This window comes from Geminisphaera colitermitum TAV2, assembly GCF_000171235.2.
GTDB classification, from domain to species: Bacteria; Verrucomicrobiota; Verrucomicrobiia; order Opitutales; family Opitutaceae; genus Geminisphaera; species Geminisphaera colitermitum.
In genome coordinates this window covers 1-56120 of sequence record NZ_ABEA03000060.1, presented here as the reverse complement: position 1 = coordinate 56120, position 56120 = coordinate 1, and the positions used below count along the sequence as shown (strand labels likewise).

At 60.0% G+C, this 56120-nt stretch carries 52 protein-coding genes, 1 tRNA gene and 3 pseudogenes (1 of these 56 running past the window's edge); 37 read left to right on the top strand and 19 right to left on the bottom strand.

Annotated elements, in window-relative coordinates; all coding sequences use genetic code 11:
• The 3 genes from hisI to OBACDRAFT_RS06775 all read right to left on the bottom strand — a co-directional run.
• On the bottom strand, positions 1-46 hold the start of the coding sequence (gene hisI, locus OBACDRAFT_RS06785; RefSeq protein WP_043584012.1) for a phosphoribosyl-AMP cyclohydrolase. It extends 413 nt beyond the left edge of the window; 46 of the gene's 459 nt are visible here — the first part of the coding sequence; its start codon is at positions 44-46; the stop codon falls past the left edge of the window.
• 88 nt (positions 47-134) lie between these two features.
• Positions 135-443 carry a DUF971 domain-containing protein gene (locus tag OBACDRAFT_RS06780; RefSeq protein ID WP_043584011.1) on the bottom strand — a complete coding sequence of 103 codons (309 nt, stop codon included), beginning with the start codon at positions 441-443 and terminating at the stop codon, positions 135-137.
• Between the two features lie 37 nt (positions 444-480).
• Positions 481-780, bottom strand: coding sequence for an HPr family phosphocarrier protein (locus OBACDRAFT_RS06775; RefSeq protein ID WP_043584009.1), 300 nt, complete (start codon positions 778-780; stop codon positions 481-483).
• 78 nt (positions 781-858) lie between these two features.
• Between OBACDRAFT_RS06775 and kdsB the strand changes: the two genes are divergently transcribed.
• The 5 genes from kdsB to OBACDRAFT_RS06755 all read left to right on the top strand — a co-directional run bounded on the left by kdsB (position 859) and on the right by OBACDRAFT_RS06755 (position 5577).
• On the top strand, positions 859-1617 hold the full coding sequence (gene kdsB / locus OBACDRAFT_RS06770) for a 3-deoxy-manno-octulosonate cytidylyltransferase (RefSeq protein WP_043584006.1): 759 nt from the start codon (positions 859-861) through the stop codon (positions 1615-1617).
• Between the two features lie 164 nt (positions 1618-1781).
• The gene (locus OBACDRAFT_RS06765; protein WP_081721860.1) at positions 1782-3410 is read left to right on the top strand and encodes an ATP-binding protein; all 1629 of its coding nucleotides are present in this window, start codon (positions 1782-1784) and stop codon (positions 3408-3410) included.
• Positions 3407-4108 carry a response regulator gene (locus OBACDRAFT_RS06760; RefSeq protein WP_043584004.1) on the top strand — a complete coding sequence of 234 codons (702 nt, stop codon included), beginning with the start codon at positions 3407-3409 and terminating at the stop codon, positions 4106-4108. The genes OBACDRAFT_RS06765 and OBACDRAFT_RS06760 overlap by 4 nt, the downstream gene beginning before the upstream one ends.
• 139 nt (positions 4109-4247) lie before the next feature.
• Complete coding sequence (locus tag OBACDRAFT_RS28855; RefSeq protein WP_088179285.1) at positions 4248-4412, top strand: hypothetical protein; 165 nt, start codon at positions 4248-4250, stop codon at positions 4410-4412.
• Between the two features lie 34 nt (positions 4413-4446).
• Positions 4447-5577: a sodium ion-translocating decarboxylase subunit beta gene (locus OBACDRAFT_RS06755; RefSeq protein WP_043584002.1), complete on the top strand. Its 1131-nt coding sequence runs from the start codon at positions 4447-4449 to the stop codon at positions 5575-5577.
• Between the two features lie 726 nt (positions 5578-6303).
• On the opposite strand, the gene OBACDRAFT_RS27975 is transcribed toward OBACDRAFT_RS06755, so the two are convergent.
• Positions 6304-6585, bottom strand: coding sequence for a hypothetical protein (locus OBACDRAFT_RS27975; protein ID WP_157836942.1), 282 nt, complete (start codon positions 6583-6585; stop codon positions 6304-6306).
• 293 nt (positions 6586-6878) lie between these two features.
• On the opposite strand from OBACDRAFT_RS27975, the gene OBACDRAFT_RS06745 reads away from it, so the two are divergent.
• The 13 genes from OBACDRAFT_RS06745 to OBACDRAFT_RS26305 all read left to right on the top strand — a co-directional run bounded on the left by OBACDRAFT_RS06745 (position 6879) and on the right by OBACDRAFT_RS26305 (position 16538).
• Positions 6879-7199: a hypothetical protein gene (locus OBACDRAFT_RS06745; RefSeq protein ID WP_043583998.1), complete on the top strand. Its 321-nt coding sequence runs from the start codon at positions 6879-6881 to the stop codon at positions 7197-7199.
• Positions 7200-7307: 108 nt separating this feature from the next.
• Positions 7308-7736: a hypothetical protein gene (locus tag OBACDRAFT_RS27970; protein WP_157836941.1), complete on the top strand. Its 429-nt coding sequence runs from the start codon at positions 7308-7310 to the stop codon at positions 7734-7736.
• Between the two features lie 68 nt (positions 7737-7804).
• Positions 7805-8455, top strand: coding sequence for a YiiX/YebB-like N1pC/P60 family cysteine hydrolase (locus tag OBACDRAFT_RS26310; RefSeq protein WP_081721859.1), 651 nt, complete (start codon positions 7805-7807; stop codon positions 8453-8455).
• 106 nt (positions 8456-8561) lie between these two features.
• Positions 8562-9017 (top strand): hypothetical protein, encoded by a 456-nt coding sequence (locus OBACDRAFT_RS06740; RefSeq protein ID WP_043583996.1) that lies wholly within the window; start codon positions 8562-8564, stop codon positions 9015-9017.
• A 56-nt stretch (positions 9018-9073) separates the two neighbouring features.
• Positions 9074-9769: a hypothetical protein gene (locus OBACDRAFT_RS27965; RefSeq protein WP_157836940.1), complete on the top strand. Its 696-nt coding sequence runs from the start codon at positions 9074-9076 to the stop codon at positions 9767-9769.
• 20 nt (positions 9770-9789) lie between these two features.
• Positions 9790-10134 (top strand): hypothetical protein, encoded by a 345-nt coding sequence (locus OBACDRAFT_RS27960; RefSeq protein WP_157836939.1) that lies wholly within the window; start codon positions 9790-9792, stop codon positions 10132-10134.
• Between the two features lie 104 nt (positions 10135-10238).
• Positions 10239-10799, top strand: a complete 561-nt coding sequence (locus tag OBACDRAFT_RS06735) for a tetratricopeptide repeat protein (RefSeq protein ID WP_043583995.1) — start codon at positions 10239-10241, stop codon at positions 10797-10799.
• 88 nt (positions 10800-10887) lie between these two features.
• Positions 10888-11250 carry a LysM peptidoglycan-binding domain-containing protein gene (locus OBACDRAFT_RS06730; protein ID WP_157836938.1) on the top strand — a complete coding sequence of 121 codons (363 nt, stop codon included), beginning with the start codon at positions 10888-10890 and terminating at the stop codon, positions 11248-11250.
• Positions 11251-11371: 121 nt separating this feature from the next.
• Positions 11372-11809, top strand: coding sequence for a hypothetical protein (locus tag OBACDRAFT_RS06725; RefSeq protein ID WP_043583991.1), 438 nt, complete (start codon positions 11372-11374; stop codon positions 11807-11809).
• A 458-nt stretch (positions 11810-12267) separates the two neighbouring features.
• Positions 12268-12343: transfer RNA gene (locus OBACDRAFT_RS06715), tRNA-Arg, on the top strand.
• A 34-nt stretch (positions 12344-12377) separates the two neighbouring features.
• A complete protein-coding gene (gene aroC, locus OBACDRAFT_RS06710) occupies positions 12378-13538 on the top strand; it encodes a chorismate synthase (RefSeq protein WP_043584099.1) in 1161 nt (386 codons plus the stop codon).
• 381 nt (positions 13539-13919) lie between these two features.
• A complete protein-coding gene (locus OBACDRAFT_RS06705) occupies positions 13920-15368 on the top strand; it encodes an SGNH/GDSL hydrolase family protein (protein WP_043583987.1) in 1449 nt (482 codons plus the stop codon).
• Positions 15369-15449: 81 nt separating this feature from the next.
• Positions 15450-16538: an IS4 family transposase gene (locus OBACDRAFT_RS26305; RefSeq protein WP_081721820.1), complete on the top strand. Its 1089-nt coding sequence runs from the start codon at positions 15450-15452 to the stop codon at positions 16536-16538.
• Between the two features lie 299 nt (positions 16539-16837).
• Here the strand turns inward: OBACDRAFT_RS26305 and recA are convergent, their stop codons facing one another.
• The 4 genes from recA to OBACDRAFT_RS25075 form a co-directional block, all read right to left on the bottom strand.
• Positions 16838-17920, bottom strand: a complete 1083-nt coding sequence (recA, locus tag OBACDRAFT_RS06690) for a recombinase RecA (protein ID WP_043584097.1) — start codon at positions 17918-17920, stop codon at positions 16838-16840.
• 296 nt (positions 17921-18216) lie between these two features.
• Positions 18217-21453: a GH39 family glycosyl hydrolase gene (locus OBACDRAFT_RS06685; RefSeq protein ID WP_043583986.1), complete on the bottom strand. Its 3237-nt coding sequence runs from the start codon at positions 21451-21453 to the stop codon at positions 18217-18219.
• 124 nt (positions 21454-21577) lie between these two features.
• Complete coding sequence (locus tag OBACDRAFT_RS06680) at positions 21578-22522, bottom strand: hypothetical protein (protein ID WP_043583984.1); 945 nt, start codon at positions 22520-22522, stop codon at positions 21578-21580.
• 28 nt (positions 22523-22550) lie between these two features.
• Complete coding sequence (locus OBACDRAFT_RS25075) at positions 22551-23195, bottom strand: type II secretion system protein (protein WP_052361366.1); 645 nt, start codon at positions 23193-23195, stop codon at positions 22551-22553.
• A 106-nt stretch (positions 23196-23301) separates the two neighbouring features.
• On the opposite strand from OBACDRAFT_RS25075, the gene OBACDRAFT_RS06670 reads away from it, so the two are divergent.
• On the top strand, positions 23302-24366 hold the full coding sequence (locus tag OBACDRAFT_RS06670; RefSeq protein WP_043583982.1) for a LacI family DNA-binding transcriptional regulator: 1065 nt from the start codon (positions 23302-23304) through the stop codon (positions 24364-24366).
• A 477-nt stretch (positions 24367-24843) separates the two neighbouring features.
• On the opposite strand, the gene OBACDRAFT_RS28850 is transcribed toward OBACDRAFT_RS06670, so the two are convergent.
• Both OBACDRAFT_RS28850 and OBACDRAFT_RS30605 read right to left on the bottom strand, forming a co-directional pair.
• The gene (locus OBACDRAFT_RS28850) at positions 24844-25263 is read right to left on the bottom strand and encodes a CBM20 domain-containing protein (protein WP_198529854.1); all 420 of its coding nucleotides are present in this window, start codon (positions 25261-25263) and stop codon (positions 24844-24846) included.
• 172 nt (positions 25264-25435) lie between these two features.
• Positions 25436-26836 carry a class I SAM-dependent rRNA methyltransferase gene (locus OBACDRAFT_RS30605; RefSeq protein ID WP_157836937.1) on the bottom strand — a complete coding sequence of 467 codons (1401 nt, stop codon included), beginning with the start codon at positions 26834-26836 and terminating at the stop codon, positions 25436-25438.
• A 416-nt stretch (positions 26837-27252) separates the two neighbouring features.
• Here OBACDRAFT_RS30605 and OBACDRAFT_RS06655 point away from each other — a divergent pair, with 416 nt between their 5' ends.
• From OBACDRAFT_RS06655 to OBACDRAFT_RS06640, 4 genes are all read left to right on the top strand, one after another.
• Entirely contained in the window at positions 27253-28143 is an 891-nt protein-coding gene (locus OBACDRAFT_RS06655; protein WP_052361358.1) for a PEP-CTERM sorting domain-containing protein, read from the top strand.
• Positions 28144-28205: 62 nt separating this feature from the next.
• Positions 28206-28865 carry a type II secretion system protein gene (locus OBACDRAFT_RS25070; protein WP_157836945.1) on the top strand — a complete coding sequence of 220 codons (660 nt, stop codon included), beginning with the start codon at positions 28206-28208 and terminating at the stop codon, positions 28863-28865.
• 71 nt (positions 28866-28936) lie between these two features.
• Complete coding sequence (locus OBACDRAFT_RS06645; RefSeq protein WP_043583980.1) at positions 28937-30835, top strand: right-handed parallel beta-helix repeat-containing protein; 1899 nt, start codon at positions 28937-28939, stop codon at positions 30833-30835.
• A 37-nt stretch (positions 30836-30872) separates the two neighbouring features.
• Positions 30873-32039 (top strand): substrate-binding domain-containing protein, encoded by a 1167-nt coding sequence (locus tag OBACDRAFT_RS06640; protein ID WP_052361354.1) that lies wholly within the window; start codon positions 30873-30875, stop codon positions 32037-32039.
• Between the two features lie 38 nt (positions 32040-32077).
• Here the strand turns inward: OBACDRAFT_RS06640 and OBACDRAFT_RS06635 are convergent, their stop codons facing one another.
• Together OBACDRAFT_RS06635 and OBACDRAFT_RS06630 are read right to left on the bottom strand one after the other, a co-directional pair.
• Entirely contained in the window at positions 32078-33004 is a 927-nt protein-coding gene (locus tag OBACDRAFT_RS06635; protein WP_043583978.1) for a hypothetical protein, read from the bottom strand.
• On the bottom strand, positions 33001-33903 hold the full coding sequence (locus OBACDRAFT_RS06630) for an SCO family protein (protein WP_232766753.1): 903 nt from the start codon (positions 33901-33903) through the stop codon (positions 33001-33003). Before OBACDRAFT_RS06630 ends, OBACDRAFT_RS06635 begins: the two co-directional genes overlap by 4 nt.
• A gap of 155 nt (positions 33904-34058) precedes the next feature.
• On the opposite strand from OBACDRAFT_RS06630, the gene OBACDRAFT_RS30600 reads away from it, so the two are divergent.
• The 6 genes from OBACDRAFT_RS30600 (at position 34059) to OBACDRAFT_RS06600 (ending at position 38939) form a co-directional block, all read left to right on the top strand.
• Positions 34059-34679, top strand: coding sequence for a COX15/CtaA family protein (locus OBACDRAFT_RS30600; RefSeq protein WP_269799059.1), 621 nt, complete (start codon positions 34059-34061; stop codon positions 34677-34679).
• Positions 34658-35092 carry a COX15/CtaA family protein gene (locus OBACDRAFT_RS30595; protein ID WP_043583975.1) on the top strand — a complete coding sequence of 145 codons (435 nt, stop codon included), beginning with the start codon at positions 34658-34660 and terminating at the stop codon, positions 35090-35092. The genes OBACDRAFT_RS30600 and OBACDRAFT_RS30595 overlap by 22 nt, the downstream gene beginning before the upstream one ends.
• Complete coding sequence (gene cyoE / locus OBACDRAFT_RS06615; protein WP_043583973.1) at positions 35089-36018, top strand: heme o synthase; 930 nt, start codon at positions 35089-35091, stop codon at positions 36016-36018. The genes OBACDRAFT_RS30595 and cyoE overlap by 4 nt, the downstream gene beginning before the upstream one ends.
• 182 nt (positions 36019-36200) lie before the next feature.
• A complete protein-coding gene (locus OBACDRAFT_RS06610; protein WP_043583971.1) occupies positions 36201-36638 on the top strand; it encodes a DUF420 domain-containing protein in 438 nt (145 codons plus the stop codon).
• 106 nt (positions 36639-36744) lie between these two features.
• Positions 36745-37338, top strand: a complete 594-nt coding sequence (locus OBACDRAFT_RS06605; RefSeq protein ID WP_043583969.1) for an NfeD family protein — start codon at positions 36745-36747, stop codon at positions 37336-37338.
• A gap of 77 nt (positions 37339-37415) precedes the next feature.
• A complete protein-coding gene (locus tag OBACDRAFT_RS06600; RefSeq protein ID WP_043583967.1) occupies positions 37416-38939 on the top strand; it encodes a flotillin family protein in 1524 nt (507 codons plus the stop codon).
• A 172-nt stretch (positions 38940-39111) separates the two neighbouring features.
• On the opposite strand, the gene rarD is transcribed toward OBACDRAFT_RS06600, so the two are convergent.
• Positions 39112-40050, bottom strand: a complete 939-nt coding sequence (gene rarD, locus OBACDRAFT_RS06595) for an EamA family transporter RarD (protein ID WP_232766752.1) — start codon at positions 40048-40050, stop codon at positions 39112-39114.
• A 157-nt stretch (positions 40051-40207) separates the two neighbouring features.
• Here rarD and OBACDRAFT_RS06590 point away from each other — a divergent pair, with 157 nt between their 5' ends.
• Together OBACDRAFT_RS06590 and OBACDRAFT_RS31200 are read left to right on the top strand one after the other, a co-directional pair.
• The gene (locus tag OBACDRAFT_RS06590) at positions 40208-42148 is read left to right on the top strand and encodes a sialate O-acetylesterase (RefSeq protein ID WP_081721856.1); all 1941 of its coding nucleotides are present in this window, start codon (positions 40208-40210) and stop codon (positions 42146-42148) included.
• A 148-nt stretch (positions 42149-42296) separates the two neighbouring features.
• Positions 42297-42494 (top strand): annotated as a pseudogene (locus OBACDRAFT_RS31200) (PEP-CTERM sorting domain-containing protein); the annotation flags it as partial.
• Positions 42495-42499: 5 nt separating this feature from the next.
• Here the strand turns inward: OBACDRAFT_RS31200 and OBACDRAFT_RS06585 are convergent.
• Complete coding sequence (locus OBACDRAFT_RS06585; RefSeq protein ID WP_232766750.1) at positions 42500-43327, bottom strand: enolase C-terminal domain-like protein; 828 nt, start codon at positions 43325-43327, stop codon at positions 42500-42502.
• 142 nt (positions 43328-43469) lie between these two features.
• Positions 43470-43607, bottom strand: a pseudogene (locus OBACDRAFT_RS31050) (o-succinylbenzoate synthase); the annotation flags it as partial.
• Between the two features lie 303 nt (positions 43608-43910).
• Here OBACDRAFT_RS31050 and OBACDRAFT_RS06580 point away from each other — a divergent pair.
• Entirely contained in the window at positions 43911-44594 is a 684-nt protein-coding gene (locus tag OBACDRAFT_RS06580; protein WP_043583965.1) for a metal-dependent hydrolase, read from the top strand.
• Positions 44595-44710: 116 nt separating this feature from the next.
• Here the strand turns inward: OBACDRAFT_RS06580 and OBACDRAFT_RS06575 are convergent, their stop codons facing one another.
• Positions 44711-46699 carry a phospho-sugar mutase gene (locus OBACDRAFT_RS06575; RefSeq protein WP_043584077.1) on the bottom strand — a complete coding sequence of 663 codons (1989 nt, stop codon included), beginning with the start codon at positions 46697-46699 and terminating at the stop codon, positions 44711-44713.
• Between the two features lie 125 nt (positions 46700-46824).
• Between OBACDRAFT_RS06575 and ppnP the strand changes: the two genes are divergently transcribed.
• From ppnP to OBACDRAFT_RS06555, 4 genes are all read left to right on the top strand, one after another.
• A complete protein-coding gene (ppnP, locus tag OBACDRAFT_RS06570) occupies positions 46825-47154 on the top strand; it encodes a pyrimidine/purine nucleoside phosphorylase (protein ID WP_043583963.1) in 330 nt (109 codons plus the stop codon).
• Between the two features lie 20 nt (positions 47155-47174).
• Positions 47175-47735, top strand: coding sequence for an FKBP-type peptidyl-prolyl cis-trans isomerase (locus OBACDRAFT_RS06565; protein WP_043583961.1), 561 nt, complete (start codon positions 47175-47177; stop codon positions 47733-47735).
• Positions 47736-48010: 275 nt separating this feature from the next.
• Positions 48011-49111 carry a 3,4-dihydroxy-2-butanone-4-phosphate synthase gene (ribB, locus tag OBACDRAFT_RS06560; RefSeq protein WP_043583960.1) on the top strand — a complete coding sequence of 367 codons (1101 nt, stop codon included), beginning with the start codon at positions 48011-48013 and terminating at the stop codon, positions 49109-49111.
• Positions 49112-49279: 168 nt separating this feature from the next.
• Positions 49280-50920, top strand: coding sequence for a fused MFS/spermidine synthase (locus tag OBACDRAFT_RS06555; protein WP_157836936.1), 1641 nt, complete (start codon positions 49280-49282; stop codon positions 50918-50920).
• A 184-nt stretch (positions 50921-51104) separates the two neighbouring features.
• Here OBACDRAFT_RS06555 and OBACDRAFT_RS06550 read toward each other — a convergent pair whose 3' ends face one another.
• Entirely contained in the window at positions 51105-51971 is an 867-nt protein-coding gene (locus OBACDRAFT_RS06550; RefSeq protein ID WP_043583958.1) for a helix-turn-helix transcriptional regulator, read from the bottom strand.
• 83 nt (positions 51972-52054) lie between these two features.
• Here OBACDRAFT_RS06550 and OBACDRAFT_RS06545 point away from each other — a divergent pair, with 83 nt between their 5' ends.
• A complete protein-coding gene (locus OBACDRAFT_RS06545) occupies positions 52055-53539 on the top strand; it encodes a GH39 family glycosyl hydrolase (RefSeq protein ID WP_052361348.1) in 1485 nt (494 codons plus the stop codon).
• A 121-nt stretch (positions 53540-53660) separates the two neighbouring features.
• On the opposite strand, the gene OBACDRAFT_RS06540 is transcribed toward OBACDRAFT_RS06545, so the two are convergent.
• The gene (locus OBACDRAFT_RS06540; protein ID WP_043583956.1) at positions 53661-54824 is read right to left on the bottom strand and encodes an ATP-binding protein; all 1164 of its coding nucleotides are present in this window, start codon (positions 54822-54824) and stop codon (positions 53661-53663) included.
• 138 nt (positions 54825-54962) lie between these two features.
• A pseudogene (locus OBACDRAFT_RS06535) lies at positions 54963-56120 on the bottom strand (BatD family protein); the annotation flags it as partial.

Sequence of the window (56120 nt, the reverse complement as noted above, 5' to 3'; positions counted from 1 at the left end):
TGGAACCGAGTTCGACTTCGGCGGTGGTGGTGCGGACTGGGAACATAAAGGAAATTAAGAATTAAGAATTAAAAATTAGGAGTTAGGAATGGAATGGCAGGCGGGGGGGGGGGGGGGGGGGGATGGCGGCTGGTTTATTTGTCGAGGCGGGCGGCGAGTTGGCGAAGGTAGTCGTAGGAATAAATGCCGGTGCGGTGGCCGTCGCTGAAATCGAAGCGGATGGCGTAGCCGCCTACGCGCTCCCAGCCGGTGGCGGTGACGCCGGGGAAACGCGTGCGCTCGTCGCCGCCATGGCGCTGACCGAGGATGTCGCGTTCGCCCACGTTTTCGGCGCTGGACGAGGCGGCGCGCAGATCCTCGCTGTGGAAATATGTTTCGACGCCGTCGTCCCACGCGATGGCGACTTCGTTGCCGATGATCTGGATGTTGACTGGCGTTTGCATGCCCGGGAATCCGCTGCGTTACCGGTGCATGGCTGGCTCAGGCTTCGTCGAACTTGCGCGTGAAGAGCTGTTCGAGTTCGTCGAGCATTTGCGTGGCGTCGCCGCCGGTGGCGAGGAACTTTACTTTCGAGCCCTTGCCCGCAGCCAGCATCATCAAGCCCATGATGGACTTGCCGTTGACCTGCTCCTCGTCTTTTTCGACCAGCACGTCCGCCTTAAATTTGTTCGTGATGCGCACGATCATCGCAGCGGGGCGGGCATGGATGCCCATCTTGTTTTGAACAACAAGCTCTCGAGTCAGTTGCTGGCCAGCCGTGGCGGTGTCTGCTTTATCCATGGGTCAGAAGGCAGAAGGTTCCCGGCGAGAGGGTGGCTTGCAACTCAAAAACCCAGTCTCCACGCTGGCGCTTTTTCCATGCCCGACACCGCCATCATCGTCCCCTGCCGACTGGAATCCACCCGATTCCCCCGCAAACTCCTGCATATCGTCGGCGGACGCCCCCTCATCCTCCACACCGCCGAACGCATCCGCACCCAGGCTCCCGAACTCCCCCTCCACTTTGCCGTGGACGACGATTTGCTGGCCGCGCCTCTGCTGGACGCCGGGTTTTCCGTCATTCGCACCGGTCGCCAGCATCCCAACGGCACCGACCGGATCGCAGAAGCCAATCGCACCGTCCGCGCCGATCACGTCATCAACGTGCAGGCCGACGAACCCCTCGTCACCGGCGCGCAAATCCGTCGGCTCGCCCAACTCATCGCCGGTCCCGCCGCAATGGCCACTCTCGCCACGCCTTTCAAGACCGCCGCCGATTTTGCCAATCCCAACCAGGTCAAAGTCGTCTTCGCCCCGGCCGGAGACCGCGCCCTCTATTTCTCCCGTTCGCCGATTCCCTACTGCCGCGACCTTGCCGGGCAGGTGGATGACGCCTGGGTGCGCGCCAACCCCTGCTACCGTCACCTCGGGCTCTACGCCTACAAGGCCGCCCTTCTTGACCGCCTCGCGAGCCTGCCCCCCGGACGTTACGAGCAACTCGAAAAACTCGAACAACTCCGCGTCCTCGAAAACGGCTACGACATCGCCTGCGACGTCACTGAGGACGCGACCATCGGCGTGGACACACCCGAGGATGCGGTGAAATTCGAGGCGCATTTCAAAACATCAAGACATTGAGGGGATTTACAAAAAATCTTTGCCCCAATCCAACCAGCCAACCGCGAATGGACGCGAATGGACACGAATAAAACCAATGAGTTCTGGCTTTTTTATTCGCGTCTATTCGCGTTCATTCGCGGTTAAGAACTGAATCCGTAGAACCTCCCTTGGGACATCAAGACATGGACAGTCCTCGTGAGCACACGCCTCCTCCCTCCCCCCCCCCCCCCCCGTCCGGCGGTGCCGGCAGCACGGGGCCCGGTGGCGTGATTCGCTGGGAAACTCCGCGCTCCACCCTGCCGCGCGAATACATGGAAGTGTTGCTCGTGATCGCGGCGGTGACTGCGGTCGCATGGTTCGTGCCGGTGGATTATCGCGTCTTTGGCGATCTTTACCTGCTGGCCGTGATCGTGCTGTGCCTGCGCGTGAGCCGGTGGCCGATTCTCTTCGCCAGCGTCGTGAGTGTGCTGGCCTGGAACTTTTTCATCGTGGCTCCGCGCATGGCGTTTTCGAGCCTCAGCCTGCAAGACGGCATGTTTCTCGGCACCTATTTTGTCGTGGCGCTGGTGGCGGGCCAGCTCACCTCCCGGTTTCGAGCGAAGGAACAACAGGAACGGCAGCGCGAGCAACATGCCACCGCGATGTTTCACCTGACCCGCGCCTTGAGCAGCGCGCGCACGCTCGACGAGGCGGTCGAGGTGGCGTTGCGTCAGGCCGACGCATTGTTTGGCGCGCCCACGGCGTTGTCACTGCTGGGGGGCGACAACCGCCTCGCACTGCATCCGGCCAGTTCGCTTCGCCTCGATGATCGGGAAATCGCGCTCGCTCAATCCGCCTGCCGCGAGGCGGGCGACGATGGAGCCGGGGAGGACGTTCGACGCGAGTTGTCGCGTGCCTCGCGGCAGGGCGGCGGCTGCCTGCACCTGCCGGTCAGGCGGGGCCAGACGGTGCTTGGCGTGTTTTCCGTCCAGTGGGTCCGCGGCGAATCTGGCGTGCCGTTGCGTTACCGAAAATTGATGGAGGCCTTTGCCGGGCAGATTGGCCTGCTCGTGGAACGCGAACAATTTCGCGCCGCCGGCGAACGCGAGAAGCTGCTCGCCGAATCCGAGCGCATGCACCGCACCCTGCTCGACAGCGTTTCTCACGAGTTAAAAACCCCGGTCGCCGTGCTGCGTTCCGCTGCCGAGGGTCTGGCCCGCGAAAAGGGCGCGCGACGCGAGATACTGGCGCAGGAGATTCGCACCGCCGCCCGCCGGCTCGATCATCTGGTCGCCAACCTGCTCGACCAGACCCGTCTCGATGCCGGACGCATCAACCTGCGGCTCGACTGGTGCGATGTTTACGACCTGATCGGCGCCGCCCGGCGTGCCGTCGGCGAAGGTCTGGCCAGCCGGCCGTTTACGATCAACGTGCCTCCCGACATGCCGCTCTTCATGGCCGACGCCGTCCTGATGGAGCACGTGCTGTCCAATCTCCTGCTCAACGCCGTGCACCACACCCCGCCCGGCACCGCCATCACGATGTACGCCGGGGTGGAAAAACAAAACGACAACGACGATGGCGCGCGCGTCTTCATCACGGTGGCCGATCGCGGGCCGGGCATTGCGCCTGAAGCGCGGGAAAAATTATTCCAAAAATTCGAGCGGGCCGACCACGCGCGGGCGGGCGGCCTCGGACTCGGATTATCGATCGTGCGCGGTTTTATGCTCGCCCAAGGCGGCGACGTCGTGGCTGATGACCACCCGGGCGGAGGCGCCCGCTTCACGATCTATCTCCCCCACAAGGTTCACGAATCGGTTCCTCACGAATGAATGAACAACCCTCAAAACCCTCCGTTTTGGTCATTGATGACGAAAACCAAATCCGTCGCCTGCTTCGCTTCACACTCGAAGACGCGGGCTACTCCGTCCGCGAAGTCGAGGCCGGCAGGCCGGGACTCGTGGAAGCGGCCCACCATCCGCCCGACGTGATCGTGCTCGACTTGGGATTGCCCGACATGCCGGGCATCGACGTGCTCAAGCGCCTGCGCGAATGGAGCCAGACGCCCGTGCTGGTGCTCTCGGTGTTCGGAGAGGAAAACCGCAAGATCGAGGCGCTCGACGCCGGGGCCGACGATTATCTCATCAAACCCTTTGGAGGCGGGGAACTCCTTGCGCGCCTCCGTGCCCTGCTGCGGCGAACCAAGCCCAACGAGGCGCCCTCGATCATCCGCTTCGGCACGGTCGAAGTGGACCTGACCGACCGCCGCGTGACCAAGGACGGGGAAACCGTGAAGCTCAGCGCCAAGGAATATGCGCTCCTGCGGCTCCTGGTGACGCATCGGGACAAGGTGCTCACCCACCGGCAGATTCTCTCCGAAATATGGGGTCCGGAGGCGGAGGGGCAGACCCACTATCTTCGTGTATTCATGATGCGACTACGCCGCAAGATCGAGGACGAACCCGACTCCCCCCGGCACCTCCAGACGGAGTCGAGCATCGGCTATCGCCTCGTGAGCGACCCGGCGTAGGCGCGCCTTCCTCTTTGTTTGCCTCGTTTTGTTATTAAAACATAAACGAAAAATAAACGGCAAAATCTGCGCAGTGACGGAAGTTTGGTTCTGCTATCCTTGTTGATCGCCTTTCATTGATTGGCGGACGACTCATGATATGATTACCATTCCGGATACTGTTTATGGTGCTGTTATTATCAGCATCATCGATTTTTTTCTCAGTTTCGTCATCATCACCTTCATCGGGGTGGTGCTGCGCCTGCTTCCGCTGGTGAACCGGTATTGGAAGATCGACGAGGCGAAGCTGCGCGCCGGCCACTGAGCGCACCGGACGAACTTTCAAGCACACTCAAACCATGTTCGCACAACTTACATCCTTGCTGGAGTCCCTCATGTCCCAAACGGGCATCGCACATTTCTGGTGGGGGAACCTGGTCATGATCGCCATCGGCGCCACGATGGTGTTTCTGGCCATCGTCAAAAAATACGAGCCGTTCCTGCTGCTCGGCATCGGATTCGCCTGCATTGTGGTCAACGTTCCGGGCTCCGACCTGGTCCTGCCCGGCGGATTGTTCCACTACGCGTATCAGGGCGTGAGCCTGTTGATTGTGCCCCCGCTGATTTTCCTCGGCGTCGGGGCGATCACCGATTTCGGACCAATGATCGCCAACCCCAAACTGGTGATTTTGGGAGCGGGCGCGCACTTGGGCATCTTCGTTGCGTTGATCCTCGCCAAGACGATCGGCTTCTCGCTGGCGGAGGCGGGGGCGATCGGCATCATCGGCGGAGCGGATGGACCGATGGCGATTTTCGTCACGATGAAACTCGCCCCGCACCTGTTGCCGCAGGTATCCGTGGCCGCCTATTCGTACATGGCGCTGATGCCATTGATTCAGCCGCCGGTCATGCGCCTGCTGACCACCAAGGCGGAACGGGAAATCAGCATGAAGCAAATGCGCCCCGTCAGCCGTCTGGAAAAGATTCTTTTTCCCATCGTGATCGCGGTGATCGTCAACCTGTGTTTTCCGCCGGTCGCCCCCTTGGTGACGATGCTCATGCTCGGCAACCTGCTGCGTGAATCCCTCCTCGTTGGCCGCCTGGCCGAGACGGCCGGAGGCACGCTGCTCAACGTGATCACGCTCGTCCTGACCGCCGCCATCGGCTCCACCATGACGGCCGACAGTTTTCTGACCGCCAAGACGCTGCAAATCATCACCCTTGGCCTGATCGCGTTTGTCTTCGGCACGGGTTCCGGCGTGCTAACGGCCAAGATCATGAACCTTTTCCTCAAGCAGAAGATCAATCCGCTGATCGGCTCGGCTGGCATTGCCTCGGTGCCGATTGCCGCGCGCGTTTCCCATCAGGTCGGCATTCAGGCCAATCCTCGCAATTACCTGATCTATCATGCGATGGGCCCCAATCTTGCGGGTGTGTTTGGCACCGCGATTTCAGGAGGCATCCTGCTGGCGCTGCTGGGCGTTCACTGAAGGAGCAACGGCAACAGCGGGGACACCGCCGGGCTGACCCGATGCCTGGGGGGGGGGGGGGGAAGGGCGAGACCAATGGTTCTTCATGAGTGGCCGAACTCGGACTTGCCGCCCACCTGGACTCCGATCCCGCATTTGCGGCTCGTTGAACAGGTGGAACGTGCGCTGGTTTCCGCCCGTCTCTCCATCATCAACCAAGCCCATGCCCCTGTCACACGGCCGCGACCGTTATTTCGGCCTCATTCAGGTTCAAAACGGCTCGCAGCATTCCGACTACGCCTGGGTCTTGGGATTGAGAAATTCGCACAACAAACGGTTCCCCTGCCGGTCTTGGCACCGGTTCCCAAGTCTTCATCTATGACAACCTCGCGTTTCACTGCGAAGTGAAGATTGCCCGGAAACATACCCGCTTCATCTTGAGGTGCCTTTTTTTAGCTCAGAGGGGAGACTTGGAAAAAAAGGAGAACAGATGATGACACCGTGACACTGAAAAGGCCGAAACCTTCCACCATCATCCCTTCATCTATTCTCCTTTCTATTCTGAAATTCAGGTCAAAAGGGCGTCACCGTGCCATCCAGCCCTGCACTTGCAATTCCTTTACGTTCAGAGCTTTTGATGCAGCAAAGGATTGCCTTCTCTCCATGAATCCGTCAACTTGCAGGCCGGATCAGCTCTGGGTTCCCGGTAGCCAGCTTCCTGCCGACTTTCGCCCCATGGCCTTCTTTTTACCTGCAACTAAATCCCTCCCAATTGTTATCTCTCCATTCTTCGGGGATGTGACGGGGCGAAGCTCGGTCAGCTTCTCTTTTTGCAGCAAACAGTGAGGTAAACCCGAAATTTCCCTTCGCATGGTGTTTGAATGTGGAAAATTCATTTTCCCGGATTTGCCGGGTTAAGGCCGACAAACACCAACTTTTTCCAGCTAAACAACGTTCGGCAAAAATGAAATTAATCCCAGAAGATAATATCGCGGCAATAAAAGCCCTCAAAGCCTTTGCTTTTTTCACGCTATTTCTCGGTCTGCTCCTTTTGTGCAGCGGAGGTTACTATTCCATTCGATTGCACACCGTTTCTCACAAGGTAGATGATATCTACTTTACCGTTAGCGAATTCTTTTTCTGGGCAGGACTACTAATCACCATCGCCCAAGCCATATTGATTTTACTCATTACGAAAATAACCAGAAAGAAATAAAAGCCAAACCAGTCGCTACAGACAATGCCTCGGCGATTCCCTTTTTGTTTTATCGAGAATCTCTGGCTCGGCATGTCTGATCTTCGACGTTAGGCAAATCAAAACCATGAGCAGCCAGCCCAGTAGTCTCACCGAAATCGAAGAGAAGCGCATCTTGGCAGAACTTGAATTGCAGCGAATGGCTGCACGACGAGAACAGGGATGCAAGCGAATCGAGAATCGAGTGGCCTTTGGACTATACCTTTCAGCCGTAGTTTTATACGCAGGTCTATTTTATTGGGATCACGAATCAGGCAGTCCAGCGGTCTTTATCGTTCTTATCGCAGCCTGCCCGATCCTTACAATATTATTGGGTATGTTTGCGAAGTTATACAGCGACATCAGCTTCATTAAAAGACACATTGAAAAAATAAATGGAGACGCCTAGCCAAGCGCTGGAGCCAATGCGATTGTTGCTACGCAGGTAGTCGCAAAGCATCCTTGGTTTTCGTTACTCTCCATCTCGCATGGCTCATCTTTGGCGTTAGGCAAAATTATGAAAAACATATTCGGCTATTTGGCGATAATATCAGCTTCTATTACATTGGTTTTTGCGAGCGAACAGGATCTCATTAGATCAGCTAGCTCACTTCTCCCCGAAACAAAATTGATGCACAAGCATGAATCTCCACATAATCTAACGTCACTCGTATACAGGACGTCCCAATCATCCTCATTATTTGAATCAGCTATAAAGAAAAAACTTGGCGAGGGATGGGAGAAAATAGAGGACGATGAGGAGGTAAAGACTATAGAGGAAGGACTGAAATCACGGGGGCTTAATGTGATTTCATTCTTTCGATTCAAAAACAAGAAATATGATTTCCAAAGTGTTACAGTTCTTTATGTCAAAAGAATTGAAAAAGATGATTTTTCCCATACCGTAGTTGTGAGTATCATGCATGTCCCACAAGAATTTAAATAGAAAACCAAACCGCCTAATCAGTCGCTAGCCGGCCAAGGGCGACTCATCTTGGACGTTAGGCAGAAATCATGAAATTCGAACTGTTTCCTAAGAGCCGAGGCGCGAAAATACGGCTTTCGGTGATCATATTGGTCCTGCTAGGTATTTGCCTGTTTTTTCGGCTAGATAAAGTAGCTTTATATTATTGTTCTGCAAAAGAGGAAGGTGATGTTCTTTTTCAGTCTTTACCACATGGCGACCTTGTTGACGCTATCGAAGGAGTTACCAAATCGGAATGGTCACACTGTGGAATCCTTGTCAAACGTGATAAGCACTGGTTCGTTGCAGAAGCTATCGGCGAGGTCCGATACACTCCATTGTATTTATGGATTGTTAGAGGTCGTAGGTCGAGAGTGGAAGCATATCGGATCACAGGAGAAAGGCGTCCGACCCATGAGGAAATCATGCTTGGTGTCGATAAGTTAGTTGGGCGACCATATGATTTTCGTTATGCACCGGATGATTCCGAGATTTATTGCTCAGAATTAGTATATAAGGTGTTTGAGCGGGAGTCGGGGATTAATGTTGGCATATGGGAAAAACTAGGAGATCTTAATTGGAAGCCTTATGAGAAGTTCATCCGAGATATGGAAAACGGAGACCTTCCATTGGATAGAGAAATGATCACGCCTGTAGCTCTGACACGTAGCCCGAATCTGAAACGTATTTATCCACAATGAGCCTAACAAGGTGCCAGAGCCAACCCCTTTGGTTGTCTGGCATCGCGCGTAAGCACAATGCGCGCCATCCAAAGTAGCTGCTCATCTTGGACGTTAGGTAGAACACATGAAACCGATCCTAGCACTTCTTATTGGGATACTCCCCCTCATCCTGGCTGTCGAGTCTGATACGGCCTCTTTAGCCAATCCTCTTATCGGCATTTGGGTCTTGGATGTCGCAAAAACAAAAGAGAGTAGAAAAAATCTTAAGGAGCCTCCTGCCGGGATGGATTTCAAACCTACTCCCGAAGAAGTCAGGGCCAGAACGCTTGTTTTTAGCGAGCACACCCTTTCCCTCGGCACTCAAACATCCAACTCTGATTTCACCTACAGTATTCTTAAGACAGAAGGAAATAGTGTTTTGGTTAAGTATTCTCCATCCAAAGAAGGTTCGCCGGTGTATTGTTGGTGGGAGTTCCCATCACCTGATACGGCTATCAATTACATGGTCGTCTTCGATTTGAATAGCCCTTTCTTGGCATCCAAGGAAGTGGCGTCCTTTTATCAAAGAAAAAAGGACTAAACCACCTAACAAAGCGATGCAGCCCAACTCCGGTAGATGTCACGCCATCTACCTCCATGTCTCATCTTGATGTTAGGCAAAAAATTATGAATATCGAACAAGAGATACGAAAAATTTATGGAGAGTCAGTAGAAATTGATGGAATCGTTAATGCCGATTTATATGCGAAAGCACGTTATCGCATCATGTGGATACTTCGGGAGCCCTGGTTTGATGGAGCATGGAAATTAGTTAAGGATAAAGGTGTCTATCCACGAATCGGAAACTCTCCTACCTTACAGCCAATGGCCTATGTGAGCTATTCCATATTAAATGAATTCCCACGATGGGATGACATGTCGTATTTGCGAGATGATCCTTTCATAGCAGAATCCTTAAGAAGCGTAGCATATGTTAATGTTAAGAAATGCACAGGAGAGACTCAATCAAATCTGGATGATATATATGATTGGTTCAAAAAGGGAGAGTCGGTAATTCGTAATCAATTTTATGAATATAAACCAGATGTCGTAATTGGCTGCGCGCCATATATGGTGGATGTCTTTAAATGGGACACAACTCGTTCATCTCCAGTTTTTGAGCCGTGGGTAACCTACGTTTCCGACTACGGAAAACCTCTTTTGATTGATGCATATCATCCATCGCAAAGAGGAAGACGAGAGGGGTTTGTTGATTCGATAGTTGAAGTCGTTGAACAGGAATTCAAGAAGGAACCTAACAGGGCGATGCAGCAAGCTCCGGTAAGTGCCTGAGTTCCGGCGTTAAGCAAAAAATGATTCCACCGCCATTCAAATACAGGTTCGAAGGTGATTCAGGCGTCGATATTGCAACTCAAAAAATCGATGCCGTTTTCCCTGACGGAGAACGCAGACGTGTTGTTCTCCGACTTGGAGCGCCATTTATCCGAGACAATGTTTTTGGGATTCGCTCGGAGCTTGAGAATCTAGATCGGACGGATGGTCCACTCGCGGGCAGTGAATCCTTCGATGCACTCATCAATGGTATCGCGTGGATCCACGGACGCCTCAGAGTATTCGCAGAAAAGCATCGCTGCACATACTATTGGCCAGATTCCAATGATATATTTGATTATTCCGACTACTTTAACTTAACGTGACTCCTTAAGTGGTGAGAATGAAAAGAAAGGAGTCTAACTAGGCGCTAGCTAGCCAAGGGCGACTCATTTTTGACGTTCGGCAAAACAAATAAAAAAACACTACCATGAAAAAACAAGTCAGCATAATAAGTCTGATCCTCGCGTTTGCGATTCAGAGCGGAATTGTCTATGCGGATAATTCTCAACAACCACAAAGGAAGACACCTGCGATTGAAACGAAAGCGATTACACCGAAGGAAAGAGCCAGAAAAAGATTTGAAGAGGACCGAAATATTTATAGCGTCGAGGAGTTGAGGGACATTGAAAAGCTCTATCAAGTAGCTAACAAGCAATGGAACAGTCCAGAGGCGAAGGAGAGTCTCAAGATACTGATTGAGAAGTATCCCAAAGCAAATCGCACTGGTTGCGCCCTTCAATATCTCGGCCAAATGTCATCGGGAGAAGAGAAGGAGCAATACCTCAAACGTGCTATTAAAGATTTTGGTGACTGCTATTATGGCAGCGGAGTTCAGGTTGGAGCCTACGCCAGACTCTATTTGGCAGACTACTACAGAAAGCAGGGGAAGGCAAATGAGGCAAAGGCACTGTATGAGGAAATTCAGAAGAATTATCCCGATGCAGTAAATCACAAAGGTAAACCTCTAAGCGATATCATCCCAAAATAGTCGAAAAGAGTTTAATCAAGTTCTAGAGCCAACCATTTTGGCTGTAAGCCAGCTACCCGGACGGCTCACCGTGGACGTTAGGCAAAAAATGAAAATCCTCGGCCCCATATTGCTATTGCTATGTGTTGGTTGCGCACATGAAACGGGAACAAAAGACGATTCCCCCGAGCACTACATCCTGAAGCAACCAACGATAATCCTTAAAAACGGGAAAAAAGTGCGAATGACTCAATTCGTGACTTTCTATACGGTGCAAACTAATGATACTGCAAACGTGGTATCCGCTAAATGCAATATGCCCATAGAGAGGTTAAAAGCACTTAATTATCAATTAGATTTTGACCGATTGAAAGCGGGCCAGATCATTGCGTTACAATCACCGGAAGCATTGATTTTAAAAGAACGGATTGAGATAGACAGTCCGGTGGTCGAAGCCAACCATAAGCAGTGAAATCAAAGAGCCTAACCAGTCGCTAGAGCCAACACCTATGGCTGTCACGCCTCTCTACTGAAAACAAAATAGCTTCCCTACTTGCAACTGTCAGTAACTCTACATTTACTCCACAAATTCTATGCTCGTCCAAAAAATCCAAGAACTCACCGAACTCCGTCTTCGCATTGCCAAACTTGCAGCCAATATCGAACAGGAACGCACTGCCGAACTTGCTGCCATTCCTAGCCAGTATGGCTATTCCGATGTCAATGACTTCATCAAAGTCTTGAAGAAAGTTGTCGGAGTCAGGGGCAAACGAGGCAAGAAAGCGACCAAGGCTTCCGCAGCAAAGCCCGAAGGCAAGAAGGCCCGCGCCAAGATTACGCCTGAACTCAAGGAGCAGGTGAAGGCCGCTGTTCTCGAAGGCAAGACCGGCTCTGCGATTGCCGTACAATTTGGCATTTCAGTCCCCAGCGTGCAGAACATCAAAAAAGAGTTCGGCCTGGTAGCTGCCCGCGCCGTGGCGACTCCTGTTTCAACTCCCTCTGGTGAAGAGTCCGCGCCGGTTGCTTCCTGACCTGAATCCATCCTGTCTGTTACGAAGCCCTGATGCATACCGTCAGGGCTTTTTTGTGCGCTCTCACTTTGATCCGCAGCAGGAACGTCTGGCCTCCGAGGACTCAGCCCCTCCTTTTGGTCATTCCGTCCTGCTATTTTTCAGCGCAGCCAGATTTTCCCTGTCCGTGCCCATTCCCCTCAAGGATCGCCTTTGCGTGGACCAGAAGGCAACTGAAGGCTTCGGTGATGGTGGGATGGCCACGGCGGTTGAGCAGCCTTATGCCGGGAGTCCTTTTTTCCGGTTTGGCGATAGCATGGCTGACGGTCGATGGCGGGGGATTCATGGCCAAGAATGACCCAAGATTGAGCTTTGAGATTGCAGAGCGTCGGCCCCGAAACTTACTCAAACATAGAACAGTAAGGTAGAATTTTGAGTCATTTTGACGCACTTGATTCCTTAACTCTTTGATTTTCAATGTCCCCGTAGCTCAACTGGATAGAGCAGCGGTTTCCTAAACCGCGCATCCCGGTTCAAGTCCGGGCGGGGGCACCACCACCTGACTTTTTCCGACTCAACCGACGCCTCCATGCCCAACTCCTTCGGCAACCTGTTTTCCATCACCACCTGGGGCGAAAGCCACGGACCCGCCATCGGTGTCGTCATCGACGGTTGCCCGCCCCTGCTCCCCATCACCGCCGCCGAAATTCAGGCCGAACTCGATCGCCGCCGTCCCGGCCAGAGCGACATCACCACCCCGCGCAAAGAAGCCGACTCTGTCGAAATCCTCTCCGGCGTCTTCGAAGGCCGCACCACCGGCACACCCATTTCGATGCTCGTGCGCAATACCGACCAGCGCTCCTCGGCCTACTCCGAAATGAAGGCCGCTTTCCGGCCCTCGCACGCCGACTTCACTTACCAAACCAAATACGGCATCCGCGACCCCAACGGCGGCGGACGTTCCTCCGCCCGCGAAACCATTGCCCGCGTCGCCGCCGGAGCCATTGCCCGCAAACTCCTTGCTTCCCTCCTCCCCCCCCCCCCCCCCCCCGCCGCTTCGCAAAGCGGTGTGGAGATTCGCGCCTTCGTCCGCCAGATCCACGACATCGTCATGCCAGCCGGCGCATTTCCCGCTGATGGCGACGCTCCGCTTCCCACGCTCGCCGAAGTCGAGGCGAGCGCCGTTCGCTGTCCGCACCCCGACACCGCCGCCGCCATGATTGAGCGCATTAAATCCGTGCGCAACCAAGGCGACTCTGTCGGCGGCGTGATCGAATGCCGCGTGCGCGGCCTGCCTGTCGGCTTGGGCGAACCCGTCTTCGACCGTCTCGAAGCCGATCTGGCCAAGGCCATGCTCTCGCTGCCCGCCACCAAGGGTTTTGAAGTCGGAAGCGGTTTTGCCGGCGCCGCCCTTTGCGGGTCGCAGCACAATGATCTTTTCGAAAATCGCGGCGGACGCATTCGCACCCGCACCAACAACTCCGGCGGGGTGCAGGGCGGCATCAGCAACGGCGAAGACCTTGTCTTCCGCGTCGCCTTCAAACCCACCGCCACGATCCTGCAATCACAGTCCACGGTCGATCTCGCCGGTCACCCCACCGACCTCATGGGCAAGGGCCGTCACGACCCCTGCGTGGTGCCTCGCGCCGTGGTCATCGTCGAGGCTATGACGGCGCTCGTGCTCGTGGATCACTGGATGCGCCACGTGGCGCAGACGCGCAGCTTTCCCCCCGCTTCGCGGGGAAATTAGGAATTAGACGTTAGAAATTAGAAAAACGAACCCATGCACACGCCTCCCCTCAAAACCTCCACACTCCGAAGTGACGGCGAAGCCGCCCATTCTTAATTATTAAGGGAGGTTCTAAAAATTGATTTTTGTCACAGAGGACAGATTGGCTGCGCCGCAAGCGGGATCAAGATTTCACGCCACGGCGCAACGAACGCCACGCCCTCAGCCTGCTCTTGCCTCTCAGCGTGGCGTCCGTCGCGCCGTGGCGCGAAACTCTTCTTTCCAGATGGAAGATGGAAATCATGCTCTTGTCCGGTTCTTGGGAATTTTCAGAAGTTCCCTTAATTATTAATTTCTCCTCTCTCCTCCCCCCCCCCCTTCCTCAATCGTATTTAATTTCCCATGACAACCTCGTCACGTTTCATCGCCCTTCGTGCCGCGTTCCTCGCCGCGCTCCTCATCACGACGCCCGCAGTCGTCCCTGCGCAAACCGCCGCGCCCGCGTCCGCCAAGGCCACCGACGCCTTTGTCCTTCGCGAACTCGTTGAGTGCACGCCGCGCGACGGCCTCCCGCATTTCTTTAATAAACTTGCCGGCGGCAATGCCGGCAAACCCGTCAAGATCGGTTACCTCGGCGGCAGCATCACCGCGCAAAAAGGCTGGCGCGTGCAGAGCCTCGCCTGGCTCCAAAAACAATTCCCCAACGCCAAGCTTTCCGAAATCAACGCCGCCATCGGCGGCACCGGTTCCAACCTTGGCGTGTTTCGCGTCGAGGCTGACGTCCTCGACCAAAAGCCCGACCTCCTCTTCGTGGAGTTTGCTGTCAACGATGCCGGGGCCAAACCCGCCGACATCCGCAAGGCCATGGAAGGCATCGTGCGCAAGACCTGGCGCATCCTCCCCGACTGCGACATCGCCTTCGTTTACACCCTTACCGCCAGCGACATCGGCGGAGCCAAGGCGGGCAAAATGAAACGCTCCGAAAGCGTCATGGAAGAAATCGCCGACCACTACGGCATCCCCTCGATCCATTTTGGCGTCGAAATCGCCCAACTCGAAAAAGACGGCAAACTCGTCATGAAGTCGCCCGACGCCTACGTGGCCCGTCCGTCTGGCGACGAACTCAATGAAAGCGCCGACCTCCCGACCGACGCCCAAGGTCGCATCCTTTTTTCCAAGGACGGCGTCCATCCCTATCTCGACACCGGTCATGCGCTCTACACGCAGGCCATCATCCGCTCCGTCCCCGCGATTCGCGCCGCGGGTGATGTCACTGTTGCTCGTAATGGAGCCGCCACTACGCCGCGCACACTGCCCGCCCCGCTCGTGGCCGACAACTGGGAGGCCGCCCGCATGATTCCCTTTGGCAGCACGCCCGCCCTTCGCACCGCCGGTCCCGCTGTCGCGCTCGACGCCAAGACTGACGGCGTGGCCCGTTCCTTTGCCAATCGTCTGCCCCACCTCTGGAAACTCGAACCCGGTGCCACGCTCAGCTTCAAATTCCGCGGGACCAAGGCGGCGGTTTACGATTTGGTTGGCCCCGATTCCGACGCCGTTGAAATCATCCTCGACGGAGTCAAACGCGAGGCCCGCCGTTTCGATGGCTATTGCACCTATCGCCGCCTCTCCACGCTTTCCATCGGCGACAATCTTGTTGCCGATCCCGGTGCCGGTGCCGCCGACCCCGGCCGCGTGCATGAAGTCACCGTGCGCGTCCTCGCTGACCGCGTGGACAAGAAAAACGTGCTCTTTGAACGCAACCGCGCCGACTTCGACAGCACACCCGAAAAATACGCCGGTTCCAACTGGTATGCCGGCGCGGTCTTCCTGGTCGGCGAACTCGTCGAATAAAACAAGGAGGGCGGGTCTCCTGACCTATACGCGCTAACATGTTGTCTTTACATGGGAGGAGGAAACGGGTAGATAGGTGGGATGAAAAAGACATGGATGACGGAAGAGTGGGGGCTGGTGAAGGGGCTGCTGCCGGAAGGGTGGGAGGTGGCGGCCAGGGAGCAAGGAGCGTTCAAGCAGGCCAAGGGGATAAGAACGGCGGAGGAGTTGCTCAGGCTGATATTGATGCACGCTGGGAGCGGGCTGTCGTTGAGGCATGCGGTGGCGAGGGGGGCGGCGGCAGGGTTGCCGGAGGTCTCGGATGTGGCGTTGCTCAAGAGGCTGAGGAACGCGGAGGGTTGGCTGAGGTGGATGAGCGTAAGGTTGCTTGAGCAGCAGGCCGGACAGCCGAGGTGGTCGAGATTGCCGGAAGGGTGGACGGCGGTGGCGGTGGACAGCACGACCATAGAGGAATCCGGAGCAAGCGGAACGGACTGGAGACTGCATTATGCGATCGGACTGCCCAGCCTGTTTTGCGAACAGGCCGAACTGACCGACAACAAGGGGGGCGAAAGTCTGTGCCGTTACAAGGTGCGCAAGGGGGATTTGTTTTTGGGCGACCGGAATTTTTGCCGAGCCCCGCAGATCAGGCATGTGATGGATCATCAGGGGGCGGTCCTGTTACGCTGGCACAGCACCAGTCTGCCCTTGTTTGACCAGCAGGGGCATGCGCTGGACGTTCCCGCATGGCTGGCCCAGTTGCGTTCCCGTCAGTGCTCCGGACTGCCCGTCTTCCTCAAGGACGGCACCGCCTTGCGCCTGTGCGCCCTTCGCGTCAGCCCACAGGCCGCCCAACGCGAACGAGCCAAAATCAGGCTCAGCGCCAAAAAAAACGGCCGCAAACCCTCCTGCCAGTGCCTGTGCATGGCTGATTACATTGTCGTTGTCACTTCCCTGCCCTCCTCTTGCCTGGACTCCCGCGGCATCCTCCAACTCTACCGCCTGCGCTGGCAGATCGAACTGGCTTTCAAACGCCTCAAATCACTCCTGAACACTGGCCACGTCCCAAAAAAAGACCCCCTCAGCTCCCGCTCATGGCTCCAAGCCAAATTACTCACCTGCTTGCTCATCGAAAAATCCCTCCTCCAATCAGAGGTTTTTTCCCCCTGGGGATTCATCCTCCCTGACTAACTCCAGATGGACTGAGTTTGTCTTCGCTCGCGATTGTCTCCTCTCTTGTCTGGCCATCCCTCTCTCCCTAAGCCTCTTCCTTCTCTGCGGCCATCGCCTACGCGGTTCCCTCGGCTACCCTCCTCGCAAGCGCATCCCCCACCGTATCCTCATCAAATCTTAACATGTTAGCGCTTATAGGTCTCCTGACCCGCCGACGAGCTTCGCGTAGCGAGGCTCGCAGTTCCGGGATCGGATGGGCGCGGCTGCGCCGCGTCTGGCGGGTCAGGAGACCCGCCCTCCGGAGTTTTACGCACCGCTTACTCGGCGGCGTCGGGCTCGCTGCCGGTGACGCTGGTGCCGCCGGTGACGTTGACCTTTTCGTAGATCGCCTTGCTGAGCTTTTCGGCGAGCTCGGGGTTGTCGCGGATGGCCTGCTTGGCGGCGTCGCGACCCTGGCCGATGAGCTGGCCTTCGTAGGAGATCCACGCGCCTTTCTTTTCGAGAATCTTGTGCTCGATGCCGAGGTCGAGAAGGGAACCAGTGCGTGAAATGCCCTCGTCATACATGATGTCGAATTCGCATTCGGTGAACGGAGGAGCGACCTTGTTTTTAACGACTTTGATCTTGGTGCGGTTGCCGATGATCTTGCCGTCGGGTTGTTTGATTTGCTCTTTGCGGCGGATGTCGATGCGGATCGACGAGAAAAACTTGAGGGCGCGACCGCCGGGCGTGGTCTCTGGGCTGCCGAACATGACGCCGATCTTTTCACGAATCTGATTGGTGAAAATCAGGATGCACTTGGTCTTGCTGACCACGGCGGTGAGGCGGCGCATGGCCTGGCTCATGAGGCGGGCTTGCGAGCCGACGGTGGCGTCGCCCATCTGTCCGTCGAGTTCCTGTTTGGAAATGAGGGCGGCGACGGAGTCGATGACGATGACGTCAATGGCGTTGGAGCGGATGAGGGCTTCGGCGATGTTGAGCGCGTCTTCGCCGCTGTCGGGTTGGGAGACGAGGAGGTCGTCGAGGTTGACGCCGACGATGCGCGAATACTTGGGGTCGAGCGCGTGTTCGACGTCGATGAAGGCGGCGAGTCCGCCCTTTTTCTGGGCTTCGGCGATGACGCTGAGACAGAAGGTGGTTTTGCCGGAGGATTCCGGGCCGTAGATTTCAACGATGCGGCCGCGGGGCAGTCCGCCGACGCCGAGGGCGAGGTCCACGGCGAGCGAGCCGGTGGAGAGGGTTTCGACCTGCATTTTGTGCGCGTCGCCAAGGCGCATGATGGAGCCTTCGCCGAATTGTTTGGTGATGGCGGAGACGGCAAGATCGAGGTTTTTGCGGTCGGCGGGGGTGCCGCCGGCGAGTTCAGTAGAGGTGGTTTTGGTGAGGACAGCTTTGGCCATGATGCTTGAGACGTTGCGGAGGGGGGGGAGGAGGGGGCGAGGAGAAAATGGCGAAAAATCCACACTTCTCCGCATGGGCGAGGGTAGATACTATTTCCCGATCAGAAATATCTCACGCAGAGACACGGAGCGCCCGTAGCGCAGGCATCTTGCCTGCAATCAAGTCAATGGCGCGAAGCGCCGCTTCCCAAAAATAAACGCAGCAAAAGTCACCGCGCTTCGCGCAATCAATTTAGTTTGCAGGCAAGATGCCTGCGCTACGGGCGCTGCCGCACCACCGAAAATATCGGAGAACCTCAATTTTGGGATACTGGCAGGCTCCAGGCTTGGTAGAGGCGGCTGTTGCTTTGCAGGGCGGTGACGACAAGTTTGTCGCCCTTCCGTAGTGGGAGCGGTTCGCTCATGAGGATGGCGGACAATTCCACCCAACCGCGTCCACGTCCGAGTTCGCGGGGCGGCCATGCGGGCCAGAAATTCGTCGGGACTGGCTGGCCGTTGACCGTGATCGCGTAACGGAATCCGCCGCCACGCACCGCCAGCACGATGCGAGAGGTGCCAGTGCCTGAGTCTTCCCACAACGTCCAGCCAACGGATTCGCCGCCATTGAGTTTGTTCCGTGATCCGGTCTGTGGATAAAGGTCGGCTTGTTTGAGCGGGAGCGGACGCAAGGCGGGAAGCATCTGCTCGATTTTGGTCGGAATGGAAAGCGGCACGGGAACAGCCGGTAGTGTAACGAGTTTTCCGATACCCGTGGTAAGCGCAGGCGGAGCAGGATCGGGAGATGCAATGGCTTCGGTGATTTGAGCGGTGAGGGGGGGGGGGGGCGTTTCGTAAAGGACATAAACCGGGGCTTCGGTTAATGGCCAGATGGCACCGGCAGCGTCCGTCTCGGGAACCAGTTCGTTGCCCCACAGATCGAATGTTTTGGCGGGTTGCCTGCTGAGACGGATTTTTACAGGGACGATGCGCGCGGGCTTGAAGTAGGTGGCGCGAGGCGGTCCGGCTTCGGCGGCTGCTGCTGCGACGGGTTTCTGATCGTCAATGCCGGCGATGCCTGCAATGGGCGCGGTTTCAATGGTGGCATCCACAGCTTTGGTTTTGCGCGGATCGGTGACGCCCATGTGGAAACCCTCGGGTTCAACGCGCCAGAAGGCCAGCACATGGCGTCCGTCGGGGAGCTTGTATTCGTGCGCCTGCACGTTGTCGTGCCAGACGTAGGCGCGGACGTAGGTGGCGTCGCCGAGCAGACGGCTGAACCAGCCGACGGCGGGGGCGGGCATGAGGGGCGAGGTGTCGGCCGCGCCGGTCTGCATGAGACGGTGGTGGATGAATGTTTTTTCGACGCCATAGGCGGAGGAAAGGAGGAGAAAGCGGGTGAAAAAAGCAGTGGCTCGCCGCGGATCAAGGGGACGGAAGCTCCAGGCGTTTTTCCAGTTGGGCCAGTGGCCGGGCAGGGCTTCGGCGGCGATCTGGTCTTGCCGGACGGGCACGCCGGCAATCAGGAGATCGAGGCCGGAGTGATAGCCGATTTCTGTGTTCCAGATGGGTTTTTCCACGCCGAAGCGTTTCATGATGCGACGCACGGTTTCGACGCGATGAAGGTAACTTTTCTCGCTGTTGAAATGGTATCCGATCTCCGGCGGGAAAGGCGTTGTGTAGGTGTGGATGGAAATGATGTCGCAATAGGCACCGCCGCCGAGTTCGAGAAAGCGTTCGAGAAACGGGAAAAAATGGCCGGTGCCGGAGGGGGCCAGGATTTTGGCGGCGGGATCGACGGACTTGACCGCAGTGTAAGCGGCACGCACGAGTTCGAAGTAACTTTCAACAGGTCCGTGGAAAAAGAAACCGCGGGGCTTCAGGCTGTTGTTGTTGGGTTCGTTCCAGATTTCGTAATGCGTGACGCGGCCTTTGTAACGTTCGGCGACGCGACGGCAGTATTCGCTCCAGTCTGCGATGTCCTTGGGCGGTGAATACGCGCCCTTGCCTCGATAGGTGCCGCGTTCGGGTTCGGTGGCGGCCCATTCGGGTGTCATGCCCAGCACGACGAGAGGCGGGGCCAGTCCGGCTTCTTCGGTGCGTTGCACGGCGGCGTCGAGCATGCCCCAGTCCCAGCGGTCGGGCGCGGGTTGGATGCCCGACCAGTGAACGGCTCGTCCGCCAAAATCCCAGAACCGAACCCATTTGGCCCCCGTGAGTGCGTAGGGCGCCCCGTGGGTGCCGACCCGGCTGGAGTTGCTCATTTCGTCGGCACGCGGCGCGGCGGTGATGCCGTAAGCAATGGCGCGGGGAGCGCCAAGAGGCGCGTGGCCGGGTGAGGCGTGGAGCGAGAGGTGCGCGATAAAGTAGCCGTGGCGGTCGGCGGGGAGGGTGATGTCCATTTGCCGTTCTTCGCCGGGCGCGAGTGTGAGCGGGATGTGTTGCACGTCACCAACGAGTTGATCCTGCCAGTCGGCAATGGCGACGCGCAGAATGCCGGAGGCGGAATGCGTGGCGGCGTTTCCTGCGAGAATCGTGAGGCGGGCGTCGGGCGAATGGAGGGGCCAGAGATAACCGCCCATGTAATCGCCACCGATGTTGCGAAGTCCGGGCGGACGGGGGGCGTCGTGCGGGAGGGCGGAGCCGGGGCGGGTTTTTGTTTGGAAATAAAGACTCTCCGCCGGGAGTGGTTCGATGGTGAGCGCAATGATGCGTTGCGGATGCGGTGCGGCTGGCGGGGCGGTTTCCGCAGCGGTCGCAATGGCGGGGCGCACCGAGAGGGCGAAGTCAACGATGGGGGCAAGGCGGCCTTCCCAGAGGCCAATGACGCGGGGGTTTTGCGGCAGGCCGCCGGGTTTGCCGCGAGCTTCGCCGATGCGGGCTTCGATGCGGTCGCCGCGACGGACAAGGGCCAGCGCAATACCGGCGTTTTGCGATGTGTTCTGCGATGCCTGAATACTCTGCGCCGGCGAACGATAACGGGGGAGGGCGATCCAGTTGCCGGTTTGTTTTTCTCTGTCGTGCGCGTTGCCTGCGACGAGGCGGGCGCGGGCGGCGGCGGGTTCGTATTCGAGATTCAATGACCAGTCGCCGGTGTCGAGCAATGAGAAGGTCAGCGGCGCGGCCTCCGGGTCGGCTTCTATACGCACTTGCGCAATAAAATCGCCAAACGCGGGACGCGGTTTGCCCGATCGCAGGGGATAAAACCGGTAACGCAAGGCGGTCCGTCCGTCGCCGCCTGTGTTGTCATGTATTTTGGATACGCCGGATCGGGCGGCTGTGCCGGGTGTGAGCAGCAGACGGTTTTCATTCGGAGCGACAACGGCGTCGGCTGGTTGTCCGGCGGTGAGCGTCCAGGTTTCGGGGGAGAGTGTGGGGTTGTCTGAAAAAACAAAAGTTTCGGCGCGGTTTTCGGGAACCGCTGTCAGCGGCGTTGGCGGCGTCAGCAATCCGGCAAAGGCAAGGGTGGCAACTCCTCCTATTGACAGTGTTTTGGAAAGACGTTGGCGGAGTCGGAATCCGGTCTGGCAGAGAATCTGGAATGGGAGGTCGTGCATGGGAGGGTGGTTGGCGTTAGCGAGCGGAACAGGGGAGGGACCGGCGCGCGAGAGAGCAGACGTGCGCTCGTGGGTAAGCGGGCACACGGAGAGGAAATAGACGGGGAAACGAGAATCGCCAGTTTTACTGTTGGCGGCGTGCGCGTGCGGCGGACGTGGCGCGATACGCGAGAAATATCAGCATTCCGAGTCCGGCGAGCAGCAGGGTTGCGTGTGCTGGTTCGGGGATGCCGGGTGTGGAGGCAGGGCGCAGCGTCAGGGTCAGGTCTTTGTCGATGAGTTGAATGTTCCGGAATTGGTCGCTACTGCCGCGAATCGCAAAGGCGAGTTGTTCGCCTTGCGCGAGGGTGATGCCGGTCAGGGTTGCCGGGAGGGTTCCATTAGCCTGATCAAAAACGGTAATGGGCGTATCTTTCGAACTGGTGGACACCGTTGTGTTGAACAGGACGGATACACCGCCACTGGTGCTGATTTTGGCGATTGTGATGCGAATCTCCTGGGACGGAGCGGTCGTGCCGAGTGCCCATGCAAGTTTTCCACCCAAGTCGTAGGTGCCGCCATCTTCGGCAAATTCCTTGTAGGTGGTGATGGCCCAGGAAGGTTTGAAGCTGTTCACTGGCTGATTGCCACTGCTGACCGTCCAATAGGTGAACAAGGCGGTGCTTGTTATTTCAACTCGTCCTCGATTTCGGCTGCCTGGGTCATTGCGGAAAAAAAAGCTGTTGGCTGATGAGTAAGCCGTTACCGACCACGATGTAGCAGGGAGTAGTTCGGTGATGGGAATGGTGCCGTCCTCATTTAGCCCGGCCTGATGGTAATAACTCCATACGGCGGCGGTCGGATTCGAGGCGGTGCCGTGAGAGTTTCCTGAAAAGGTAACACCTTCGGCGGTCCAGCTTGTGTAGCGCGAAACATCCGTGCCTGTGCTCTGCGCCTGAACTTGGAGGGAGAGAGCTGGCAGTGCCAAGCCGGTTAGCAAAATCATTGCGGGCAATGCGATGGCGCCCATGAGGTTTTTGATAGGTGTGCGATATGCGTGATGCGGGGTGCGTGTGGTGTGCGGTTTCATAGTGTGTGATGTGGTTGTGACGATGTGATCAGTTTTGTTTTAATGCGTCGGAGAGCGCGGTTACGTCCATGAGGTTGCGGGCGGATTTTACGTGGAAATCAACGTACAGGATGTTGCGGACGGAGGTATGTGTGTTGGGCGTGATCCAAGTGGTGTCACGGTCGCCCCAGCGTTCGTAAGCGAGGATGGCAAGGGAGGGAGCGTTGAACGAACGGATGGATTTGCGTCCTTTTTCGCTGCGCCCAAATCCGTCCCAGTTGCGATTTTGTTGATACGAATTACGGAGCCAAGTGTTGGTGTAAGTGCGTTCAAGGACGGGCTTTCCTGTCGGGCAGGAAAAGACACCGGTTATGGGAGGGCCGTCTGTCTTGATTTGCACGTAAGGGCGGAGTGCGGCGAGGCTTGCGCCACCGGGAAAGTCGGCGTCGGAGTAGGGCGGAAGGAGATCCTTCTGGTCACCAAGAAACAACTGAAATGCCATGCCAAGCTGGCGGAAGTTGGAGAGGCATTGCGTGGTGCGCGCAGACTCGCGCGCGCGACCGACAACCGGAATCAGGATGCCCGCCAAGATGCCAATGATGGCGATGACGGTGAGCAGTTCGATCAGCGTGAAGGCACGTTTCGGAGGCTGGGTGGCGGCAACGGGGAAGGAAGTGGTTCGTGGGGAATGCATGGCACGCAACCCAATCGGGTGAGCGGACAGTGCGCAATTCCCATGAAACTATACACGTTTAGTTGATTTGTTCCCAAATGCTTCCAAAAGTATCCAACCATCTGTCATGATCAACATCCGGGAACTCGCCAGTCTTGCCAACGTCAGCCCCAGTGCCGTCAGCATCGCGTTGCGTGGACGGACCGGCATCTCGGAAGAAACACGACACCGTATCCTGAAACTCGCTACGCAACACGGTTACCGGCCCAACCCGATGGTCTCCGCGCTCATGAGCCAGGTGGGCACGCGGCTGCGGCGGCGGGTGGAGTCGATCGTCGGCATCCTGTCCTACATGGACCTCGCGCATTACCCGGTGCACAGCACCCCGCACCTTTATCTTCAAGGCATCAATCACGCGGCGGAGGGGGCCGGGTATCTGGTGGAAAATTTTACTCTGGCGAACGACGGGCATGGGTCTGTGCCGCTTGCACGGATGCTCGATGCCCGTTGTATCCGCGGACTCATCGTGCATGTGAAACAGGTGGATTTTGACCAAATCGCCCTCGACAGGAACCGCTTCGCTTTCGTCGCACTTGGTGTGCCGGTGAAGGGCGATGCCGTCGATTTTGTCTGCAACGATCACGGCCACAGCGTGCAACTCGCCATCCGCAATCTTCGTCGGCTCGGCTATCGTCGGCTCGGGCTCGCACTCGACGGCAACCGCCCCGAACACGCCGAGTCCGCCATGCTCTCGGCCATGTTGCTGGAGCAGTATCGGGCGGGGGAAAAACACACGATCCCTCCCTTGCTGAGCAAAGACTGGGGGCCGGAGATTTTTCTCGCTTGGTACCGCCGCGGGAAGCCCGATGCGATCATCTGCTCTGATCATCTCGCGCTCGACTGGCTGCGCGACGCGGGCGTGCGTGTGCCGGGCGGGCGGCACGGCGGCAATCGTGGCGGGGTGCAAGATAGCGTGGCGTTTGCGCACATCGATCTCGATCCGGGTTGGAAGGGCATCGCGGGTATCGACCAGTGCAACGACCAGGTGGGCGCGGCGGCGATGGATTTGTTGATCTCGCTCCTCAATGCCAACCGCTACGGTCTGCCTGCACATCCGCGCACCGTGAAACTTCAGGGTGAATGGCACGATGGCGACACCGCGCCGCCTTGCGCAGCAGGCGCAGGTGGTTGAAAATCACCCACGGCGTGGTTGATTTTCAACCATGAAAGGCCGTCGCCTCACCACTTGTGTAATTGCTTTATACCGGAGCTTCCTGCGTGGCGTTTGGTCCTGATCTGCACGCGGTGCCGGTAAGTGCCTTGTGGCAGTTGCAGGCTGCTGCGTGATCGTCTCCCCCCCCCCGGTTTCGTTTTCTCTTTTATCTCACGCGCACAAAAAAAAGCGCACTCGCGAGGAGTGCGCTTTTGATGAGACTGGTTGTGTATCCGTTACTGGAATACAGTTGAATTTCGGAATACAGATTGCAGATTTTAGAGCAGTTTCATTTAAGCTGGAGCCATTTGATACTTGGTAGGGAGGCCTCTCCGAGGCCTCCGCCGTGCGTAGTGTGAGAATGCGAAATTCATAGGTAGATGGAGCGTGGTTTCGGAGGCCTCGGAGAGGCCTCCCTACCGTTAAGACAGCGGCTGCAGTTTTGAATAAAATGCTCTAGAACGCGGGCTTAAGGACGACGCTGGCTCCGGGCGCCACGACGTAGTCCTCGCCTTCGCTCCATGTCACATCGTTGAGCAGGAACTTGAAGGCTACGGGCTTGCTCGTCTCGCCGAGGGTCAGGGTCCAGCGTTCGGCGGAGACGCAGGTGAGCGGGATGCCTTTGTCCCAGCTCAGGCCGGGTCCGTCGCCTCGCACATAGAGCGCGTTGCCAAAGCCAACGTCCACCGAGGCCGTGATCACGGTGAGGGCGGGCGTGGGCGCGGTGCGCTTGACCGCCGGGGCGGCCGAGGCGGGAGCGGCGGCGGGGGACGCTGCGGGCTTGCGGGCGGGAGCGGCCGGCTTCTTCGCAGACACGGTTAGCTTGACAGCCGCCTTGGCTGCCACCGGTTTCGCGGCGACCGGTTGGGTCGTCACGGTTTTTTTTGCGGGGGTAGATTGGGGCGTCTTGCTTGTCTTTTTTATGGCCATGGGAAGTTGCTCCTTTGGTTCAATGTTTAATGAAGAATCTGCACACTGTAGGTGAAACGGGCGCAGAACAACAGCAATTTGGAGGCCAAGTCTGGCTCATCCTGTCATCGTCGCTCCACTACTCGGCTCGCACGATAAAGCCGCGCAGGTATTCGCTTTCGGGCATGGTCACGAGCACGGGGTGGTCGGCGGGCTGGTGGCAGCATTCCAGAATGCGAACGTCGCGCCGGGCATCGACGGCGGCGGCGGCGAGCACGCCGCGCAGGTCGGCGTCCTGCATGTGGTGCGAGCAGGTGTAGGTGGCGAGCACGCCGCCGGGGGCGAGGCGCTGGAGGGCGCGCAGGTTGATCTCCTTGTAGCCGCGGAGGGCGCCGGGGAGGGCGCTCTTGGATTTTGCGAAGGGAGGGGGATCGAGCACGATCACGTCCCAGAGTCCGGCGGTTGCGGTAGCGGCGGTGGCAGCGCTGGCGGGCGCGGTGGTGGAGCGGGCAGGGGAGGGGGGGGGGGGGGAGGGGCGCATGGAGGAGGCGGAGTTGGCGTTGAACCAGTCGAAGACGTTGGCGACTTCGAACCGCACGCGTCCGTCGGCGGCGAGGTGGTTGCGTTCGACGTTGCGCCGGGCTTGCGCAATGGCGTCTTCGGCGCTGTCGAGTCCGAGGACTTCTGTCGCGCCAGCACGGGCGGCGTGCAGGGCGAAGGGGCCTTGGTTGCAAAACGCGTCGAGCACCCGTTTGCCTTCGCAGTATTTGGCGACGGCGGCGTGTTGCTCGCGTTGGTCGAGGTAAAATCCGGTCTTTTGTCCTGCCTGCAAATCGAGCCAGTAGTCGAGCCCGTCGATGCGTTCCCAGCGCGGCGTCCAAGGGCGTCCGCTGCGCGTGGTGACGTGCAAGGGCAAGCCCTCCAGGCGGCGGATGGGGGCATCGTTGCGCACGATGATTTCTTCGGGGGCGAGAAGTTCGTCGAGCAGCGACAGCAGTGTATCGAGGCGTTTTTCCATCGCCACGGTTTGCACCTGGAGGACGAGCGTTGCGCCAAAGCGATCCACGACCACGCCGGGCAACTCGTCCGATTCCGACCACACGAGGCGGGCGTGTTCAGGGAGCGGTTGTCGCCGGACCAGCGCACGTTGGAGCGCGCCGCGCAGCCAGTCGCGATCAAGCGTCACGCGCCTGCGCGACAGGCGGCGCCAGATGATTTGCGAACGCGAATTGTAGATGCCGGTTCCCAACGTCCGCCCGGCGCGGTCGCGGCATTCGACGACTTCGCCGTCCAACTCCGCCGGCAGGAGCGCCTCCACTTCGTTGGCAAACACCCAGGGATGTCCTGCCAGAACGCGCGCCTTGGCGTTGGCCTTGAGCTTGAGGGCGGGCGTGACGGGATGCATTGCGGGAGTCGTGGCAGGCGTGGAAGCGGTGGTAGCGCCGCCGCCGGGCAAGGCGGACGTGTGTGGTTTGGACATCGCCCGATCATCACCCATTTCGTAACGGGCGGGCAAGCCGTTCGATTGTTCGCTATTCACAAATAGCGAATGCCGGATGATAGGCCGCTGTCACCGCTGCTGCCATCGTTGGCGTCGCCGTTGTCGCCGCTCTCGAAGCCCTTTGGTTGTTATCAAACGCCAGGGCGATGAAATACTCCGGTGGCATACCTGGCAGCACGAGAATCTATTTTGCATGATGACATGATTTCCGATGACAGTGTCACTACCTGTTATTTAATAGTTAGTTGAAATTTATTCCCTCATTTTAATAAATGCCCTGCCGAACGATCCGCATACTTTTCAAGAAATCGCGCATACCCCGATTTCTTGAACGCGACACACAACGGCATCCATCGTGACCGTCGTTCGATCAGTGATCCGAGCGAACCCGGGCAAACTAAAAAAAACAACCAAACAGACAACCAACCCATCCCCGCACGAAAACTCATAAACTCATGAAAACCTCAATCGCATCTGGACTCCTGTCCACCGCTATCACCGCATTCCTGTTCGCCGCCGCCACCGCATCCGCTGCCACGCCTGCAGCCATCGACATTCACGAAGGCTTCGCTTACGCAGATATCACCGCGATGCAGGCAGGGGGCTGGACGAAGCAGGCAAAGTCGCAAGTGTCCCCCGTATTCGTCGATGTCGGAACGGATCGCGCCGTCGGTTTTAACAACACCCAACTCAAAAAAAGTTTCTCCCCAGCGAGCATCGCCGCCGACAGTTTTACGCTCACCGCTGATCTTGCGATGAGCCAGTTCATGGGCGGCATGTATGTCTTGGTTGCGAGTGCGCCCGATGCCGAGGGCAAGGTTTATGGATACGCCATCTCGTGGAATGGTGGCAGTTCGGGAGGAACATATTCACCCAATGGCTCGTTTACGATCGGCACAGTAAATGGCGTGACAGAAGCCAACCTCAGTTTCGGTTACTCCATTTCCGGAAGCAACGTGAACATGTCCACTGCCGTCAGGAGCAACATCACCATCACGGACAGAACTGGAATAACCCCGGCAAGCATTGCCAACCTCCGTCCCACCGCCGTTTCCGACTTCGGTTCCGTCACGCTGACATGGGAAAAATCCACTGGTTTGCTCAACCTCTTTCTTGGCTCGGACACGAGTGGCACGCCCGCCATCTCCATCACCAACACCGCCTACTCCTCATTCGCCAACATCTACGTTTCCGGCAATGGATATTCTTACGTGAATAACATCAACCTCACTGTATCACCTTCTTCGATACCTGAGCCGGGCACATACGCCCTGTTCGTGGGCGCAGTGATTGGCAGTCTGGTTTTGTTCCGTCGCCTCCGCCGCAGTCGCGGCCATCGCGGTTGAACATCTTGTGTCCGTATTCAAAATACGACTCGCTCTTTCTTCCTCCCCCCCCCCCCCGCGCCATGAACATCCAACGCAGCCATCATGCTTTCACGCTCATCGAACTTTTGACCGTCATTGCCATCATCGGCATCCTTGCCGCCATCATCATCCCCACGGTGAGCAAAGTCCGTGACAAAGCCCGTGCCGCCCAATGCGTCAGCAACCAGAGACAAGTCGGGCAGGCGCTGATCCTCTATGCCAACGATCACCGCGCCCAATTTCCACCGCTTGCCGACGCCAATGCAGGCAACCAAACATGGTGGACCAACCGGCTCGTTGACGGCGGATATCTGCCCGACGGCAAATGGCGGGACCGCGCCTGGGGCTCGATGAACGTCGGCGTGTTTGTGTGCCCCCTGGTCAGAAATCCTTCGTGGTATGGTGGCATCGCTTACTCTGTTGCGGTGGCCAACTACAACAAATCCGCCTCGCTTAACAGAATCGCCGACCCCGCCCGAGTTTCGCTTGTGGCCGATGCGCCGCTCAATCTGAACACCGAAGGCAAGGAGTCGGCTTCGCCCAATATTTTTAACCCCAACAAAAATTTCTGGTCCGGCGACCGCCGCGTCAACCGACACTCCGGCGGCGGATACGTGACCTTTGTTGATGGCCATGTGAAACTCTGGCCCGAAGACGATCTAATCAACAACAAGAACGGCGTCTTCGATCCCGCCTATTAACCCGGCAGACTGGCGCCCCACGCTCCAAACGGCCGCCATTGTCATTTTTTAACCAATACACGTTCCCGCATATGCGTCTCGTCCCCTCACTCATCGCCAGCGCTGTCACCATTGCCACCGCCATTGGCATACTGAATTTCGCCAGCGCGCCGCTTCACGCCGCATCCACGGCAACCGCCGCGCCCATCGCCAGCCTTGCCGACTTCGGAGCGCAACCCGGCCCCGAACACGACAGCGCCCCCGCCTTTGCCAAGGCCATTGAGTGGCTCGCGCAAAACCCCGGCGGCACCCTCATGATTCCCGAAGGCGCGTTTCACATCAAAACCAACCCGCCCGCAACGCTCGTCTCCGGCAACAAAAGCGAGGCGCATCTCAACTTCGACCGCCTCAAGAACATCACCCTCGCAGGCCAGGGTCGCGGGAGCGAAATCGTCCTCGGCCAGTTTGCCCTCGGCCTCCTCTTTGAAAACTGCGACGGCCTCACCCTCCGCAACCTCACCTTCGACTACGCCTTCCCTCTCTTCTCCCAAGGCGAAGTGCTCGAAATCTCCGACCAGGACAACTCACTCCTTCTCAAACCCGATCCCGGCTATCCCTCTCCCGTCACGCAACCCGGCACGCTTTTCAGACACCCCGCCAGCACCTGGCTTACGCTCAACCGCCAAGGCATGAACCTCGCCTTCCCCGAAGCACTCAACACCCTCAAGGCCCCGCCCACCCACCTCAACGAGGACGGCACCGTTCGCTTCTTTTACAGAAACCAGAAAAACGTTGCCCGCCGCCTCCGGGGAGACGGCCCCCTGCGCTACGTGCGCGTGGCCCGTTATGCCGGCCAGCTCATCCGCCTGCGCAACTGCAATGACGTTCGCCTCGAAGGACTCACCATCTACGCCGCCAGCGGATTCACCATCCTCGGCTCCATGTGCCGCGACGTCATCGTGCGCGATTGCGTTTTCGAGCCGCGCCCCGGCACCGATCGCGCCATCTCCACCTGTGCCGACGGACTCCACTTCGTCGGTGGCCAGGGCAAATACCTCATCGAACGCAACACCTTCGACTCCCTTCAGGACGACAACGTCAACTTCATCCTGCGCGGCAATACCATCGACGCCTTGCCCCGTCCCAACGTCTTGCGCCTCACCGCTGGCAGCGTACGCCACTATGCTGCCGGTGACAACCTGCGCATCTACGATCTCAAGAACGCGCGCCACTCCGACTACACCCTCACTCACGTCGAAACGGAGTCTGGCGGCCGCTTCACTCTTACGCTGGACCGCCCGGTGACCGAGTCACTCGTATTTGCTTCCGCAATACACGACGAACCACTCACGCTTGTCTTCAACACATCCTGGTCTTTTGGCGACGTCACTATTCGCGACAACAAATTCCTCAACAACCGCGCCCGCGCCGTCCGCCTCGCCGGGACCGGCATTGTGGTCGAAAACAACACCTTTGACCTCTCAGCCTTCCCTGCCGTTCTCGTCCACTCCGTCATCCGCGACGGACTCAAGTCCGCCGAGGACAACGCCTTTGCCGAGCGAGTCACCATTCGCAACAACACCATCCGCCGTGCCCTCAACAATGGCGGCGCATCCGGCAACCCCGGAGCCATCACCGTTGAAATCCTCGACGCCGGGGCCAATGGCGCTGTCGCCGACAAGCTCCGCTTCATCCGCGACATCACCATCACCGGCAACCGCATCATTGACTCCGGGCGCGCCGGCATCGGAGCCACCAACGTCAACGGACTCGTGATTGCCGACAATACCATCATCGACCCCAACCAACTCCACGGCGCCTCTCCCGCCGCCCGCTGCGGCATTTACCTCCGCGCCGTGGAAAACGAACGCATCGAAAACAACACCATCACCGGAGCGAACATTGACCGTCCCATCTACCGGCACCCCGCGCCGCCCCCGGCCCCAACGCCCCCTCCCCCCCCCCCCCCTCCCCATCCGCAAGCTCAGTGATTGAGACATGGTTCGGCGTCGGTTTTGATCCGACACCATGCCGACCATCACCCAAAAGCCCAGCACCCGACTCATGCGAGTCCTTGCCCATTTCACCTGGTCGTGCGCAAAACTTGAATACGGCGTCCGTGCCTACGCGCGCGACGCCAACTGGGTGCTCTCCATCAATCGCCACGCCAACGAACTCCCTCCCGTCTCACCCGATGTGGACGGCGTGCTGCTGCTCGTGGGCGAGGATTTCTTGTTCGATGCCCGTTGTTATTTTCCCAACGCGAAAAGCGTGGATCTGCGCGGCATCTACGAACCGCGCATGGTGGATGGCATCACCATGATCGACCACGAAAAAGTCGGATGCGTTGCCGCCGACTACCTCTATGAAATTGGACGCCGCAACGTCCTCGCCTTTGGCGGCAATCCCAACCTCGAGTTTCGTGCGCAGATCGGCAGTTTTATAAAACGCAGCAAGGCGATTGGCAGCAAGGCCGCCGCCATCTACACCAATCAATGGGCGGAAGGCACGGCCACGGACCACGCCAACCTCACGGAAAAAATTCGCAGGACCATTGAGGAACTCGGTCTCCCGCTTGGCGTGTTTTCGCCCGACGACATGATGGCCGACTCCTTTATGCAAATCGCGCTTGGCCTCGGTTACAGTGTGCCCGCGCAAATCGCCGTGCTCGGCATGAACAACGACCGCGGTTTTTGCGAAATGTGTCGCGTGCCCCTGTCGAGTCTCGACGTGAATCTTTCCCGTCTCGGTTATGACGGTGCGCGCCTGCTCGACCGCCTGATGCGCGGACAAATTCAGGAACCTCTGCCCCGCGTGATTGTCCCGCCTCTCACTGTCGAGACCCGTCAGTCCACCGATCACACGCGCTGCGACGACCGCCTTGTTGTAGCGATTCTTGAATACATCCGGGATCACTTCGCCGAACATATGACGGTGGAGGACATGTTGCGCGATCTGCACACCAGTCGCGCCGTCGCCTACGAACGTTTCCAGAAACATATCGGCCACCCCATCGGCGAGGAAATCGAGCGCGTGCGCATGAATTACGCGCGAGGTCTGCTCGTCGGCAGCGATTACAAGATCGACGTCGTTGCCCGCATGAGCGGTTACCAAAATACGGCCTCCTTTGGTCGCGCCTTCAAAACCCGTTTTGGCGAAACCCCCAACGCCGCCCGCCGGCGCGGTCAGGAGTAAAAAACACACAACCGACCGAGTCCCCGTTTTTTTACCGTTTATGGCTCCACCTTGAACCAGAACGGCACGTAGGTCTCGTGGCCGGCCAAGCTGGTTTGTGACCAGATCACATAACGGCCGGGTTGCGGAATCGTGAGGGCAAAGGTGAGGCGTGGATTGACCGGATCGGGCGGACGCAATGGATCGTTTTCCTGCGGGTGCAGGTGGGCGAAACCGCTTCGCGCCTCGTCGAAGGCCACGAGATGCGCATACGCATCCATCACCGGTTCCAGAGGCACGGGACCAGCGCCGCCGTCGCGTGTCACCGAAAACGTCAGTTTTGCCTGCTGGCCTGCGCGGATGGGCGTGGCGGCGGGTTTCAGGGTGAAGGTGTATTCGTTTTTTGTGACAGCAATGGCGGGTCGGGAGACCCGCCCTCCATGAACTTCAAACTCTGCCGAGGCATACAAACCGCGGCCGGTCGCAAGCGGGGTGAAGTCGGCGAATGCGCGGTAGTTGCCAGAGCGATACGGGGTCATGATGAAAGTCCATTCGCCGTCGCGTTCGCCGGGTTCGGGATGAAGGTGCTGGTAGTCCTCCAGCGTCGGGTCCACGACCATGAGGTGGAGCTTGCGCGTGTGCATGAGCACGAGGTCGGCGGGGCCGATGGGTTTGCCGCCGGAGGTGGCGAGTGTGAGGACGAAGCGGGTTTCACGGTCTTGTTGCACGGGGGCGGCGTCGGCGGTGCGCAGCGTGGTGACCACGGGCGAGCGCACTGCGACGACGGGCAGGAATTGCGGATTGGCCGGGTCGCAAAATTCGATGCTCGCACCGCCTGCGCCAGTCATGCCGGGTCCGTCCACGCGAAAATCCTGGTGGCTCAGGTTGGTGCCCGTCGGCAGCCAGCGCGCGGCGAAAAACAATGCCGCCGCGCCTGCCGTGATCCAGGCGGCCTGGCGCCATTCACGCGTGTTGGTCGTGTTCATGCCCCCTTTTTCATCCGCGCCACAAAGTCGTCGGGCGACCAGGTTGTGCCGTCGGTGCGCCACATGATTTTTCCCTGCGGATCGATCAGGAGCGTGGAGAGCGTGTGCTTGATGAGCGGGCCGTCGCGTCCGTCGGCGAGCACGCCGAATTGGTTGAGCAGGTCCTTGATCGCGCGACCGGGACCGGTGAGGAGCGAGAAGTTGCTCGTGTCGATGGCATGCGACGCAGCGTAGTCGCGCAACACGCCGGGGGTGTCGTATTCGGGATCGAGCGAGATCGAGACCAGCGAGAGGTTGTCCACGCCCGCTGCGCGCGCCTTGGTTTGCACCGACTGCATCAGGCGGGTCGATGCCGGGCACATCGTGGCCACAGGGCAGCGGGTGTAGATGAAGTTGATGACCACAAATCGTCCCCGAAACTGCGTCGCCGGCACGGCTTCGCCGTTTTGATTATAGAGGGTGAAGCCGGGCAGGTCTTCACCGATTTCCCGATACACGCCGCGTCCGCGGATTGCGGTGTCCTGACGCAGGGCGTCGGCGGCGGAGGCGATGCGGGCGTCAGCCACGGGGTCGGCGAACCACACTTTTTCGAGGCGAAACGCGGGCGCGTCGCCTTCGGGGGGGATTTCGGGTTCAACCATTTCTGCGCGCAGACGGCGTCCTTCCGTGGCGTTGGCGAGGTCGCCGGGTGACACGGCAAACTCCATCACCATCGCCGGCATGTAGCCGGGAATCTCCTCGTGATCGACGACCAGCGTGCCGCGCTTTGGGTCGATCGAAACGACTTGTCCCGCCAACGGATGGCGTTTCTCGCCGCCGGTTTGCGTCTCCGCCGACGGTGCCGCTGCTGGTTCGTGACGCGAGCAGCCTGTCGCGAGCGCCAGCGCAATGACGGGCAATGCGATCGTTATGCGTAAGAATTTCCGAGTCATCCGTCAGAATCGATTCTCCGGCGTGGAAAAAATGTCAAAGGCCGCATTGCGAAATGCAACTTCCCGCACTCGCTCTGCGGTTGACCGACCAACCTCTGCCACTCTTGCCCGATTTCATGACCATGTCCGATTCATCCGGCGGCACTGTCGTCGCCGGGACGTTCCGCCGCCGGCTTCGACGCACTGCGGACTGGCAGCCGGCGCGGGCGTGGTTTGCCGCGCTGGGCGCGGGCTGGGTGTTTGTTCTCGTGCTGCTCGGCGCGTTCACGACCAGCATTGGCGCGGGCATGATTTTTCCCGACTGGCCGCTCTCCAACGGCTCCATCAACCCCGATGGCTGGCTGACGGATGTGGCGATGTTTGCCGAGCATTCGCATCGGTTGAGCGCGGGGCTCATGGCGGCGCTGACGCTGGTAATCGCGGTTTGGGTGTGGTGCACGGACGCGCGTGCGTGGTTGCGGTGGCTGGCGGTGGCGGCGTTCGCGCTTGTCATGGCGCAGGCACTACTGGGCGGGTTGCGGGTGTTGCTCGATCATTTGCACATCGAGTCGATCGAAACCAGCGTGGGACGGCTTTTCGCCATGGGGCACGCCGTGCTGGCGCAGGTGTTTGTCTGCGCGCTTATCGCCATTGCGCTCTCGCTTTCACGTCCGTGGATGGAGCGGAAGAGGGGCGGGGGGGGGGGGGGGAGGGGATCGCCTGCGCGGGCGCGGTCTGTTGCGTGCTGCTCCTCGTGCAGCTAGGCGTGGCCGCCGTGATGCGCCACAGCTTTGCGGGGCTGGCGATTTCAAGTTTTCCGTATAGCACGCCGGAGGGCGGATGGCTGCCGTCGGCGTGGGATTTTCGTATTGGCATCCACTTTGCCCATCGCGTGCTCGCGGTTGTGCTCACGGTGGCGCTGGTGGCGCTCGCGATTCGTGTGTGGCGCGACCACGCGGCGGGCGCGGGCATGAAGGTGGCGGCGGGCGTCCTGGTGGGGCTCCTCGCCATGCAGGTCACACTTGGCGCGCTCTCGGTGCTCACGTATCGCAGCCCCAACTACACGACGGCTCATGTCATCACGGGCGCGCTGCTGCTGGCGGCGACGTTTGGGGTGACGTGGTGGAGCGGCGGCCAAAAAACCGAAGAATTTTTATCCCGATCCCGATCCCAATGAATACTTCCGCCTCTTCTTCACCGCCTGCGCCTGCTCTGGCTGGCGCCGCTGAAAACGTTATCGTGGTCCGCTCGCGGTTGGGCGATTACCTGGAGTTGACGAAGCCGCGGCTCAGTTTTCTTTCCGTCGTCACCACGGTGATCGCCTACCTGTGCGCGAGGCCGGGGTGGTTTGCGGGGGAGTTTGTATTTTTGGTGCTGGGCACGGCGGCTTGCGCGGGCGGCGTGGCGGCGCTCAACCAGTGGATGGAGAGCGACACCGACGCGCGCATGGAGCGCACCGCGGGGCGTCCCATCCCGTCGGGGCGCGTGCCGGCGGGCAGCGCGTTTGTGCTTGGCTGGGGGTTGTGCGCGGCGGGGCTGGCGATGTTGTTTGCGAAGACCAACGGGCTGGCGGCATTTTTCGCGCTGCTCACGATGGTGACGTATCTGGCGGTTTACACGCCGGCCAAGCGCTGGTCGCGTTGGTCCACCGAGATCGGGGCGGTGTCGGGCGCGTTGCCGCCGCTCATCGGCTGGAGTGCGGCGACGGGCGGCGTGGCGGGCTTGGGTTGGGTGTTGTTTGGCATCCTGTTTTTCTGGCAAATCCCGCATTTCATGGCGGTGGCCTGGACTTACCGGCGCGACTACGGGCGCGTTCACTTCCCCATGCTGCCGGTGCGTGATCCGGGGGGCGCGGGCGTGGCGGGTTGGTCGCTCGTCAATGCGCTGCTCCTCATCGCCACCGCGCTGTTGCCGTGGTGGATGGTCGGCGCGGGCGTGGCGTATGTCGTGGCCACGGCGATACTCGGCGTGTGGTTCGTGTGGCGGGCCGTCGCGTTCCTGCATCCTGCGCGGCGCGATGCGATGGCGCGGCGGTTGTTTTTTGCGTCGATCATCTGGCTGCCCTTGCAACTCGGGTTGCTTGTCGCGGACCGGTTTGTTTGAAAAAAATCTCACGCGGAGACGCGGAGGCGCGGAGGAAAAAACAGATGAGTTTTACAGAAGGGCACAAAGAGAACAAAGAAGACCTGAACGGAGGGGGAAATATTCTTTGGAATAGTTTCTTCTCCTCCGCGCCACCGCGTCTCCGCGTGAGATTTCTCTTACATCGTATGCGTTTTTGACGAATGAATTTTTCCCTCCAGGACGTGCCCGCGCTTAATGCCACGCTCAACGGCATTGCCACCGTGTTGCTCACGGCGGGGTATTGTTTTATCAAGGCGGGGCGGCGGGAGGCGCACCGGCGCTGCATGATGTCGGCGGTCGTGGTGTCGGCGGTGTTTCTCGTCGGCTATGTGACGCACAAGGTCCTAATCCGCGGCGTGCATACGCCGTTTGGCGGCGAGGGAGCGATTCGCGGCGTGTATTACGCGATGCTCATTTCGCACATCCTGCTCGCCATGGCGATTGCGTGGCTGGTGCCGCGGACGTTTTTGTTTGCGATTCGGGGCAACCTGGAACGCCACCGGGCCTGGGCGCGCTGGACGTTTCCCATCTGGTATTACGTGAGTATCACGGGCGTGCTCGTGTATTTTTCCCTCTACGTTTGGTGGCCGATGACGTGATGGGGCGTCTTTGTCGGGGTTGGCGTTGATGGAAACAGTGAAAGTTTTTCCATGCCGGTTAGTATTGATTTGAGAATTGGGAACGATACCCCTCGCAACCATCACCATGACAACCCTCGCTTTTATGGATTTCGCGTTCAACTGGTGGGAAAACCTCAACCTCGCCAAACAGATATTTTACGGCACCGGACTCTTGTCCGGCCTGCTCGCACTCATTCTGGCGGTGCTCTCATTTGTGGGCATTGAAGGGCAGGACGCCTTTGATGCGGTGGACGATTTCGGACACGAAGGGGGCGGCGGCATTTTTTCCGTGAAACCGCTCACCGGATTTTTCCTCGGCTTTGGCTGGGTGGGCGGCATTGCGCTCGACGCGGGATGGTCCATCGGCGCGGCAACCCTGGCGGCGGTCGTGGCGGGCGGCGCGCTCATGTCGCTGCTGGTGGTCATGATCCGTTTTATGATGTCGATGCGCACCGATGGCACCATGCGCATCGGCGACGCCGTGGGTGTGGTCGGCACCGTTTATATCACACTGCCGCCCGGACGCGCGGATGGCGGTCAGGTGATGCTCAACCTCGGCGGACGGCGGGAGACTCTGGCGGCGTTCAGCGCCGGCGATCAACCCATTCCCAGCGGAACCAGAGTCCGGGTCGTCGAGGTGATCGACGCACGCTCCGTGCTCGTCGAACCATTGGTCTAGCCCTCCCCCCCCCCCCCCCCTGTACTGATTTTTCTGATACGCAACTCCTCAACCACAACCCAGCAACTCATCCAAACATGCCATCCGGACTTATTATCTTTTTGGGCCTCGCCCTCGTTTTTGTATTCATCATGGCGATGGCGATCATCTCCCGCTATCGCATGTGCCCGCCCGACCGCATCCTTGTGGTTTACGGCAAACTGGGCAGCGAATCGTCGTCCCGCTGCTACCACGGCGGCGCCACCTTCGTGATGCCGTTTGTGCAGAGCTACGGTTATCTCGACCTCACGCCCATCAGCATCGACATCGAACTGCGCGGCGCGCTCTCCAGCCAGAACATCCGCATTGATGCCCCCGCGTCGTTCACCATCGGCGTATCGACCGAACCCACCGTTACGCAAAACGCCGCCACTCGCCTGCTCGGTCGCACGATGGACGAAGTCAAACAACTCGCTTCCGAAATCATCATGGGCCAGATGCGCGTCGTCTTTGCCTCGATGACGATCGAAGAGATCAACGGCGACCGCGAAAAGCTCATCGCCTCGATCACCAAGGGCGTCGAAGTCGAACTTCACAAGGTCGGCCTCCGCATGATCAACGGCAACATCCGCGACATCAAAGACCAGTCCGGCTACATCGACGCGCTCGGCAAGGAGGCCGCCGCCAAGGCGATCAACGACGCTCAAATCCGCGTGGCGCAGGAAAACCAGCGCGGTGCCACCGGACGCGCCGAAGCCGAGCGCGACCAGGCGATCCGCGTTGCCAGCGCCCAGGCCGAGGCGCGCAAAGGACAAAACACCGCGCAGATGGTCATTGCCCGTTCCGACGCCGACCTCGCCGCCGAGCAGGCCGAGGCCAGCCGCCGCGCCGAAGCCGCGAAAAAAGTCGCCGAGGCCCGCGCGCTTCAAGAGTCCTACAAAGCCGAGCAGGAGGCCGAACTCGCCCGCGCCGACCGCGAAATGGCCGCGCAAAAAGCCGACCAGATCGTGAAAGCCGAGATCGAAAAAGAGCGCGTCCGCATCGATTCCGAGGCCAAGGCCGCGCAAGCCGAGATCATTCAGAAAGGCCAGGCCAACGCCTGGGTCATCCAGAAAGACGCCGAAGCCGAAGGCGTGCGTCGCGTGGCCGAAGGCGAGGCCGCCGGCATCCGCGCCAAGCTCGGCGCCGAGGCCAGCGGTATCCAGGCAAAACTTACAGCCGAAGCCGAGGGCACGCGCGCGATCCTCGACGCCAAGGCGCAGGGCTTTGAAAAACTCCTTCGCGTGGCCGACGACACCGCCGGCGCGACGCAACTCCTTATTGCGGAAAATATCGTCCGCATCGCCGAGGTGCAGGCCGGTGCGATCAAGGGTCTGACCTTTGAAAAAGTCGTCGTCATGGGCGGCGGAGTTGGCGGAGCGGGCGGCGCAGGGGCCGCAACCAATGGTCCCGGCCAGTTCGTCAACGACCTCTATAAAGGCGTGCTGCCGCTCAACGAAATAGCGAAGAGCGTGGGATTAAACCTGCCCGCCTTCCTTGGCACGAGCGCGGCGGCGGCGACGGCCACTCCTGCGCCCGATACGCCCAAAGCGGACGGCAAAACCGCCGCGCCCAAGTCGTGATCGAACAGGGAGCTTTTTAAAAAAGCATTTCATTTGATACCTGGTAGGGAGGCCTCTCCGAGGCCTCCGAAACCACGCTCCATCCACCTATGAGCTTCGTATCCTCCTTCACACTACGCTTGGCGGAGGCCTCGGAGAGGCCTCCCTACCAGGTATCAAATGCCAACATCAGTCAGTAAGCGCGCTGCCGCTGGGCGAGGACGCTGTCGGTGGAGTAAACGATCAACCCTGCCCAGATGAGAATTAAGGCCCACAACTGCTCCGTTTGCAGCGTCTCGTGGTAAACGAACAGACCGATCAGAAACTGGATTGTGGGTCCGATGTATTGCAGGAGCCCGATCGTGGTCAGCCGCAGGCGTTGCGCGCCCCAGCCAAACAACAAAAGCGGCACCGCCGTCACCAGCCCGACGCTGAGCACATACACGTGTTGCACCGCGCTCACGTGGCCGAGCGCGCCCCCGCCGCGCAGCGCCAGCCAGACGAGTGCCGCGGCCGCGATGGGGAACAGCAACAACGTCTCGACCGTGAGACCGGCGAGTGCGCCGAGCGCGGATTTTTTCTTCAGGATGCCGTAGCACGACCATGATCCGGCCAGCCCGAACGCGATCCACGGCACATGCCCGAGCCGGACCAGCAGCAGCCCCACTCCGAGCGACGCCAGCGCGACCGCGCTCCATTGCGCGCGGCGTAGTTTTTCGCGCAATACAGCGGAACCGAGAACCACGTTGCACAGCGGCGTAAGGAAATACCCAAGGCTGGTCTCGATCACGTAGTCATGGTTCACGCCCCACACATAAATCAGCCAGTTGGCGGCGAGCAGCAGACTGCTCAGCGCATTGAGTCCGATCAGGCGCGGACTTGCGAACGCGGCGGAGAGTCCGCGCAGCGACTTCTGCCAGGCCAGCACGGCGAACAGGAAAAACAGCGACCACACCATCCGGTGGCAAATCAGCTCCCAGGCGGAGATTCCTTGCATCTGTTTCCAGAAGATAGGGAACGTCCCCCATAGGACAAAACTGGCCCCGGCCGCGAGCCCGCCCCGGACAGAGGAGGCTGCTGTTGCCGAGACGGCTTGTGGCGGGATGGAGGAGGAGTTGTCGGATGTGCTCACGCGGAAGAAAACGAGGAAACCGCGCATCACACGCCTTGCGCCTGCCCGCGTCAATGGGGCGGCGAAATGAGGAGGATGCTCTCGCTGTTCCGCCACGGTTCATTTTTCGGATTTATCCCGACGCGCTGTCCTGCCAGCGTATGCGTTTTTCCCTTCCATGAAAATCACCTCCGGCCTCGCAGAAGGCCAAGTGTTGCAACGACTCGGCCAACGCGGCGCCAGCGCGCTCCTCTCCGGCGAGACCACGGCCACCGGCCCGGTTTTCGCCACCCTCGCCAGCGCAGGCGAAAAAAAACAAGCTCCCGTTCGCGGCTGGAAAAACATTCGCGCGGGTGCCGCCGCCCGCGGACGGTTTACCGTCACGCTCAAAAACATCCCGGCCGGCGGACCCTACACGCTTACGCTGACCATTGGCGCGGCGTCCGCCAAATCCGCTGCATCCGCCGCATCCGTGCAAACCCGTATCCGCTCCTTTTATGTCGGCGACGTGTGGCTCCTCGCCGGCCAGAGCAACATGGAAGGTTGCGGCTTCATGGACAGCCCGCACTGCGCCCGGCCGCACCCGCTCATTCGCGCCTTCACGATGGCCCGCGAATGGCGTCAGGCCGCCGACCCGTTGCACATTCGCTGGGAATCGCCCGACTCGTGCCACAACGACGGCGCGACTTGGGACCGCACCCGCGCCGAACAACACCGCCGCACCGCCCTCCGCGGCGCTGGCGTGGGACTGCCCTTCGCGCACGAAATGCTCGCCCGTTCCGGCGTGCCGCAAGCCCTCGTGTGCACCGCGCACGGCGGCACCAGCATGGAGCAGTGGAACCCGCTGCACAAAAAACTCGGAGACGGCTCCCTATACGGCTCCATGCTCCTCTCCATGCGCGCCACCGGCCAGCCCTGCGCCGGTGTCCTCTGGTATCAAGGCGAGAGCGACACCGCCGCGCCGCTTGCCGCGATCTACACCGACCGCATGAAAAAACTCGTCGCCGCCACCCGCCGCGACCTGCGCCAGCCCGACCTGCCCTGGATCATCGTGCAACTGGCGCGCGTCCTCGGCATCCGCCCGGAAACAGGCTGGAACTCCGTGCAGGAACAACAGCGCCTCCTGCCGAAAAAAATCCAAAACCTGGATACCGTCGTCGCCATTGACCTCACGCTCGACGATCGCATCCACATCAGCACGGATGCCTTTCCCCGGCTCGCCCGCCGCATGGCGCGCGTGGCCGACCGCCTCGTTTACCGGAATCGCCGCGAACAGCCACCTCCGCGCTGGCGCTCCATTTCGCCGCTCAAGGTCGAAAAAACAACCGGAGCCGGGCGCATCGACATCGCGTTTGACCATGTGCCCGGCGGCCTGCGCGTCGTCGGCAGCGCCGGCAATCCCGACGGCATCGCGCCGGAACCGCATGGATTTGCCCTCATGGATGCCGCCGGGCTGCCATTGCCCTTTATCTACAAGACCACGTTGCACGGCGACACGGCCACGATTCACATCGCCCCCGGCGTTGCCCTTTCCGAAGTGCGTCTGGCCTACGGTCCTGGCAACGCGCCCATCTGCAACATCACCGACGCCCGCGATTGCGCGCTGCCGGTTTTTGGCCCCATCCGTCTCGCGCAGCCCAAAGCCCTGCTCCCCTTCGTCACGCAATGGCGCAAGACGCCTGTCATCATGACCCCTGCCGCGCCGCTCGCCCGGCTGGCGTGCCCCGACGTCACCGCCGCCCCCGTGGTCAGCTACGCCGCCGACGGCTTCATCAACGAACACCTGCAATGGCAGGGAAAATCCGGCCACTGTTACTTTGCCGCGACCCTCGACCTTGCCGAACCAATGAAGCTCGACGTCCTCACCGGATACGACGGACCCTTCCGCCTCTGGATCGACGGCGCGCCATTTTACGACGCGCTCGACGGCATCAATCCCTGTTTCCCCGACGAAGGCAGCAAGACCGTCCGTCTCACCGCCGGCGCGCACACGCTGACCGTGGCAATGGACCTCAACAACGGCGCTGCCTGGGGCTTTTTCCTGCGCTTCTGCCGCCGCGACGTGACCCAGGCCCAGCTCAAAACCGGAGCCTACGCCCGCCCGGTTTACGGCGTGTGATCGACGGTAACTGTTTAGCGAGGGGGGGGAGGGACAGGCGGAAAAGGTTGGATTTGGCGCGGTAGCGCCTGGGAGCGCCGGCATCCTGCCGGCATCGTGCTGATGGCAAAGTGGCGCGGGCGTCCCGCCCTTTGGCTTTGGTCCTGCCGCCGTGCCCGAGCCGAGCACGTATGCGGCGCTCGCCGGACTGGCGATGCTTGGGCTATGTGATCGTGCGCCGGAGGCACTGATATTGCGGAGGGCGGGTCTCCCGACCCGCCAGACGCGGCGCAGCCGCGCCCATCCGGGAAAAACGGAAGGGCGGCGTTGCACGCCGTCGGCGGGTCGGGAGACCCGCCCTCCATAGGTAAGTCACCCCACCGACGCCCACACCGCCCCGGCATCCAGCCGTGTCAGGTCGCGTGGGCGCACAAACGGCACCTCGCCCAGCCCGTCGCACGCCCGCGCCGCGTCGGTGAACAACGGCCACACGCCAAAACCCAAGGCCCGCGGAACATCCTTCCCCCCCCCCCCCCCCTCTGACCACGCGAAAGCCAGTTCGAGTGCGGCGCGTGCGCCCACCGCCGTTTCCAGCGCCGACGAAAACACCACGTCTCCACGCGCCACGCCCGCCGCCGCCAGCCGCTTTAACGCACCGTGCGCGTCGCCCAGTAGTGACGTTTTCACTACCCAGAGTCCCGGCCAGCCCAGGCCCAGCCAGCGTTCCACGTCCGCCGCGCCCGTCAGTGACTCGTCGAGCGCCAGCCGCGTCGGATAATCTCCCGCCAGCCCGAGCAGCAAATCTTCCGCCTGCCTGCGTTCGCGTTCGCTGGCCCCCGCCGTCCCTGTATCGCCGTGCGCGGACACCGGTTGCTCGACAAACTCCACCGGATAATTCGCCACGCGGTCCAGCCACCGCCCGGCGGTGCGCCGGTCCCAGGCGCCGTTGGCGTCGAGCCGCAGACGCGAGCCCGATGGCAGCGCTGCGATCACGTCGTCGAGCAATGCGAGTTCGTCCGCCGCGTCACCGGCGCCGACCTTCCACTTGAACGTCCGAAAACCCAGTTCCGCCTTGGGGCCGATGCATTCCAGCGCGGCGCGTCCCGCCGGCAACAGCGCCGCCACAGGAAGGGCGCGTTGCAACGACATCCCCTCCCCCCCCCCCCCCCCCCGCCGGACGCCGCGCCATCGCCAACGCACAACGCACGCAACCCAACCGCGCCGGCACCGCGTCGAGCAACTCGTCCGTTGTGCGTGCCCGCTCGTCGCCCCCGCCCAAGTCGCGCAGGCACGCCTCCGCCTCATCGACCGACTCCGTGCCAAACCACGGAATCGGCGCCGCCTCGCCGAAACCCGTTTGCCCCGTCTCATTGGTCAGGCGCACCAGCAAACCCTCGCGTTCCCGCCACACGCCATGCGCGGTGCGCACTGGCGTCCGAAAGGCCAGCCGATACCGGCGATACTCGACTTGAAACAACATGCGCCTCCCAAACACGTCCCGTCCGCCTCCGACATCAATCGCAAATCAGCGAAGAATTATTCCCCCCCCCCCGGCCTGCCTTCGCTTTCCGTCTCTCGACTTTTAGAGCATTGTCGGTTCAATTTGCCGCAAGATTTAAGAGATCACGCAGAGCCGCAGAGAAAACCCATGTTACTAAGTATAAATAAATTAAAAATATTACATTTCCCTTCCTCTGCGTTCTCCGCGCCTCCGCGTGAGACAAAATAAACCGAAAATGCTCTAGACTTTCGACATTCGGCCTCCCTTCCCAAACTTCACCCCATGCGCATCACCTATTACGGACACTCCTGTTTTCTGGTCGAAACCGCCGCCGCCCGCCTCGTGATCGACCCCTTCCTCACCGGCAATCCCAACGCCCCGCTCACCGCCGCCGATGTGAAGTGTGACTACATCCTCGTCTCGCACGGACACGAGGACCATTCGTGCGACGCCCTTGCCATCGCGCAGGCCAACAACGCCACGATTATCGCCAACTACGAAATCGCCGAGTATTTTGCCGCCAGCGGCGCGCCCAAAAACCACGGCATGAATCCCGGCGGCGCGCACCGGTTTCCCTTTGGCCGCGTCAAGCTCACCCTCGCGCACCACACCTCCAGCCTCAACGCCGGCCTCAATCCGATCTACATGGGCGTGCCTTGCGGCCTCATCGTCGAGGCCGATGGCAAACGGCTCTATCACGCCGGCGACACGGCGCTTTTTCTGGACATGCAACTCATCGGACGCGGCGGGCTTGATGTCGCGCTGCTGCCCATCGGCGACAATTTCACGATGGGGCCGGAGGATGCGCTCGACGCCCTCGATTTTCTCAAACCGCGCCACGCCGTGCCCATGCACTACAACACCTGGCCTCCCATCGCGCAGGACGCGCAAGCCTTCGCCGCCGCCGCGCAAAAACGCGGCCACCTCGTCCATCCGCTTTCCGGCGGACAGGTGCTGGAAGTGTAGCGCCGGCAAAGCCGGAAATCCCAAATCCCAAAAGGCCAAATCCCAAAAAACAGAGCGTCCCAAGACGCGGATTCCCTTTGGGATTTTGGGATTTGGGATTTCCGGCTTTGCCGGCATTATTCCGCCCGCTGTTTCGCGTCGGCTTCGATAAGGGCTTTCACGCGATCGAGTTCGGCTTTCACCTGCGCTTTTACTCCCTCCAGCGCGGCGGCGTCGGAAACCTTGGCACTGGCGAAAACGTAAAACTTCATCTTCGGCTCCGTGCCGCTGCCGCGCGCAGCGAAGCTGTATCCGTTGGCCAATGACACAATGTAAAGATCCTGTTGCGGGATGAGTTCACCGTCGGCGTCCTTGATTTGCTCGCGTCCGAAGTCTTGAAATTGCGTCACGGCCACGTCGCCAAACGCCTTGGGCGGCGAGGAACGGTAGGTGTCGAGGATGCGCTTGATCTTCGCCGCGCCGCTCGCGCCTTCGTAATAAATGTTGATCACGCCTTCGAGGAAGAAGCCGTATTTGAGATAAAGGCGGTCGAGGTATTCGGGAACGGTGAGACCTTGCAGTTTGAGCGCGGCGGCGAGTTCGGCGACCATGAGGGCGGCGGAGTTGGCGTCCTTGTCGCGGACGGAGTCGTTGGCGAGGTATCCATAACTCTCCTCGCAACCGAAGGCGTAGAACGTGGCGTGCTCCTGCAACAGCCGCGCGCGCTCGGTGAAGGGCGTGGCGTCGTAATCGAAAGGGCCGGGGGGGGGGGGGGGGGCGGAGTTTGCGAGCGCGGCTTTGAGTTGTTCTTCGTAGCGGCGAATCTTGGCGGCGATCCACTTGAAGCCGGTGAGCGTGTTGATGACTTTTACCCCGTGCCTGCGCCCGATGGTGTCCTGCATGGAGGTGGTGACAAACGTCTTGATAACGGCCACGCGGTCGGAACCGTTTTGCGGAATCCAACCCAGCTCTTTGTATTTGGTTAGGCGATACTCGGTGAGCAAGGCACCAACCTGGTTGCCGGTGAGCAAGTGCATGCGTCCGTCCTTGCCGCGCACGGCGCAGCCCACGCGGTCGGCGTCGGGATCGGTGGCGAGAACGAGGTCGAGACCGTCTTTTTCGGCGAGGGCAACGGCCATGGCGAGCGCCTCGGCGTTTTCGGGATTGGGCGATTTGACGGTTGGGAAACGTCCGTCGGGCGCGAGTTGTTCGGGCACGGGACGCACGTCGCAACCGGCCGCCTTGAGCAGCGGGAGCGAGGCCACGGCGCCGGTGCCGTGGATGTTGGTGAAGACGACGCGCAGGGGTTTGCCGGCGGCGTCAGCTTTTTTGAATACATCACGGTCAATCACGGCTTGCGCGGCCACGGCGAGGTAGGCGTCATCGGCATCGCGTCCGAGGACGGTGACTTGGGAAATGTTTTTGTTGAGATAGGAACCGAGTTCGGAGAGCGCCACGGCGTTGACCTCGGCCACGATGCCCTCGTCGTGCGGTGGGACGACTTGCGCGCCGTCCTCGAAGTAGGCCTTGAATCCGTTGTCGTGGGGCGGGTTGTGGCTGGCCGTGATGACAACGCCGGCGTGGGCGGCGAATTTGCGCACGGAAAAACTGAGCTGGGGCGTGGAGCGGGGGCCGTCGAAGATGAGCGCCTCGCCGCCGAGTTGCGTCCAGATGGAGGCGGAGAGTTCGCAGAAGTGGCGCGAGAAGTGGCGCACGTCATGCGCGATGACGAGCTTGGGGGCGGTGGCGGCGCGACCGGTGGCGGCAAGGTGTTTTTGGGTGTAGCGGAAGAGTCCGATAGTGGCGCGGGTGAGCGTGAAGTCGTTAAGAATGTTGCTGCCGATGGCGGCGTGTTCGGGCGTGCCTTGGGCGTTGAGCGTGCCGGTTTCGGCGGTGGCGGTGACGACGCCGATGGTGCGTCCTCTCATGCCGCCGGTGCCGAAGGCCATGTCTCGATAAAAGCGGTCGTTGAGTTCACCCCACGCTTGTTTGGACACGAGTTCGTCAATGCTGTCGGTCGCCCACTTGGGCAGCGCGACACCGAGCCAGGCGGTGAGGTTGGCGACGGTGGCGGGGAGGAGTTGGCCGGCTTGGCCGGCAGCTTGAATCGTGGCGAGTGTGCTCATGGTGGAAGTTTGGAACTTGGAAAAAACGTCCGCAATGTGAGCGGGCGGACTTTCGTCGTGCAAGTTTGCGGTTGGAGTGTTTTCAGGGGGCGTTACACATTCTCCGACTCTTCATCGCAAAATCCATGTCCTCCATTCCTGCTCAATTCGCCAGCGTCACGGTGCTGACCAAGGCCAACGTTTATTTCGACGGCAACGTCGTCAGCCACACCGTGGTTTTCGCTGACGGCACCAAGAAGACCCTCGGGCTCATTCGCCCCGGTTCCTACCATTTCGGCACCGACGCCGCCGAACGCATGGAGATCGTCGCCGGCGCCTGCCGGGTGACCCTCGACGGCCAGACCGCCACGAAGGATTACGCGGCGGGTTCGTATTTCGATGTGCCCGCGAAGTCGGGTTTCACCATCGAGGTGAAGGGCGCGCTGGCTGAGTATATTTGTTCGTATCTGCCGTAAGGGAGCGTCGCGAAAACGGGATGCGTAGTTTTGTCTATCTCCTGCTTCTCGGCGCGATCCTGTTGCTCATCGGCATCGTGGTGCGCACGGGTGTCGCCGCGCGCAAGCACCCGGGCATTCCGATCAACGCGGCCATGCGCCAGGCCATGGCCGATGAAGCCACGCGCCTGCCCGAACGCGACGCCAAGGTCATCGCCCGCCAGTATCCGCAGGCGCTGACAACCGAAAGCGGTTTGCGTTACGTCGTCCTGCGGCCCGGCGTCGATCCCGCCGGTCCCGTGCCGCAGCGCGGTCAGATCGCGACGGTTCACTACGCGGGGCGTTTCATCGACGGCACGCCTTTCGACTCCTCGGCTGACCACGGCGGACCGTTTAATTTCCCCGTTGGCATGGGCCGTGTCATTGCGGGTTGGGACGAGGCGGTGCTGACCATGAGGCGCGGCGAGAAACGCACGCTCATCATTCCATTCTGGCTCGCCTACGGCGAAAAAGGCATCCGCGGCAAAATCGAACCGCGCGCCACCCTGATCTTCGATGTGGAGTTGGTGGAGTTTGGGGAAAAGCTGAAAACTGAAAGCTGAAGGGAACTCCTAAAACTACGTTTTTGAACAGCAAAGTCGCCAAGGCGCAAAGGAAGAAATCTCTTTGATTGTTTTGTAGTTAACTAAAAATAAATGAGATGCAAAAACTCACAATTCTTTGCTCTGATCTTTGCGGCTTTGCGTCTTCGCTGTTTTTCCAATTTTTAGAATCTCCCTGAAAGCTAAAATACGGACCTTCGTAATGATGCTTCGGGGTTCAGTTTTTTCGGTTTCAGTTTTCCGCGTTTCAGCTTTCTCTTACCGTTTTCCACGCCATGGCCGACACCACGCCTTCTCCTTTCGACTCTGTTGAATCCGCGATTCAGGACATCGCCGCCGGCAAGCTCGTCATCGTAACCGATGACGAGGACCGCGAAAACGAAGGCGATCTTATCATGGCCGCGTCCAAGGCCATGCCGGAGACCGTCAACATGATGATCCGCTACTGCAGCGGCATCGTGTGCGTGCCCACCATCGACCCGCAACTGCGCCGCCTCGGCCTCGGCCCCATGGTGCAGCAAAACCGCGAGGTGCAGCGCACCGATTTTACCGTCACCGTCGATGCGGCGGACGGCATCACGACGGGCATCAGCGCCTACGATCGCACGCGCACCATCCGCCTGCTCGCCGACCCCGAAACGCGTCCCGACCAACTCGTGCAGCCGGGCCATGTGTTCCCGCTTCGCGCGCGGCCGGGTGGTGTATTGGAACGGGCAGGACACACCGAGGCCGCCGTCGATCTGGCCACGCTCGCCGGTCTCCATCCGAGCGGCGTGTTGTGCGAACTGGTCAACGACGACGGCACCGTGCAACGCCTGCCGCAGCTCCTTGAGTTCAAGAAAAAATTTGGGCTCAAAATGATCTCCATCGCGCAGCTCATCGAATTTCGTTCGCAGCGCGACCAGTTGGTGGAGCGTGTATGCACGCGGCCGTTTCCGAGCGAATTTGGCGATTTCACGCTGCATGTTTTCCGCAACCGGCTCGACGGACGTCACCACCTCGCGTTCACGCTTGGCGCGCTTGGCGCGGAGCCTGTGCTGGTGCGGGTGCAGGCGGAGAACATTTTGGGCGACGTGTTTCGTCTGCGCGGCTCCGACAGCCGGCATTCGCTTGAGGCGTCGCTTGAGGCGATCGCGCGGGCGGGTCGCGGCGTGGTGCTTTACATGGAGCATTTGCAGGCCGGGGCGGAGATTATCCGGCGGCTTGAGGGCAAGCCCGACGCGGCGGCAATGGATTTTCGCGCCTACGGTATCGGCGCGCAGATTTTGGTGGCGCTGGGTTTGAAGCGCATCCGCCTCCTCTCGAACAACCCCCGCCGCGTCGTCGGCCTCGACGGTCACGGTTTGGAGATCGTGGAGCAAGTAGCACTACAGTGAACAGTGAAACAGTGAACAATGAACAGTGAAGCAGTGGGCAGCCCCCCCCCCTGCTCCATTCATTCACTGCTCACTGCTCACTGCTTCACTGCTCACTGCTCACTGTTCACTGCCCACTGTCCATTGTTCGGCGTGACAGGAGGCGGCGCGGTGTGATTGGGTGCGGTGATGTCCGCGCGCACCAAAAAACTCCGCCCTTCCGCTTCGTCCGCCACCGACTCACCTGCCCCCGGAGCATCCGCCGTGGGCGGCGCGCTGCGCATTTACTTGCTCGCCACGGCGTGCATCAGCGGCGCGGCGGTCATGATCGTGGAGATCCTAGGCGCCAAGATGCTCGCGCCCTATATCGGCACGTCGCACTTCGTGTGGACTGCGCAGATCGGCGTGACGCTGGTGGCGCTCGCCGCCGGTTATGCGCTGGGCGGCTGGCTGGCGGATCGCAGCCCGCGTCCCGCCGTGCGCATGTACGGGGCGATCTTGCTGGCATCGCTGCTGCTTGTGCTGACGGTGCTCGCCTGCGAACCGGTGGCGCTCGCCAGCCTGCGACTCAACCTGGCCGCGGGGTCGCTGCTGGCGTCGGCGTTTTTGTTTTTCCCGCCGCTGGTGCTGCTTGGCATCGTGCCTCCGTTTTTGGTGCGGCAGTTGACGGCGTCGCTCGACAACGTGGGCGGCAGCGTGGGGCGGTTGTCGGCCATCAGCACGCTCGGCAGCGTGGCGGGGACGGTGGCGGTGGGGTATTTGTTGGTGCCGTTTTTCGCCAATTCGACGATCATGTTTGGCACGGCGGGCGTGCTGGCGCTGGTGGCTCTGGGATATTTCGCGGCCTGCCGGTGGAAAGGGGGCGCGGTGGCCTGTATCCTTGTTCTGGCTACGGCGGTGGGCGGGATGTGGCTGGCTGCGCGCACCGCGCCGCACCGGCTGGAGCGGTTCGCGTTTTTGCATCGGGGCAACTCCAACTTTGGCATGGTGGAGGTGGTGGATGATGCCTCCACCGGCATCCGTTATTATCTCAACGATCTGTTGATTCAGAACAGCTATCTGCCAGCGACGAAGCAGAGCGAGTCGCTCTTCACCTACATGCTGCACGGGTTGGCGCGCGCGTATGCGCCGGGCGAGATTCGCGACGTGCTGTGCATCGGCATGGGCGTGGGCATCGTGCCGATGCAGTTTGCGAGGGAAGGCGCGTCGGTGGATGTGGTGGAGATCAACCCGGCGGTGCTGCCGCTGGCAGAGCGTTTTTTCGACTTCGATCCTTCGCTGGTGCGCGTGCACATCGGCGACGGACGCCAGTTTACGGCGGCGGGATCGGGATTGGGATCGGGAACAAAACTCTACGACACGATCATCCTGGACGCGTTTTTGGGGGAGTCGCCGCCGTCGCATCTGATGACGCGCGAGGCGCTGGACGCCATGCGTGCGAGGCTCCGGCCTGGAGGCACGCTGGTGATCAACACATTTGGCTCGTTCCAGCCGGGGCGCGATTTTTTCCTGCGCGCGCTCGACCGCACGCTGGCCGACGTGTTTGCGACGGTGCGCATTCACGCCCAGCCGCGCGCGACGGGGACGGAAAACGTATTTTTTGTCGCGACGCAGAGGCCGGATGCGCGCCCGCTGCGCACGCCGGATTTTTCCAACGCGCCGGAGCGGGTGCGGGAGCGCGCGCGGATGTTTTTTGCGAACGCGAGCGTCCTGACGGACAAGCAGCGTGGCATGCTTCTGACGGACGACTATAATCCGGTGGATTTTTATGATGCGCGCAACCGTGCCGAATTCCGCCGTCTGCTCGCTCTGTCGGTTGTGACAAGATAACTTGTTTTTTTAGACACTGTAGAGCGTCGTTGCGGTCTGGCTGATCGGGCACTGGTTCTCCAATGAGGAGCAGACCCTCTCTTTCACCGTGTTGCGCGGACGCCTGCTCGGTGGGGGCTTGGTGCTGGCAGCGATCTCGCTCGCGGTGTTCCGTTGAGCACCGAGTAACGCTTCCGGATCAAAATCATACCATGTCATCGGCGGCTTTCCGCGACCGCCATTCGAGCGGTGAACAACCCTGCGTCTGCCGGAACCAGTGACTGAAATGCGAGGCGGAGCAAAATCCGTGCGTGTGGGCGATTTCCTTACATGTCGCGTTTCCCGTGGCCAAGGCGCGTTTCGCCGAAGCCGACAGTCGGTTGGCGTCCCACTCTTTTAACGTAAATCCCGTCTGAGCCCGAAAAAGCCGCCTCAAGTGGGGCAGACTGATCCCGGCAAACGCCGACGCCTCCTCTTCCTTCAGCGGCGAGCGAAGATCTCTTTTTGACAGATAATTCAACGCCTGAACCACCGCAGGATGATGATCGGCATCCGCCAGCGGCACGCCGCCCTGTTTTTTGGCCGCCTCCAGCAGCTTTTCGAAGCAGGCCGCCAAAATCGCCCGCAACCGAAGCAGGGTTCGCAGCGGGATGTCCATTTCCGAAAGGAACGCCTTGCATCCCGTATCCAGTTTCATACTACTACGCAAAACCGTCCCCAACGCATTGATTTCCTCCCGGATGCCAGCGGCCCTGCGGCCGGGCAGGATAAACGGCTCCCTTGGGCAAAACAGCATTCGTCCGTCCTGGCCAAGTGCGTTGATTCGCAGCGAACTCACCTCCGCATCCTTCGAGAAAATCTCGTTTCGACGCAACGGTGGCGGCACGATCAGATGCCCGGCCTCCACCCGGCGTCGTCCGTTCTCCCACAACAGCTCCACCCATCCCTTGCGCAAATGCCAGCACGAGAGCTCCCGACTCGAACGCCATGCATCCGTCTCCCGATAATACCGGGAAACCGGTCCCTCCCAATACCACAACAGCTCCAAAATCAGGTCCGTCTGCTGGCTCATGATCGTTTTATGACAGCGATTGTCCCGTTTATACAAGCCGGGGAAATTGGCTCCGGCGCCGTTGCGCCCAATCCTGTCCCGGCATGAAGCCCAATACCGATCTCATTCCTCAACTCGTTTCGCGCGGCTGGACACCCATTGCCCGCATTCGTCCCCGTACCGCCCGCGAAATCGGCGATTCGCCCTGGAGCATCGGTCTCGAAACGATCGACCGGGCCTATGTCGATTTTGCCCCACTGGCCCCGTATGTCGGCGAGTTGGGCGCGACGCAGGCCCGCATCCAGGCCGGCTGGGCGCGCTGCGAACCAAAACCGGGAGCCGGTTACGACTGGGCCTGGCTTGATGAAATCGTGGACGGCTGTCTTTCCTGTGGCGTGCGCCCCTGGCTCCAGACAGCCTATGGAAATCCCGCCTATCCGGGTGGCGGAGGCATCGGGCTGGCCGAAGGGTTGCCCACTTCAGAAGAAGCCCTGCTGGCATGGGATCGATGGATCGGCGCCATGACCGACCGCTATCATGGGAAAGTGGATACATGGGAAATCTGGAACGAACCCGATATCGCAAAAATCCCGCCGGAGGACTACGCCGCCTTTTATTTGCGCACGGCCAGAGTCATTCGCAACGCGGACCCGAAGGCGCGTCTTGTCGCCCTTGCGCTCGCTCTTCACGACGAGCGCAACTACGCGGGGAAGTTTCTTCAGTTTATTTCGGAGCGGGGAGGACTGCCCTTGATCGACGAAATCAGTTTCCATTTCTACCCGCACAATCCCGACGACACCTTTGCAACCGTTCGTTCGTTACAACGCCTTTGCGCCCGCTATGATTCGCGCATCACGCTTCGCCAGGGCGAAACCGGCAGCCCGTCCGAGTGCTCGCGTTTTCTCGCCTTGGGGCGCTTCGACTGGACCGAACGCAAGCAGGCTGCCTGGAACATCCGCCGCCTGCTCGCGCATCACGCCCGCGCCATCCCGATGAATCTCTTCCAGATCGCCGACATGCATTACGAAAAAAAGCATGGTTCTCTCCACGCCGGACGGAATCCCAAGGGCCAGCTCTGTATCGCTCCCGACAAAACGGTGGCCTACAAAAAACCGGCCTGGTTCGCCGCGCAGCATGTGTTTTCGGTCTTCGACAACACCTTCGCCCCCGCTCCCGCCACAGCTCTTGACATGCGTCGCTGCGAGACGACCGCAGCCTGGGTTTGGACGCGGCACGGCACTGCGAAATCTTCCTTTGTCGCTTGGTGGCAGGCCGACGCTCCGCCCTCCATGACCACCCCGGATCTTCAAGTTGGCGGACTCGAACCGCTTCCCTTGCGTGATCCTGTCCTTGTCGATTTCATGAGCGGCGTAGTTTTTGCCCCCGCGCCCGGCATCGCTGCTGGCGATGTCACCGCGTGGGACTCGCTTCCGCTGGCCGAGACGCCCCTTGCCCTCGCCGAAAAAGACGAGCTTCCCTTAATGAATTCTGATTCCAGCGAGTGGCTTGCGCGGCGCTTTCGGGCCAGCGGTCTTGCTGGGCAAGGGCAAGGGAGAGGTTGTAACGCGCAGTCCAGTCAGTCGGGGTAGTGGCGAGTTGGGTACGCCAGAGGGCTTCGGCGGTTTTGAAGTCAGCGGTGGCGCAGGCGGCGTGGGCGTCTGCGGCGCGAGCGGGGGAGGGGAAGGCGGCTCTGTATCCGTGAATTGGATTTTACAGACCTTGCAACTGGCCGGCCAGAGCGGGCAAATTGAGGACTTCCGTGTCTGCGCCCAAAGGGAAACGTTCGTTCCCCGGATACACGACGAAACGTTTGGCTGGCTTCAGGTCGTCGCAAGCGGCGTAAAATCCCGGCTCCACCTTGGGCGCGGAACTGCGTTTGATTTCAATCGCGCACAAGGCGCCGTCCGGCAAGGTCAGGATGAGGTCAATTTCGTGTCCGCTGGACGTTCTGTAAAAATTCGCCTCGGTGCCGCGTGGTGCTGCGTTGATCAACGTTTCGATCACAAAGGCTTCCCAACTGGCTCCGGCCACCGGATGTCCGAGCAATTGCTCCTTGTCGCCGATCCGCAAAAGCGCGAGGGCAATGCCGCTGTCTCGGATCAGAACTTTTGGGGATTTGACCAGACGTTTGCCGGCATTGTGGTGCCAGGCCGGAAGGCGTCGCACCAGCAGGAGGTCAACCAGAAGATCAAGATAACGGGCCACGGTTTTCCCATCAACGCCAAGTCCCGCCGCCAGCGCCGCTGCGTTGTGCAATCCGGCTTGATGGTGAGCCAGCATGGTCCAGAAACGCCGCAAGGTTTCGGCGGGTATTCTTGGGCCGAATTGCGGGATGTCGCGTTCGAGATAGGTGCGGATGAAATCTTCGCGCCAGTCGAGGCTGTCACGGTCGTTGGCGGCAAGGAAGCTCGGCGGGAAGCCGCCCCGAACCCAAAGCCGGTCTGTCTCATCGGGGCCGGTCTCCAGTGCGTCGAAGGGCGTCAGTTCGATGTAGGAAATCCGCCCGGCCAGACTTTCTCCAGATTGTTTCAGCAGGTCGATGGATGCGGAACCCAACAGGAGAAATTGTCCCGCGGCCCGGCCTTGGCGGCGACCTTGGTCAATAAGGCCGCGCAGGGTTTGGAATATCTCCGGCGCACGGTGAACTTCGTCGAGGATGACAAGCTTGTCCTGATGACCGGCGAGATAGGTTTTCGCATCCTCAAGTTTCGTGCGGTCGGCGGGGTCTTCGAGGTCGAGATAAATAGACGGGCGGGTGGTGCCGAGTTGCAACGCAAGGGTGGTTTTGCCTGTTTGCCGGGGGCCAAGAAGCGCGACGGATGGGGTGCGCTCAAGGGCTTTTTGAAGAGGGAGAAAGACGTGTCGGTCGATCATGTGTGCAAATCTGGCACGCGATGCCAGATTTGCAATAACTGACGTAACTTGTTGTTTATTAAAACATATTTCTCGTGTAGCAGTCAGGCAAAAGGGATTGCCAACCGGGAAATACTTGCTGCGGGCCGCAGTGCGGGATCATGGAGCGCGCCAGAGGGGGGTGAGGTTTTCGGTGCGGAGCCAGCCGGTCTGGCCGTTGGGGAAGCGGACTCGTTGCCAGCCTAGATAGTCTTTTTCCTGAATGACGAGCGCGCCGGGGAGGATGGGCGTGGTTTTCTGGTTTTCGTCCACTTCCGTGGGCACCGAGTAGAGTGTGGAGGCTCGCCAGACGAGAGCGGCGTGGGTGTCCGTCAAGGGGCCGTAAATGTGGAGGGCAAGAATCGCGGCAGCAGTGGCAAGGAGTCCACTGATGAGGGCAAGCGTGGCAACGATGGAGGACCAGCGTTCGAGGCGGCGGTAGGCGCGGGCCAGCGCAAGCGCGAGGGACAGGGCGATGAGAAAGATGCCGGCGGCGAGTTTGTATTGCCAGAGGGGGGGGGGGGCCAGTTGAGCGAGGTTGCCCAAGGGGCTGTCGCTGATGAAGGGGAGGGTTTCAGCGGGGGTGTAGCCGGCTTTGGAAAGGGCGAGGTGGAGTTGCCAGTTGACGGAGTCGTCACGCGGGTGCTGGACGAAGGCGGCAATGGCTTGCGCGGCGCTTTCCGTCCAGCGGTCTTGCTGGGCAAGGGCAAGGGAGAGGTTGTAACGCGCAGTCCAGTCAGTCGGGGTAGTGGTGAGTTGGATACGCCAGAGGGCTTCGGCGGTTTTGAAGTCGGCGGTGGCATACGCGCCTGCGGCGCGAACATCGAACGCCGAATGTCCAACATCCAACATCGAAGGTTCAGGCAGGCGACGCTGCGCATCGTCGAGTTTGGGGGCGGGACTTGGATGTTGGGCGTTGGATGTTGGATGTTGGATGTTCGCGCCGTTCGTGGCGGCGGCGCGAATGGGTGGCGCAAGGCAAACAATGGCAACAAGCGCGGTCGCCAGGAATGGCGCGAGGTTTTTGGGGAGGAAGGCGCGCCAGGGCGAAAAACGGGGGAGGCGGGTGGTGGCAAGGACACGTTCGGCGGTGTCGATCCAGTCGGGGGGGAGTTGGGCGTCGCGTTGGTAGAGGGCGTGGTCGGTCTCGCGCCAGAGGGCGGACCAGTCGGCGTCGTCAAAGTGTCGGGCGTGCGGCGCGGCGGAGCGGATGTTCCAGAGAATGGCGGCGTCGTGTTGCCAGGCGAGGAGTGCGGCGGCGGTGGCGGGGGGGGGGGG

Coding starts and splice junctions, on each gene's coding strand:
- OBACDRAFT_RS27970 (WP_157836941.1), top strand. CDS start 7,308: ATGAAAAACATATTCGGCTATTTGGCGATAATATCAGCTTCTATTACA.
- OBACDRAFT_RS06765 (WP_081721860.1), top strand. CDS start 1,782: ATGGACAGTCCTCGTGAGCACACGCCTCCTCCCTCCCCCCCCCCCCCC.
- OBACDRAFT_RS25075 (WP_052361366.1), bottom strand. CDS start 23,195: ATGCATTCCCCACGAACCACTTCCTTCCCCGTTGCCGCCACCCAGCCT.
- OBACDRAFT_RS06685 (WP_043583986.1), bottom strand. CDS start 21,453: ATGCACGACCTCCCATTCCAGATTCTCTGCCAGACCGGATTCCGACTC.
- OBACDRAFT_RS06565 (WP_043583961.1), top strand. CDS start 47,175: ATGCGTAGTTTTGTCTATCTCCTGCTTCTCGGCGCGATCCTGTTGCTC.
- OBACDRAFT_RS06575 (WP_043584077.1), bottom strand. CDS start 46,699: ATGAGCACACTCGCCACGATTCAAGCTGCCGGCCAAGCCGGCCAACTC.
- OBACDRAFT_RS06635 (WP_043583978.1), bottom strand. CDS start 33,004: ATGAACACGACCAACACGCGTGAATGGCGCCAGGCCGCCTGGATCACG.
- OBACDRAFT_RS06640 (WP_052361354.1), top strand. CDS start 30,873: ATGCCGACCATCACCCAAAAGCCCAGCACCCGACTCATGCGAGTCCTT.
- cyoE (WP_043583973.1), top strand. CDS start 35,089: ATGAATACTTCCGCCTCTTCTTCACCGCCTGCGCCTGCTCTGGCTGGC.
- OBACDRAFT_RS26305 (WP_081721820.1), top strand. CDS start 15,450: ATGAAAAAGACATGGATGACGGAAGAGTGGGGGCTGGTGAAGGGGCTG.
- kdsB (WP_043584006.1), top strand. CDS start 859: ATGCCCGACACCGCCATCATCGTCCCCTGCCGACTGGAATCCACCCGA.
- OBACDRAFT_RS06705 (WP_043583987.1), top strand. CDS start 13,920: ATGACAACCTCGTCACGTTTCATCGCCCTTCGTGCCGCGTTCCTCGCC.
- OBACDRAFT_RS06645 (WP_043583980.1), top strand. CDS start 28,937: ATGCGTCTCGTCCCCTCACTCATCGCCAGCGCTGTCACCATTGCCACC.
- OBACDRAFT_RS06605 (WP_043583969.1), top strand. CDS start 36,745: ATGACAACCCTCGCTTTTATGGATTTCGCGTTCAACTGGTGGGAAAAC.
- OBACDRAFT_RS06555 (WP_157836936.1), top strand. CDS start 49,280: ATGTCCGCGCGCACCAAAAAACTCCGCCCTTCCGCTTCGTCCGCCACC.
- OBACDRAFT_RS06775 (WP_043584009.1), bottom strand. CDS start 780: ATGGATAAAGCAGACACCGCCACGGCTGGCCAGCAACTGACTCGAGAG.
- OBACDRAFT_RS28855 (WP_088179285.1), top strand. CDS start 4,248: ATGATTACCATTCCGGATACTGTTTATGGTGCTGTTATTATCAGCATC.
- OBACDRAFT_RS06680 (WP_043583984.1), bottom strand. CDS start 22,522: ATGAAACCGCACACCACACGCACCCCGCATCACGCATATCGCACACCT.
- OBACDRAFT_RS25070 (WP_157836945.1), top strand. CDS start 28,206: ATGAACATCCAACGCAGCCATCATGCTTTCACGCTCATCGAACTTTTG.
- OBACDRAFT_RS06610 (WP_043583971.1), top strand. CDS start 36,201: ATGAATTTTTCCCTCCAGGACGTGCCCGCGCTTAATGCCACGCTCAAC.
- OBACDRAFT_RS27965 (WP_157836940.1), top strand. CDS start 9,074: ATGTCTCATCTTGATGTTAGGCAAAAAATTATGAATATCGAACAAGAG.
- OBACDRAFT_RS06735 (WP_043583995.1), top strand. CDS start 10,239: ATGAAAAAACAAGTCAGCATAATAAGTCTGATCCTCGCGTTTGCGATT.
- OBACDRAFT_RS06550 (WP_043583958.1), bottom strand. CDS start 51,971: ATGAGCCAGCAGACGGACCTGATTTTGGAGCTGTTGTGGTATTGGGAG.
- OBACDRAFT_RS06740 (WP_043583996.1), top strand. CDS start 8,562: ATGAAACCGATCCTAGCACTTCTTATTGGGATACTCCCCCTCATCCTG.
- OBACDRAFT_RS06600 (WP_043583967.1), top strand. CDS start 37,416: ATGCCATCCGGACTTATTATCTTTTTGGGCCTCGCCCTCGTTTTTGTA.
- ribB (WP_043583960.1), top strand. CDS start 48,011: ATGGCCGACACCACGCCTTCTCCTTTCGACTCTGTTGAATCCGCGATT.
- OBACDRAFT_RS06745 (WP_043583998.1), top strand. CDS start 6,879: ATGAGCAGCCAGCCCAGTAGTCTCACCGAAATCGAAGAGAAGCGCATC.
- OBACDRAFT_RS06755 (WP_043584002.1), top strand. CDS start 4,447: ATGTTCGCACAACTTACATCCTTGCTGGAGTCCCTCATGTCCCAAACG.
- OBACDRAFT_RS06760 (WP_043584004.1), top strand. CDS start 3,407: ATGAATGAACAACCCTCAAAACCCTCCGTTTTGGTCATTGATGACGAA.
- OBACDRAFT_RS27960 (WP_157836939.1), top strand. CDS start 9,790: ATGATTCCACCGCCATTCAAATACAGGTTCGAAGGTGATTCAGGCGTC.
- OBACDRAFT_RS06730 (WP_157836938.1), top strand. CDS start 10,888: ATGAAAATCCTCGGCCCCATATTGCTATTGCTATGTGTTGGTTGCGCA.
- OBACDRAFT_RS06545 (WP_052361348.1), top strand. CDS start 52,055: ATGAAGCCCAATACCGATCTCATTCCTCAACTCGTTTCGCGCGGCTGG.
- OBACDRAFT_RS06780 (WP_043584011.1), bottom strand. CDS start 443: ATGCAAACGCCAGTCAACATCCAGATCATCGGCAACGAAGTCGCCATC.
- OBACDRAFT_RS06590 (WP_081721856.1), top strand. CDS start 40,208: ATGAAAATCACCTCCGGCCTCGCAGAAGGCCAAGTGTTGCAACGACTC.
- recA (WP_043584097.1), bottom strand. CDS start 17,920: ATGGCCAAAGCTGTCCTCACCAAAACCACCTCTACTGAACTCGCCGGC.
- OBACDRAFT_RS06580 (WP_043583965.1), top strand. CDS start 43,911: ATGCGCATCACCTATTACGGACACTCCTGTTTTCTGGTCGAAACCGCC.
- OBACDRAFT_RS06725 (WP_043583991.1), top strand. CDS start 11,372: ATGCTCGTCCAAAAAATCCAAGAACTCACCGAACTCCGTCTTCGCATT.
- OBACDRAFT_RS06540 (WP_043583956.1), bottom strand. CDS start 54,824: ATGATCGACCGACACGTCTTTCTCCCTCTTCAAAAAGCCCTTGAGCGC.
- OBACDRAFT_RS30600 (WP_269799059.1), top strand. CDS start 34,059: ATGTCCGATTCATCCGGCGGCACTGTCGTCGCCGGGACGTTCCGCCGC.
- OBACDRAFT_RS06670 (WP_043583982.1), top strand. CDS start 23,302: ATGATCAACATCCGGGAACTCGCCAGTCTTGCCAACGTCAGCCCCAGT.
- aroC (WP_043584099.1), top strand. CDS start 12,378: ATGCCCAACTCCTTCGGCAACCTGTTTTCCATCACCACCTGGGGCGAA.
- OBACDRAFT_RS26310 (WP_081721859.1), top strand. CDS start 7,805: ATGAAATTCGAACTGTTTCCTAAGAGCCGAGGCGCGAAAATACGGCTT.
- OBACDRAFT_RS06655 (WP_052361358.1), top strand. CDS start 27,253: ATGAAAACCTCAATCGCATCTGGACTCCTGTCCACCGCTATCACCGCA.
- ppnP (WP_043583963.1), top strand. CDS start 46,825: ATGTCCTCCATTCCTGCTCAATTCGCCAGCGTCACGGTGCTGACCAAG.